Source organism: Streptomyces sp. NPDC051018, from assembly GCF_044456085.1.
Classification (GTDB): Bacteria; Actinomycetota; Actinomycetes; order Streptomycetales; family Streptomycetaceae; genus Streptomyces.
The window spans coordinates 268,938-325,182 of sequence record NZ_JBITFN010000008.1; the positions used below are offsets into that span (position 1 = coordinate 268,938).

Sequence of the window (56,245 nt, forward strand, 5' to 3'; positions counted from 1 at the left end):
CTGCTCGATGAACTCCCCCCGCATGTGGAGGTGATCGACGCCGCGAAGATCCCGTACGGCCGGTACATGGCACAGGAGGCCATCAACAACGCCCTGATCGAGCACGCCAAGGCGGGCAGGGCGGTCGTACGCCTCAAGGGCGGCGACCCGTTTGTCTTCGGCCGGGGCATGGAGGAGGCGGAGGCCCTCGCCGATGCGGGCATCCCCTGTACGGTCGTCCCCGGTATCTCCAGCTCCATCAGCGTGCCCGGCGCGGCCGGTATCCCGGTCACCCACCGGGGTGTCGCCCATGAGTTCACCGTGGTCAGCGGGCATGTCGCGCCGGACGACGAACGGTCGCTCGTCGACTGGCCGGCCCTCGGACGCCTGCGCGGGACCATCGTCGTCCTGATGGGCGTCGACAAGATCGGCGCGATCGCCCGGACACTGATGGCGAACGGCCGCGGCCCGGACACCCCGGTGGCCCTGGTCCAGGAGGGCACCACGGCCGCCCAGCGCCGGGTCGACGCGACCCTGGCGACCGTCGCCGCCACGGTCACGGCCGAGGACGTACGCCCCCCGGCGGTCATCGTCATCGGCGATGTCGTCTCCGTCGGACGGCGTGACCATGGGTAGCCGACCTCTGCCCAGGCGTTGGCACCACACCCAGGAGAAGGCAGTATCGCCCTGTGGCTGATCTCATCACTGTCGAAGACCCCGACGACCCCAGGCTGAGCGACTACACCGGTCTGACCGACGTCGAGCTGCGCCGCAAGCGTGAACCCGCCGAGGGCCTGTTCATCGCCGAGGGCGAGAAGGTCATCAGGCGGGCCAGGGACGCCGGTTACGAGATGCGGTCGATGCTGCTGTCCGCGAAGTGGGTCGACGTCATGAAGGACGTCATCGACGAGCTGCCCGCGCCGGTGTACGCGGTGAGCCCCGACCTCGCCGAGCGGGTCACCGGCTACCACGTCCACCGCGGAGCCCTCGCCTCCATGCAGCGCAAGCCGCTGCCGACCGCCGGAGAGCTGCTGGCGCACCGCGCGGGACGGCGCGTCGTGATCTTCGAGGACATCGTCGACCACGCCAATATGGGAGCCGCCTTCAGGAACGCCGCTGCCCTCGGGATCGACTCCGTCTTTCTCACCCCGCGCTGCGCCGATCCGCTGTACCGGAGATCGGTCAAGGTCTCGATGGGCGCGGTCTTCTCCGTACCCTGGACACGGCTGGAGTCCTGGCCCGAGGACGCGGAGCTGTTCCGGCAGCACGGCTTCACGACCGCCGCGCTCTGCCTCGCCGAGAACTCGATCAGCATCGACGAACTGGCCGCCCGCCGGATCGAGAAGCTGGCCCTGATGCTCGGCACCGAGGGCGAGGGGCTGTCCACGGACGCGCTCCGGGCGGCCGACGAATGGGTGCGCATTCCGATGGCGGCCGGGGTGGACTCCCTGAATGTCGCGGCGGCGTCGGCCGTCGCGTTCTACGCCACCCGCACCTGACCCGGCGAGGCGTCCCGAGCCGGCACTCGCGGTGTCGCGGGCGCCGCGCCCCGAACCGCGCTTCCGGGGCGGAGGAACGGCCCGTCCGGCGAGCTCCCGCGTACCGCCGGACCCGGCGGCGCGCCCTGGCCCAGCCGGGGCGCGGCCTGGTCCCGCTCAGCCGGGGCACCCGGCCCGCCCCCTCAGTGAACATCCGGTTCCGGCGTCGGGAGCCGGCACCGGTCAGGCCGGACGGATTCTCAGTCGGCCCTGCGCCGGGGTGTGGTCTTCCGCTCCGGCCGGCGGATGAGGTCGACGTCGTCCGCGCGGCGCGGAACGTAGAAGAACCCCTCCTCGGTGTCGGGGTCGTAGTGCACGACCGTGTTCTGCGCCGTGAGCATCTCGCGCCACGAGGTCAGCCGGGACCGGTCGTTCTCCGTGAGCGTCCGGCCGTCGCGCCGTCTGGCCTCGACCCGCAGCATCGCCAGCGGATACAGCCAGCGGTGCTCCTCCTTCACAAACCAGGGGATGAGGTCGTCGTCACGGGTGATCCGGCGGTCCAGCCCCCTGCGCTGGCGGAAGTTGCCCCACATCGACGGAACCGTCTCGATGTTGTACTTGCGCCTGTACTCCTCGACCATCCAGGCGTAGGTCCTGCCCTCCTGGAACCACCGGATGACCTCCCCCTCGTCCTGGATCTTGCTTCGCCCCATGGTCTCCCAGCGCTTCCTTCACCCGAGTCGATCTTTGTGCAACATACACTTACTGGCGTCGCCAGGTACGTCAAGCCGGAGGTCCCGGCAGACTGCGGGAGTGCACAACGCCCTTTGGGAGAAGGCCGGTTGGCGGAGGGGTGTCCCAAGGAGGGGTGTCCCAAGGAGGGGTGTCCCGAGGAAGGGTGTCCCAAGGGGGTGTCCCAAGGAGAGGCGGACGGGCGGGCGGTGGACGCGGCTACAACTGCTGCGCCGCGGCGATGCCGAGCGCCACGATCAGCGTCACCACGATGAAGACGATGATCCGCTGCCGCAGCAGCCTCGGATTGGCGGGCCGCCGCCCCGTCGACGTCGTACGGACACCGGGCCGGGTGCCCTGGCGTCCGCTCGTACGGGAGGAGCCGCGCGAGGGCTGGGGGCGCGAGGCCCCGGTGCGCGCGGGCCCCGGACGGGGACCGGAACCCCCGGCCGTACGGCGGTCGGCGCGGTCGGCCCGTTCCGTGCGCTCGGCCCGGTCCGTGCGTCCGCTCCGTGGGGGGCGGGTCATCCGCTCCGTACGCTCCTGGCGCTCCGGGTAGCGCGATGTCGGCCGGTCGGCCTCGACCCGGTCCCGCTGGGCGGGCGGCCGGGCCTCGGACAGGCCCTGTGCCTCGCGCGCGGCGATCTCCTTGAGCCGCATCGAGAGCTGGAGGGTGCTGGGACGCTCCTCGGGGTCCTTCGCCAGACAGGCCCGCAGCAGTGGAGCCAGCGCGTCCGGTACGCCCTGGAGATGAGGCTCCTCATGGACCACCCGGTACAGCATGACCTCCGAACCGCCGTGCCCGAAGGGGGAGTCCGCGGTCGCCGCGTACGCCAGGGTCGCGCCCAGCGCGAAGACGTCGGTCGCCGGGGTGACCGCGATCCCGCGCACCTGCTCGGGCGCGAGGAAACCGGGGGAGCCCACCGCCGTACCCACATGAGTGAGTGTGCTCGCGCCGGTTGCCCACGCGATGCCGAAGTCGATGATGCGGGGGCCCTTGGGGGAGAGGAGGATGTTCGACGGCTTCAGATCCCGGTGGACCACACCGGCCTCGTGCACCGCCACCAGCCCCTCGGACAGCGCGGCACCGATCGAGGCCACCTCGGCGGCCCGGAGCACGCCCTCCTCGGCGACCTTGTCGTGCAGGGAGGGGCCCGGCACGTACTGGGTGGCGAACCAGGGCCTCTCGGCTTCCAGATCGGCGGCCACCAGCCGGGCCGTACAGCCGCCGCGGATACGCCGAGCGGCCGACACCTCGCGCGCGAAACGGGACCGGAACTCCTGGTCCTCCGCGAGGTCCGGCCGGATCACCTTCAGCGCGACGCGCTGGCCACGACGGTCGGAGCCCAGATAGACGACGCCCATCCCGCCGGCGCCGAGCCGCCGGTGGATTCTGAACGAGCCGACGACACGCGGATCCTCGCGCCGGAGCCGCATCATCGCCATTGTCCGTCCCCTGCCTACGGTGGGGAGGGCCCCACCCCATATCTCACGGTGGGGAGGCCCCACCCCGCTTGCCCGGCCGGCCCCTGGCCGACCGTCCGTTTTGACGTGCCACAGCTTACGTACACCCGCCCCGGTGCGCTCAGAGGCCGCGCCCTCACGGGTGGATCGATTGTGAGTGCAGTGCGAGGACGGTGAAGAGGGCCCGGAACGCGCCCGGTCCACTCCACGGGGCGCCCCTGGACCCCCAACCGATCGGCGCGCAAGGGGTTTTGGATCCCCGGGAGCGGGCCAACCGGAGGGAGGGCCGAACCGGGGCCACTTCAGGCGTACGGACGAAGTCGTGGCAAGCCGGGCAGGGCCGGGAGTACGGGCGGGGGCGGGCACCAGGCCGGTGGACGTGAGGGAAGTCACCCGTGAGGGCCGGCTCCCGCCGCACCGGGCAGGGCCGCCGCCGTTTTCCCGCCCCCACGTGAGGTTTTGCGTCCAGGCCCGCCGGCCGCGGCTCCACCGGGGGCCGCACCTCAGGGAAACCCCCAAGTCCCCGGACCCCGTCTCCACCCAGGGGAGTACGCCCGGAGGCGTCGGCTCATCCTCCGGGAGGCCCGGGATTCGGTACGCGGGCATGACGTCCGGGTGCCCCCCGGAAACCTAAAGTTGTGGTCAAGCGGCGGGTGCAGCACTCGTCCCCCGAGGTCAGACACCCGCCGCTGTCTACACGAACAGGAGAGGAACCATGGCGGACACGGCAACGCGGACGATGATCCGCACGCAGGGACGCAAGGCTACCGTCGCGTTCGGCGGCCGCCGGTCCGGTCAGCGCCACCCTCTGGTGGCGACGGCGATGGTTCTTCCCCTGGCGGCACTGCTGCTCTTCTTCTTCGGAGGCTGGGACGCAGTAGTGACACAGGCGTCGTCCGTGGGCGTGATGCTGGGGCGCTGAGCGGCGCCCCGGGCCCGGAAGAGCGGTCCGGGTCGGGGACATCCGGCCATAACCCCGTGGGGACGGGGGTGCGGCGGACGGCAGCAACGGCCGGTCAGCTGGGGAGCTGACCGGCCTTTGCGCGTCCACGCCCCGCTGCCCGCGCTCCGTCGGGCGTTCGAGGGGTGGGCCGGCAATTCCAGCCCGTCCGGCGTTTGAGGACGTGGGTCCAGGTGGCGCGCGGCGACGGCCTTGGGGGCTGTGCTCCGGGAGGGCCCGCCCCGGTCTGGGGGCGTGGGCCGGCATTCGCAGCCCGTCCGGCGTTCGAGGACGAAGGCTCACGCGGCGTACGGCCACGGTCAGAGGCGCACGCACCGAAAGGGCCCGCCTCCGGGCTCCCCGCGCACTCGAACCACCCCAGGCGCCACAATGGCTCCGCCAGCCGTCCCGCCATGGGAGACCCATGACCGCCACCGTCATAGACCTGCTCGCCGATGTCGCCCGCCGGGCCGCCCACCACGACCGCACCCCGGGCGCCCCCTGCGACGGCTGCGGCCGGGACGCCGTCGTCCTCGCGGCGCAGGACGACGGCATCGTCGTACGCCATGGACCCGCCGTAGCCAAGGCGCACGACCCCGCGACGGACCCCCATGGCCACCGGGCGCGCCTCGCCGTCGCCCGTCACCCCAGCCTCGGCGGGATCCTGCTCCCGCCGCTGGCGGCGCCGGTGCCGGACGGGTCCGGCCGGCCCGTCACCGCCTGGCCGTACGGCAGGCCCGTGGACCCGGACGACCCGGACGCCGCCCCCTGGGAGGAGGCCGCGACACTGCTCGCGCGGCTGCACTCCATCGAACCGGACGGCCTGCCGGGCCCGATCCCGCCCATGCGCGGCCCCGCCAAGGCGGCCAGGGCCGTCGCCCGGATGAGGGCCACGGCCGGGGCGCACCCGGCCGTGCCCGCGGTCGAGCGGGCCTGGGCCCGCCTTCCTGCCTGGGCCAGGGGAGAGGCCCCCGCACGCAGGGCCGCCCTCTGCCACGGCGATCTGCACCTGGGCCAGCTCGTACGCCACCCCGATCCGGGCGGCCCCTGGCTGCTGATCGACGTCGACGACCTCGGGCTCGGCGACCCGGCGTGGGATCTGGCGCGCCCCGCCGCCTGGTACGCGGCCGGTCTGCTTCCCCCGGAGGTCTGGGAACGGTTCCTCGGCGCCTACCGTGCGGCGAACGGCCCCGCGCTCACGGGCACCCCGGCGGCACCCGCCGACCCCTGGCCCCAACTGGATGTTCCCGCACGGGCCCTGACGATCCAGACCGCCGCGCTGTCTCTCGCGAAGGCCGCCGCGCAGGGTCGCGAACCGGATGAGGTGGAGCAGGCCGTACTCGACACATGTGCCCGAATTGCCGGGCTCCCGGACGAGTTGGAGTTCCGTCCTCCGTCGTAGGCTGCTGTGGTCCGCCGGGTGAGCCCCCCGGCGGCGACGACGAACGGGTAGGAGCTGAACCCACGATGCAGTGTCCGAAGTGCCATGCAGCGATGCACACGTACAACCGCAACGGTGTCCAGATCGAACAGTGCAGCGGCTGCCGGGGGATATTCCTCGACTACGGCGAGCTGGAGGCTCTGACCCGCCTGGAGTCGCAGTGGACTCAGCAGGCCCCGCCCGCACCGCCGGCCCCTCAGGCGTACCCGGCCGCTTCCGCCCCCGCGTGGGGTGCGCAGCACCACGGCGGACACCACGGACACCACGGCGGCCACTACCGCAACAAGGGCTTCGGCCGGATGCTCTTCTCCTCCTGACCGTATGCCCCGCCGGGCGGAATCCGGCTGAGAGGATTCCGCCCGCGCGGCTGCCGAACCGGAGGATCCGCCGACGCGGAACGACGCAGCACGGCACGGAGAGCAGCGGAACTCCGGACGGCCCAGAGCCCCGGCCGTCTCGACGGCCGGGGCTCCCGGTGGTGCGCGATACTGGGATTGAACCAGTGACCTCTTCCGTGTCAGGGAAGCGCTCTCCCGCTGAGCTAATCGCGCGGGATCAGTACCACGGGCGAACCCGTGTCCTGCGGATGGTGCGTACGCGTGCGCGATACTGGGATTGAACCAGTGACCTCTTCCGTGTCAGGGAAGCGCTCTCCCGCTGAGCTAATCGCGCCGGGTTCCCCTGCCGACGGCCGGGGGCGGATCCTCGCGGATCCAGTGGACGATACTGGGATTGAACCAGTGACCTCTTCCGTGTCAGGGAAGCGCTCTCCCGCTGAGCTAATCGTCCTTGGAGGTGGAGACGGGATTTGAACCCGTGTAGACGGCTTTGCAGGCCGTTGCCTCGCCTCTCGGCCACTCCACCCGGAGTGCGGGGATTCGGAGAGAACCCCCACTTCGAGCGGACGACGAGATTCGAACTCGCGACCCTCACCTTGGCAAGGTGATGCTCTACCAACTGAGCCACGTCCGCTTGTCGTTTCCGGACCGCTTGAGCGTCCCGGCGACGTGTTGAACTCTAGCGGATTACCGGGCCAGCACAAAAACACGTTTCCGCAGCGTGCTGGGTTGTGTTCGCGCCGCAGTGGCCGGCCGGACACCCCGGTGAGCCCCTGACCGGCGCGTCCGCCACCCGGCCGGTACCCATCGTCCTCTCATCCCCGCCGGTCATAGACTCACAGATGTGCACCGCCTTGCCCCGCTGGCCCGCTTCGGGCAACTGATCGCCACCGACCTCAGGGATGTCACCAGTGATCCCGAGGCCCTCGACTCCGCGGGCTTCTGGGCCGTTGCCGCCGACTTCGAGGGCGGTCTGACGTGTGCGCGCTTCGGCGATGTCCGTACGGAGCCGGTGCCCGCGCCCGTACCGGGGCGGTGGCACGGACCGGAGGCGGGACGGTGGAGGTCGTCGCTGAACCGGGACGAATACATCGCGGGTGTCCGCCGGATCCGGGAGCACATCGCGGCGGGCGAGGTCTACCAGGCCAATCTCTGCCGGGTGCTGAGCGCACCGCTGCCCGATCCGGACTCGGCCGATGTGGACGCGCTCACCTCCCTGCTCGCGCGCGGCAACCCCGCACCGTACGCCGGCACGATCCGTCTGCCGGGCCGGGGCGTGGAGATCGCCACCGCGTCCCCGGAGCTGTATCTGCGCCGCAGCGGCACGACCGTCGAGTCCGGGCCGATCAAGGGCACCGGCCGCACCCCGGCCGATCTGCTGGAGAAGGACCACGCCGAGAACGTCATGATCGTGGACCTCGTCCGCAACGACCTGGGACGGGTCTGCGCCACCGGCACGGTCACCGTGCCGCGGCTGTGCGCGGTCGAGGCCCATCCCGGACTGGTGCATCTGGTCTCGACCGTACGCGGGGAACTCGGCCCCAAGGAGGGCTGGCGGCACCTCCTCGACGCCACTTTCCCGCCCGGCTCGGTCACCGGAGCGCCCAAGTCCAGCGCCCTGAAGATCATCGAAGCACTGGAGACGGCCCCCCGCGGACCGTACTGCGGAGGCATCGGCTGGGTCGACGCCGACCGCCGCACCGGTGAGCTGGCCGTGGGGATACGGACGTTCTGGATCGACCGTACGCAGCCCGCCGGCCCGGTCCTGAGATTCGGTACGGGCGCCGGGATCACCTGGGGTTCCGACCCCGACCGTGAGTGGGACGAGACCGAACTCAAGGCGTCCAGGCTCCTCGCTGTAGCGTCGGGCAGGGACGGTGGAACGCACCCGTGGCACGGGGAACCGGCCCGTGCCACGGCGTAACGAGCGATCAGCGCGGAAGGACCAGCCAGATGAAGCTCTGGGTCAACGGAGGACTCCGGGACGCCGACGACGCCCGGGTGTCGGTGTTCGATCACGGCCTCACGGTCGGCGACGGCGTCTTCGAGACGCTCAAGGCCGTCAGCGGACAGCCATTCGCCCTCACCCTCCACCTCGAACGGCTGACGCGCTCCGCCCGCGGCCTCGGTCTGCCCGACCCGGACCACGACGAGGTCCGCCGCGCCTGCGCCGCCGTGCTGGAGGCCAACCCCATGGAACGGGGACGGCTGCGGATCACCTACACCGGCGGGCTCTCCCCGCTCGGCTCGGACCGCGGCACCGACGGTCCGACCCTGGTCGTCGCCCTCGGCCCCACCGGCCCCCGTCCCGACACCACCGCCGTGATCACCGTGCCCTGGACCCGCAATGAGCGCGGAGTCCTGGCGGGTCTGAAGACGACCTCGTACGCGGAGAACGTCGTCGCGCTCGCCGGTGCAACCGCGCGGGGCGCGTCCGAGGCGCTTTTCGCCAACACCGTCGGGCAGCTCTGCGAGGGCACCGGCTCCAATGTCTTCGTCGTCCTCGACGGTGAGCTGCACACTCCGCCCGTGTCCTCCGGCTGTCTCGCCGGCATCACCCGTGCCCTCACGGTGGCATGGGCCGGGGCCAGGGAGACGGAGCTGCCGTTCGACGTGCTGGAGCGGGCCGACGAGGTCTTCGTGACCTCCAGCCTCCGGGATGTGCAGGCCGTCCACCGGGTCGACGACCGGGAGCTCGCGGGTGCGCCGGGGCCGGTGACCACCAAGGCGATGCGGGTCTTCGAGGAGCGCGCCGCGGCCGACCCCGACCCGGGGATGCCGTAGGACCGGCCCGGCCATGGAGCCCGTGGGCCCGGCCGCCCCGGGGCGCGGGCGGCCGGAAGCCCGCAAAAGCGGGTGACGGACCGGCGCGCGAGTGGGTACAACACCCCTGATGACCACCACTCTGCGGCCGACCGGGCCGCTTCAGCGCGAGGCGGACGGCGGGCAGTCGCGCGCCTACGAGGTCTGCGTCAACAGCCGTCCCGTGGGCGCGATCGAGATCGCGACCCTCCCCGCCTTCGGCGCCGGCGCGGGGACGGTGCGCTCGCTGCGGATCGATCCGGCCGACCGGCGGCGGGGCAGAGGGACCGTCGCCGCGCTCGCCGCCGAGGAGGTCCTGCGCGGCTGGGGCTGCCGGCGGATCAAGGTGTCTGTACCACCGGAGGCCGCCGAGGCCACCCGGCTGGCGACCGTGCTCGGCTACACCGAACTCGGCCGCAATATGCTCAAGACCCTCGACGCGGAGCCACCCGCCCTGCCGCCGGGCACGGAGGCCCGGCCCATGACCGGGCCGGAGTTCCAGGAGTGGTGGGCGGCGGCGGTGGAGAGGTACGCGCGCGACTGGACCGAGCGCGGGCTCCCGGCCGCCGACGCGCATGCCAAGGCCGAGGCCGATCACCGGGCCATCCTCGCCTCGCCCGGCGGACGGTCGGAGGTTCTGGTCCACCGGGGCGAGGTCGTCGGCCGCCTCCTCCTCGGGCAGAACGAGGTCCGCCCGGGAGAGCCGGGCGCGTATGTGTACGACGTCGAGGTCGGTGAGGGCCGGCGCGGGCACGGCTACGGACGTGCCCTGATGCTCCGGGCCGAGCGCGGGGCACGGGAGAGCGGTACGGACCTCATCGGACTCCACGTCTTCGCGGGCAACACTCCCGCACTCCGGCTCTATGAGTCGCTCGGCTACCGGACGACGGTCGTCCACTCCGTCAAGCAACTGCTCTGAACACGGTCGGGCGGAGCGGTACGAAGCGGGGGCGGGGCGACGCACGCACCCGGGACGTCGTCCCGGGGAGCCGCCGAGCCGAGGGAGGGGCCGTCTCCGTACGTACGGTGGGGAGCCCAAGACCCCGGACGGGCCCTGCCGTATCCGGGGGCCCGGCACGGGCCCCCGGATACGGCAGGGCCCGGGAGAATGCCGAAGACCGGGCCCCGGCCGGGCTCAGCCCGCCAGCAGCCGGTCGGCGATCTCCTCGATCCTGGCCCGCAGTCCCTCCTGGCTCTTGCCGCCGTCGAGGCGTTCACCGCCGATCACATACGTGGGGGTGCCGGTGACGCCGATCGCCTTGCCCTCGGCGTGGTCCGCGTCGACGGCCAGGGTGTGCCGGCCGTCGATCAGAGCGGTCTCGAACTCGTCGGCGTCCAGGCCCAGTTCGCGCGCCACCTCCAGCAGCACCTTCTCGCCGCCCCCGGGCAGGTCCCCGACCCGCCCGAGGACCGCCTCGGCGTACGGCCAGCCCTTGCCCTGCCCGGCGGCCTCCTCGGCTGCCTGGGCCGCGGCGAAGGCGTGGGCGTGCTTCTCCAGCGGGAAGTGCCGCAGCCGGATCTCCAGACGGTCGCCGTAGCGCTCGTGCAGGGCCCGCACATCACCGAGGGCGGTGAGACAGTCGGGACACTGGAGTTCGCACCAGACGTCCAGGACGAGGGGCGCGGCGGGGCGGGCGGGGGTGGAGTCGCTCATGCGGCCAGTCTCCCAGTTCCCGGCCTCACGCGGGCGGCCGGGAGGGTTCGCGGGGCCGCCGCCGACCGGGACCTGGGGATGACGGCGCCCCCGAGATCTCCCGGAGATCTCCGGGAGGCCGTACGCCACCATGGCCCCCACCCCCTCCTCCGGTGCAGGATGGAAGGGACGTAAGCGCTCATGCCCGCCGAAGGCTGGAGGACCGGATGATTGCCGAGACCATTTGCTCCGCGGTGTCCGCGGCGGGCCTGGGCATCGCCGCGATCACGGCGTACCGCCGGAGATTTCTCACCGCCACCCGGATCGCCGCCTACTCGCTGATCCCGATCGGCCTGGTCCTCACCGGCGCCGTCGCATGGGCCGTCGACACCGCGTTCAGCCCGACCGCATGGATCGGCTTCGGGCTGCTGGGCGGCTCATGGCTGCTGTTCATGACCACCCGCGCCGTCGAGCGGCGCTCGGGTATTGCCGGCCGGAAGGACCGCAAGGCGGCCAAGGCCGCACAGCGCGACGCCGTGGCCCCGGCGGCCTCCGCGCCCTCGCTCGGGGGAAGCGCCCGCCCGGCGGCACGCCCCGCCCCGCGCCCCAAGGCGTCGGGCAGCGGCGCGGGCGACGATTTCAGCGACATCGAGGCGATCCTGAAGAAGCACGGCATCTGACCTTCTCAGCAGGTGAGACAGGGGTCGTGATCGCGGGAACTCCCGCTGCCGCCATGTGTGTTGGGCGATCATCGGGGCCCGGTCTGCGTCATGATCACCCCGAGATGCTCGATACCTCCCGGGGCGAGACCCCCGCACCGACGAAGGAGCCGCGAGGGTGCCTCTTCGCGCTCTCCCAGCCGCCTTTGATGATCTTCCTGACGGTCATCGGCGTGCTGCTGCTCATGGCCGCCGTCCACGATCTGTTCCTGTTGTGACGGGCATGGATCCCGTGGTGGTGGGCGGCGCGGGACGCCCCGGTCCCGTCCGGCCGTGCGCCCCGGCCGGACTCAGCCCGCCGCCTCCCTGCGGCGCGCCCGGTACGCCGCGACATGGAGCCGGTTGCCGCACGTACGGCTGTCGCAGTAGCGGCGGGAGCGGTTGCGGGAGAGATCGACGAAGGCCCGGCCGCAGTCCGGTGCCTCACAGCGCCGCAGCCGCTCCCGCTCGCCCGCGACGACGATGAAGGCGAGTGCCATCCCTCCGTCGGCGGCGACATGGTCGGCCACCGAGGCGCCCGGCGCGAAGTAGTGCACATGCCAGTCGTAGCCGTCGTGGTCGGTCAGCTGGGGGGTGGTGCCCGCCGAGGCGACCAGCTCGTTCAGGAGCTCCGCCGCCACCCTGGTCTCGGGTGCCGCGAAGATCTCCGAGAAACGGTCGCGTACGCCCTGGACGGCCCGCAGATCCCGGGTGCCCAGCCGGCTCACGTCGCTGATCCTGTGCGCGCTGACGAATTCGTTCAGCGCGGCGATATCCGCCAGTCCGTCGGCGCGGTCGTGCTCCGGTGCCGTGTTCACCAGGTCGACGACCATGTCGAGGGCGAATTTGGTGTCGTGGGGGATCAGCACGATTCACTCCATGGACTGCTGCGGGCCGGTGCCCGCCGAATTGCGCTGACTCTAGCGGCTCGCCACGACACGGATCGGCGCCGTCACCGTGTGAATACGCGGTGCCGGCGCCGATGTCCTCCGTATGTGATTGTCCGCGCGGCGCCGTCTCCCCGAGTCGGACGGCGCCGTGCAGCTCTCCGCCTGGCTCAGCTCTCGGCCAGGATGTGCGAGAGTTCCGTGTCGAGATCGAAGTGACGGTGCTCGGTGCCGGGCGGCACGGCCGCGTCGGTCCTCTTCAGGAACGACTCCAGGGCCCGCGCCGGGGCCTCGAGCAGGGCTTCACCCTCCGGGGAACTCAGCGCGATGCAGACGACGCCCTGGCCGTGGCTGCGGGACGGCCAGACTCTGACGTCGCCGGTGCCGGTGGGCCGGTGCAGCCCCTCGGCGAGAAGGTCGCGGGCGAAGACCCATTCGACCGTCTCTTCGGCTCCGGTGTGGAAGGTGGCGTGCACGGCATAGGGATCGGCCGTGTCATACCGCAGGCCCGCGGGTACAGGCAGTGAGGACTCGCTCGATACAACGAGGCGCAGGTGCAGCTCGCAGCTGACCGTGGTGTTCATAAGCGCCAGGGCCTTTCGCTCAGTGTGCGCTCGGGGATTCGCACGTCGGCGAAATCGACATGCCACCTACGGTGCCGTTGTAAACCCCTCTGACCGTTTTGTGATCCTTCATGTCGCTCGTACGGCGGTGCATTACTTTGTGTTATACCGCCATTCCGGTGACGTGCTTCAATCCGGTAGGTTTGCCTCCATGAATGCGGAGAGTGAGCGGGGGGAGGCCCTCGCGGCAACGGCCCCCGCCCCCGCGCCGGGGGCGGCCACGACGGGGGAAGCGACGGCAGGGGACACCATGACGGGGGAGCAGGGAGGGGACGTCCGGGGGCAGGCGGCCGACGGGGGCGGGGACGACACCTCCGCGACTCCGGAGAAGCCGCTCGGATCGCGGGCGCCCCACTTCGTCAAGCGCTCCAGGCCGCTGCATCTGAGCTGGCAGGTCGGGGTCTTCCTGGTCGGTCTCGCGGTGGTGGGCGCGGGCGTGGCGATGCTGGTGCTGCCGGGCCCGGGCTGGTTCGTGATCTTCGGCGGTATGGCGATCTGGGCGACCGAGTTCGTCTGGGCGCAGCTGGTGCTGCGCTGGACCAAACGCAAGGTCACCGAGGCGGCGCAGCGCGCGCTCGACCCCCGGGTGCGGCGGCGGAACATCATCCTCACCACCACGGGTGTGGTGATCTGCGCGGTGCTGGCGGCGGTCTACCTCTGGAAGTTCGGTCTCACCATGCCCTGGAAGATCGACGAGTAGCCGATAACGGGTCGGGAGCCCTCGCTGACATGGGGTAATGTTGTCGACGCGTTCCCGGGCGATTAGCTCAGCGGGAGAGCGCTTCGTTCACACCGAAGAGGTCACTGGTTCGATCCCAGTATCGCCCACGGGCATCACGGCGGGCCGGTTCGCTCATCAGGCGGACCGGCCCGCTTTTCCGTGCTTCCGCTTCCCCGTACGTCCCCCGGTGCGCCGCGCTGCCGCAGGGCCGGGATCAGTGCATTCGGCCGATGCTCTCGCGCAGTCTGCGGGCGTCCCTCATGCGCTGCTCGTAGGTCGCTCCGATGCCCAGGAGCAGCAGTCCGGCCAGGGCGGGCGGCAGCCAGCGGGGAAGCGCGCCCACGACCTGGACCACATAGGGCGCCAGTTCGTGCAGCGTGTCCAGCGCCAGCACCGCACCGCCGAGGACCAGCAGTGCCTGGAGCCGCAGCCGGGCCCCGATGAGCGTCACCGCGAGCGCGGCCAGCCCCAGCAGCAGCGGACGCTGCCAGTGCGCGTCTCCCCAGGCCGTGTGGAGGCTCGGGAGGAGGGTCGCGGCGAGACCGGGGCCGTACGCCGTCCACGACGACACGTCGCCGTCGCGGCGGCGGCGCAGCAGACCGACGGCCAGGGCGAGCAAGGTCACCGGCAGCGTGTACGCCTCCGGGACCGTCACACCCGAGGCCGCGAGCCGTACCCAGGTCGCTGCCAGGAAGAGCCCCGACGCGGTGTACGCGGCCACCGGGCGCCGCTCCGGACGGATCGCCGTGCCCGCCGCGATCACCCCGCCCAGCGCGAGTACGAGGGCGAGGGCCGGCGGGTGGCCGGCGGCGAACAGGACGGCCGACAGTCCGGCGGCGGACGCCGCACCCTCCAGCGGCACCGCCAGCGGGCTCCGTCCCAGCCGGGCGGCGACCACGGCCACCGCCGCGGGCACGATGAGCAGCACCGGGCCCGTCCGGTGTGCCTCCAGCCCCGCCGCGTCGCACGCGGCGATCACCAGCCAGGTCCCGAAGACGACGGCGGCGCAGGCGGTGACGGCGCGGACGGCGTGACCGGCGCGGGAGACGGCCGCCGCGGCCGTCAGCGCCACCATCAGGGTTCCGAGCACGGTGAACGTCGCCGGAAGCGTCGCCAGCGACAGCGCCCCGACGCTCAGGGCCCCCGTAAGCGCACAGCCCAGCGCGGTACCGACCGCGGCCGGTGCGTGCTGTGCGGCCCACCCGGGGCGGACGGTCGGGGCGAGGACGGCCAGGGTGAGCAGCAGTCCGAATGCCACGGACGCGGTGTGGCCGGACCCGGCCGCGAACGGGAGAACGGTCAGCGCGGACCACACGAGCCCGAGCGCCGTGGCACCGGCCGCGTTCCGCCGGGCCGCCGCGGAGAGACCCCCCGGGCGGTGCGTGGGCGGGGCCCAGACGCCCCACCCGCCAGCCGGGGCGGCGGAGGGCTCCGCGCCGCCGGCCGCCGGGACACCGGGGACCCCGTCCGCCCCGGAGCCCTCGGCATCCGGCACGGAGGAGGCGGGACCTGCCTTCTCCGGCGCGGGTGCTCCCGTCGCGTCGGTGCCGGCGTCAGGGCCCGGTCCGGCGTCCGCAGGGGCCCCGGCCGGCGGCGCGGTGCCGGCCGCCCGCCGCGCGTACAGCGCCAGGACGGCCGCCACCGTCAGCAGCACGACCGCAGCGGCGGCCGGTGCCACGCCCGGGAGACCCAGCGCCTCCCGGGCGCCGGACGGCCGGTCCGGCCAGGTGTCCAGGAGGGCGGTCACCGGGCTCGTCAGGGTGAGCACGACGACGGGCAGCGCCGAGAGGGCCGCCAGGGCCTGGACCGAGGCCGACGCCCCCGTCAGACCCGGCGCCACCCGGCGCGGCAGCGCCCTCGTCACCGAAGGGGACCGGACGGCGAGCAGCAGGGCCACGGCGCACAGCAGATACGCCGGACCCGCCCAGCCGCCCGGAAGCACCTCACGGACCACCCCGCCGACTCCGGCGATCAGCGAGAGGCCCGCCACCACCGAGGCGACCGGGGCCGCCGACGGCGCGCGCCAGGCCGCGAACAGGGCCACGGCCGCGGCCGCCGCGAGCAGCACCGCGGGCCACAGCGCGTCGGACGGAGCCTCGGCCACCGCGGACTGGAGCAGACCCACCAGCAGCGCTCCGGATCCCGCCACCGAGGCACCCGCCGCGGCGATCACCCGTACGCCGGTGTTCCGCGCCTGCACCGCGACCGCGACATCGAACGCCGCCGTCGCCAGCAGCGCCCACTCCAGCGGGATCGCGTCGACCCTCCCCGTGGCCACCCACAAGACCAGCGGAAGCTGCGCCGCCGTCATCGCCACCGGCAGCGGGAGCCGCAACCCTCCCAGGAGGGTTCCGTACGCCGCCCACAGCGCCGCCAGCACCGCCGAGGCCCAGGCCGCGTACGCCGCGTCCTCGGTCCCGGGCAGCGCCACCCGGTGCAGCGCATACGCGTCCAGCACCGTCAGCACCAGACCGAGCCCCGCCACCGCCTCCGCCGTGGAGGAGAGCCGCCGCCGCAGCAGCGCGACCGGTGCCGCCAGCGTGGCCACCGTCACCGTGCCGAGGACGGCACTGCGTCCGCCGATCCCCAGGGACCCCCAGCTGACCAGCGTGAACGCGATCGCCGCGATGGTGAGCAGCACCCCGCCGAGGATGAGCAGAAGATTCTGCACGCTCGGCGGGGAGGTCTCGGGGGGTCGCCCGCCGGACGGCGCCGCGGACGCCGCGGCGGGCGCGGAGGCCCCCACCGGCGGATGCAGCACGGAGAGCAGCCAGGCCCGGCGCGCGAGCAACTGGCTGCGGCGCGCGTCCAGTCGGCTCAGTTCGCGGTCGAGGATCACCAGTTCCTCGGCGGGCGACGGCAGCGGCGGCACGTTCGTCATGCTCGGAGTGTGGCGGCGGCCACACGGCCCGGCATGGGCGCGGATACTCAGTTCGGGTCTGAGTATCCGGCTTCCCGTCCCGGGGCGCGCAGACTTGGGTCATGGACTGGTGCCGCTACCGCTTCCACACCGTCTGGGATCTGACCGCCCGCCCCGACGCCGTCTACGACGTCCTCGCACACGCCGAGGACTACCCCTCCTGGTGGCCGCAGGTCCGCTCGGTCACCGCCGACGGTGAGGACAGCGGAACAGCGCGCTTCCGCTCCTTCCTCCCGTACGAACTGCGGGTCACCGCCCGCGCGGTACGGCGTGACCCCGTGGCCCGCGTCCTCGAAGTCGCGCTGGAGGGCGATCTGGAGGGCTGGGCCCGCTGGAGCGTCGGCGGGGGCGGGCGGGGCACCCGGGCCGTCTACGACCAGGAGGTCGTGGTCCGCAGACCTCTCATGCGACGGCTCGCCCTACCCTGCCGTCCCCTCTTCCGCGCCAACCACACCGCCATGATGCGCGCCGGGCTGCGCGGTATCGACGCCCGTCTGCGGGAGGGGAACCGGCGGAAGGAGATTTGAAGAGGGGCCGCCCGGACCTGTATGGTTCAGTCCGTTCCCGGGCGATTAGCTCAGTGGGAGAGCGCTTCGTTCACACCGAAGAGGTCACTGGTTCGAACCCAGTATCGCCCACCGGGAAAGGCCGGTCCGTCATCGACGGACCGGCCTTCTTCATGGCCGCCGCGCCGGGCGTCCGGCGCCCCGGCCCCGGAGCCCGGGCGCCCCCGCGCCCCGTGAGGTCGTACGGGCCCGGGGCGCGCAGAGCCCGTACGGACGGTACGGATCAGGCCGCGGCGGGCAGTTCGGGCCGCAGCGGCCACGCGGGGTCCACCGGCTCCGGCGTACCGCTGCGGGCGAACCACGCCTGGAGCCCCCGTGCCTGCGAGGCGTGCCAGACCGCCTGGAGGGTGTGCAGCTCCGCCGCCGACAGCCGCTCCATCCGGGAGGCGAACCGCCGGCCCACCGCCCGGGTCACCTCCAGCGCCGCCAGCGCGTCCGCAGCCGCGTCATGCGCGCCGTCCAGTACCACCTCGTACTGCCGGCACAGATCCGACAGCGTGCGGCGGCCCTTGCGGTAGCGGTCCAACTGCTTGTCCAGCACCCGGGGATCGAGCACGCACAGCGGCACGTTCTCCAGATAGCGGGACAGGGAGGCCGCGCGGTGCCGGCGCAGCTCCCGGTCGAGGAGCGTCAGATCGAACGGCGCGTTCATCACCACCAGCGGGCGTGCCGCAGCGCACTGCTCCGCCAGGGCCCGCGCGATCTCCTCCATCACCGGAGCGGGCCAGCGGCCGTTGCGCCGTACGTGGTCGTCGGTCAGACCGTGTACCTCGGTCGCCGCGGGCGGCACCGGAATCCCGGGGTCGACCAGCCAGCGCGTGACCCGGGGCCGCCCGTCCACACCGTCCTGCACCACCAGCGCCGCCGAGACAATGCGGTCCCGCTCGACGTCGACTCCCGTGGTCTCCGTGTCAAATGCGGCCATTGGGCCGTCGTACCAGCGCAGCATCCCCGAACTCCTCGCACCCACACGGCAGATGGCGAGATCCCCCTGCCCGAACCGGTGATACCCGGGCCGTTTGCGCCGTACGCCGACCGGTGACAACACAGATGACGGGCAGCGCATCTGACAGCCCGTCCGGAACATCCACACCGTCCGACGCCACCTCCGAACCGGCCGTGCCCGCGGCGCCGGGCCGTACGCGCGACCGGGCCCGCCGGGCACCCGTACGGACCCGGCATCCGCACCGGGGCCGGGCAGCGGACGGCACCGCCCGGAAGGCCCGAAGAGCCATGGCGCTCCCGCACCCCGCCCCCGAACCCGAGAGCCGTGGGGGAGGGCTGCTGTCCCCGAGGCCGCCCCCACCCCCGAGGGGCGCGCTCGCCACCACCGCCTGCATGGAAACGCTCCAGGTGGGCTATCTCCACGCGGTGGCCGCAGCGGCCGGCTGCTCGCTCTCCCAGCCCTTCCCGGACAACGGCATCGACTGGCACATCAGCCACAGTTCGGCCGCCCACGCCGTCGACGACGAGGTCACCATCAAGGTGCAGCTCAAATGCACCTACCAGATCCCGCCGCGCACCGGGGGCCCCGGATTCCCCCGGTTCTCGTTCACGCTGGACAACGACCATCTGGTGAAGCTGGCCCGTACACCGGTGTCCGTGCACAAGATCCTCGTCGTGATGCTCGTCCCCCGGAACCGGGACGACTGGCTGCGCGCCGGGCACGACCGGCTCGATCTGCGCCACTGCTGCTACTGGACCAATCTGGCGGGCCACCCGGTGACGGGACGGCGCCGGACCACCGTGCGGATCCCCACCTCGCGGATCTTCGACGACCGGGCCCTCTGCGAGATCATGGCGAGGGTCGGGGCTGGAGGGAGACCCTGATGCACCGGCCCTACGACGAGTACGGCACGCGCCATGCGTCCGGCGGCACCGCCCCGCCGGGCTCCGCCGCCTGGCACGGCGGCGGCCCCGATCCCGCCCGGGTGGACCCCGCCGTCCTCGGCGCGCTCCTCGACCGGCACGGCTGGCGGCGGCGCGGCGGCACGGCGGGCCGCTACGCCCGCTGGACCCCGCCCGGAGCGACCGGGGGCGGCACCAGCCTGCTCGTCCCCGAGAGCAGGGCCTTCCCCGACTGCGAGGACCTCCTCGGCGAGGCCCTGACCGCCCTCGCCCGCAGCGCCGCGCCCTCCGCCCGCGAGGTACTCGTCGGCCTCACCGTCGCCAGCGACGAGATCCGCTGGTGGCGCGATGTCCCGCCGGGGCCGGCGGGGGAGTCCTCCTGGGCCCGGCAGGAGCAGCTGCGCAGCGCCGCCCGTCAGCTGCTCATGGCGGGCGCCCTCGCGGCGCGCGGCCGGGCCCGGTACCACGGCGCGCGTCATCGGCGGGCCGCCCGGGCCGCCCTCGAAGGAGTCCTCGTCCCGCCCGTGCCCGGTGGCCGCGCCCTCACCGCGTTCGTCCCCGTGGACAGCGGCCGGCCCGCCGTGGTCCGGCTCCACCAGGCACTCCTGGCGGCCCGGGAGGCCACCGACTACCAGCGGGCCACCGGCGGTATGGCGGCCTTCGACGCAGCCGTGGAGCTGGGGGTGAGCCGGGAGCTGACGGAGGCCGTCATCGCGCTCGTACGCGGCTCGGAGGGCGCGACCGTCTCCCTGGAGTGGTCACCGGCGGCGGGCACGCCCGAGGGCTGCGCGGCCCGGGGGGAGCCGGTGGAGTTCACCCCGGGCGATCTGCCCGCCCTGCGCGCGGCGAGCGCGCGCTATCTGCGGGACGAGCCCTCGGTGCCCGTGCTGATCACGGGCACCGTCGTACGGATGCGCCGGGCCGGACCGCGCGGCGCCGGGACGGTCCGGCTGCGGGTACTGGCGGGGGCCGAGGTGCCGCATGTCCGGGTGGCCCTGGAGGAGGACGCGTACCGCACCGCGGGCCATGCCCACCTGGTGGGACTTCCGGTCCGGGTCGCGGGACGGCTGGAGAGCCGCGGCGGCTTCCGGCGGCTCAGCGACGCGACGGAGCTGGTGCCGGTGCCGGTCGACGAGGCCGAGCGCGACCGGCTTCTGAAGTCGCTCCGGGAAGGTCTCGGCCACCTGGGGGACATCTGCGCCGGCCCCGGACCGGACGGCTGAGCACGGCGCTGCGGCGGAGCCGCCGCCACGGGAAGGCCCCGGCCGGGGAGGGGCGCCCCCGGTGCGGGGCCGCCGCCCGGGGGTGACGGGCGGCGCCGGCAAACCGTTTCGCGGGCGGACCGCTCGGCTCGGTACGATTCAGGCGCGCGCAGTGTCCGCTGGCGCACCCCCATCCGTCAGGAGAGACCGGTGTCAGACGTCCGTGTGATCATCCAACGCGATTCCGAGCGGGAAGAGCGCGTGGTGACGACGGGCACGACGGCCGCGGACCTCTTCGCGGGCGAGCGCACCGTCGTCGCGGCGCGCGTCGCCGGTGAGCTGAAGGACCTCGCGTACGAGATCGCGGACGGCGAGGAGGTCGAACCCGTCGAGATCTCCTCCCCGGACGGACTGAACATCCTGCGGCACTCGGCCGCGCACGTCATGGCGCAGGCGGTGCAGGACCTCTTCCCCGAGGCCAAGCTCGGCATCGGCCCGCCGGTCAAGGACGGCTTCTACTACGACTTCGACGTCGAGAAGCCGTTCACGCCCGAGGACCTCAAGGCCATCGAGAAGCGGATGCAGGAGATCCAGAAGCGCGGCCAGCGTTTCTCCCGCCGGGTGGTGACCGACGAGTCGGCCCGCGCGGAGCTGGCGGACGAGCCGTACAAGCTGGAGCTGATCGGCCTCAAGGGCTCCGCCTCCAGCGACGACGGCGCGGATGTCGAGGTCGGCGCGGGCGAGCTGACCATCTACGACAACCTGGACGCGAAGACCGGCGAGCTGTGCTGGAAGGACCTGTGCCGGGGCCCGCACCTGCCCACCACCCGGAACATCCCGGCGTTCAAGCTGATGCGGAACGCGGCGGCGTACTGGCGGGGCAGCGAGAAGAACCCGATGCTCCAGCGCATCTACGGCACCGCCTGGCCGTCCAAGGACGAGCTGAAGGCACACCTCGACTTCCTCGCCGAGGCCGAGAAGCGCGATCACCGCCGTCTCGGCACCGAACTGGACCTCTTCTCCGTCCCGGACGAGATCGGCTCCGGCCTCGCCGTCTTCCATCCCCGCGGCGGCATCGTGCGCCGGGTCATGGAGGACTACTCGCGCAAGCGGCACGAGGAGGAGGGGTACGAGTTCGTCTACACCCCGCACGCCACCAAGGGCGCCCTCTTCGAGAAGAGCGGCCACCTGGACTGGTACGCCGAGGGTATGTACCCGCCCATGCAGCTCGACGGTGGTACGGACTACTACCTCAAGCCCATGAACTGCCCCATGCACAACCTGATCTTCGACGCGCGCGGGCGCTCCTACCGGGAGCTGCCGCTGCGGCTGTTCGAGTTCGGGACCGTGTACCGGTACGAGAAGTCGGGCGTCGTCCACGGACTGACCCGGGCCCGCGGCTTCACCCAGGACGACGCGCACATCTACTGCACCCGTGAGCAGATGGCGGACGAGCTGGACCGCACGCTCACCTTCGTACTGAATCTGCTGCGGGACTACGGTCTGACCGACTTCTATCTGGAGCTGTCGACCAAGGACCCGGAGAAGTACGTCGGCGACGACCAGTCGTGGGAGGAGGCCACCCAGGTCCTCCAGCAGGTGGCCGAGAAGCAGGGCCTCCCGCTCACCCCCGACCCGGGCGGCGCGGCCTTCTACGGGCCGAAGATCTCCGTGCAGGCGCGGGACGCCATCGGCCGGACCTGGCAGATGTCCACCGTGCAGCTCGACTTCAACCTGCCCGAGCGCTTCAACCTGGAGTACACGGCCCCGGACGGCTCGCGCCGGCGGCCGGTGATGATCCACCGGGCCCTGTTCGGCTCCATCGAGCGCTTCTTCGCGGTGCTGCTGGAGCACTACGCGGGCGCGATGCCGCCCTGGCTGGCTCCTGTGCAGGCGGTCGGCATCCCGGTCGGCGACGCGCATGTCGACTACCTCAGGGCCTTCGCCGACGACGCGCGGAAGAAGGGCCTGCGGGTCGAGGTCGACGGCTCGTCGGACCGGATGCAGAAGAAGATCAGGACCCATCAGAAGCTGAAGGTCCCGTTCATGATCATCGTCGGTGACGAGGACATGAACGCGGGTACGGTCTCCTTCCGCTACCGGGACGGCTCGCAGGAGAACGGCATTCCGCGCGAGCAGGCGCTCGCCAAGCTGGAGCAGGTCGTGACGGACCGCGTCCAGGTGTGAGCCCGGAGCCGGACCACGATCCAGTGCTGTCACAGCACTAGCCGCCGTCGGCAGCCCCCGGGGGACCCCCCGGGGGCTGTCTGTCCTGGTCCAGGGTGAACGTCTGGATCACCCACGACGAGAACGAGCCCGTCACCGCGCCCAGCAGCGCCAGCCCTCCGGCCATCATGAACACGGCCACGGTCCGGCCCTCGGGCGTCACCGGGGTCACATCCCCGTATCCGACCGTCGTCAGCGTCGAGCAGGTCCACCAGACCGAGTCCCCGAAGGTCGTGATCGTCGCACCGGGGGCGTGGTGCTCCGCGGCGTAGACTGTGAGGGCGCCCGCGAAGCCGAGCAGCACCGCCGACAGGCCCGCGTAGGCGATGACCCGGGCGTAGAGGGAGAGCCGGGGCTGGGCGCGGCGGTGCTGTACGGACTCGTACAGCTGGACGATGCGCAGCGGGCGAAGAAGCGGCAGGACGACGACGATCGCGTCCATGGGGTGCGTCCGGACGAAGGCGAGCCGCTGACCGCTGAGCCGCCAGCGCACCGCGTAGTCGACGATGAACAGGGCCCAGGTCACATAGGTGACGATCAGCAGGACATCGCGCCAGCCCTGCGGAAGGTCCTCGTCGAGGATGCGGACGGCGTAGCAGCCGAGGAAGACCGCGGAGGCCAGGAACAGCGGGACCTCCGTACGCTCCCGCCACTGCCGGAGCCTGCTGTCGTCGTTCATCGGTACAGCATCGCGGGGGCGGCTCGGAGCGGCCCCCGGCGACACGCTGCGCGGGGCCGACGCCATATGCTGCACAGCATGACCAGTGAGCCGGAACAGCAGATCGGGGTGGGGTCGCCGGACGCGTTCCAGCGCTTGTGGACGCCTCACCGGATGGCGTACATCCAGGGGGAGAACAAGCCGAGCGGTCCCGAGGCGGGGGACAGCTGTCCCTTCTGCTCGATTCCGTCGAAGTCGGACGAGGACGGACTGGTCATCGCGCGCGGCTCGGCCGTGTACGCGGTGCTGAACCTCTATCCGTACAACGGCGGGCATCTGATGGTGGTGCCGTTCCGTCATGTCGCCGACTACACCGGCCTGGACGACGCCGAGACGGCGGAGCTGGCCGAGTTCACCAAGCGTGCGATGACCGCTCTGCGCGAGGCGTCCGGGGCCCACGGGTTCAATATCGGGATGAACCAGGGCGTGGCCGCTGGGGCGGGGATCGCCGCCCATCTGCATCAGCACATCGTGCCGCGGTGGGGCGGAGACACCAACTTCATGCCGGTCGTCGGGCATACGAAGGTGCTGCCGCAGCTGCTCGCGGACACGCGCGCGATGCTCGCGGACGTCTGGCCGCGCTGACCGGCAGCGGGCTCCGCGCCCCCGCCGGCCATCGTGCGGCCGTCCCGCACCACGAGGAGCACCCCCCGCACGGACGGTCCCCGCGGTACGGACCGCGGGCAGGGAACGGGCGGCGGGCGCCGAGCGGACGGCCGCGCACTTCAGGCGCCGGGCGGGACACCGCGGCCGGGCCCCGCGGGAGCGCCGAACCCCTCTTCCGGGACCCACACGCCGGGGCCCGCCCCGTACGCACCGCTCGGGGTGCAGGGAACGGGCCCTCCCGCGCCGGCCGTCCCGGCGCGCGGTCACTCAGGCGTCGTACACATCCGCCTTCCGCGGTGCCGGGTCCTGGACCATGCCGCTGACGACCATGGACCGGTTGCCGAAGCGCTCGGTGTCGACGCCGTTCTCCTCCAGCACCCGCATCGCCGCCGCGTGCGCCACCCGCAGTACGGGCGTGGCCGCCCGCATCGCGTCGTCCGCCATGAACCGGTGCCGCCACGGCTGCTCCGCCCAGGCGTGCCGCAGCCCGAAGGGCTCCGGCAGCACCAGCTTGCCGCCGAGGAAGTCCAGCAGCGGCGGGTACCAGGTGAAGGGCGCGCGCACCGCCAGACGTACGACCTCGGGCGCGTCCACCAGGGGCAGTGACACATCCCTGGTCTCCCAGAAGCGGACGGTCTTGCTCACCGTCTTGGTCTTCGGGGCGGACTTGGTGGTGAAAAGGCCGTGGACCGGGCCCAGGGCATGTCCGGTGACCTCGATCCGCAGGGTCTCGTGGAGCACGGTCACCGTGATCATCATCGTGATGACCAGCTGACCGTCCCAGAGGGTGAACTGAACGCCCAGATAATGGCGGTTGCCGCCGCCGAACTGCTGGTGATTGCAGATGCGCTGTATCTCATGGCCCTTGATCTGGAACGCCTCGACGTCCTGGCCGTCGGGGCGCGTGACCGCCCCGGCACCCTCACCGACGGGCGAGACGATCCAGTGCTTGACCGAAGGCTTGGGAAAACCGCCCGAGTTGAGCGGACCGCGCTCCAGCAGCTTCAGCTTGTCGTGGATCGCGCGTATGACATCCCAGCTGCGGAACTGGTTGATCTCCTTGCCCGCCTCCCTGGGAACCAGCTCCTCCGCCATCTGCCAGCTGCCCCAGCGGGTGCCCATGCCGAGTATCCCCTTGGGCCCGGCGTAGAAGATCGAGTTGGAGTGCTGCTCGGCGGTGAGCTTCTCCAGACCCTGGCGCAGCTCCTCACGGGCCGTCTCATTGGGGTGTCCCGGCACCGCCTCGGGCACCTTGGCGCCGATGCCGCCGCCCGAGAGCAGACTGTCCCAGCGGGCGCGCATGTCCTTGGCGGTGGTTTCGCAGATCCGCTTCGCGAGCAGCCAGCCGACGACCGGCGCCACGATCATCCCGCGGATGTAGTACGCCCAGAAGCCGCTGAACGGCAGCCGGACCAGGAAGATCACCGCGAGCAGTCCGATGGCGGCCAGCAGCGCGGTGCCGAGCGCCCCGGCCCGCTTGTTCTGCGCTCCCGCGATGGTGCGCCGGAGCTGGAAGACCCCCATCCACAGCAGCATCCCGGGCAGGAAGAGCAGCCCGAACAGCGCCGTGACGGCGGTGAGTTTCGCGTCCCGCTCCTTGCGGATCCGGGAGGCGGCCAGACAGTGCTCGACGACCGTCTGCGGCTCGGTGCCGAAGGACTGGATCAGCGCGGCCCGGGCGCCGCCGAGCATCCGTACCTGCACGGCACGGGAGAACGCCTCACCGAGATTGGGCTCGAAGAGCGAGAACTTGCCCTTCTTCACCTCGGACTTGTGCCATTCGTTGTTGGCTTTGAGGATCTCCGCGACCGGGCTGTCGCGGTACGCGGCCGAGGCGAGCGCATGCGTCGCCGCGGTCTGTCCCGCCGAGCCCTGGAGCGGGATCTGTGCCCCGGGAGTGAAGTCAATTCCGTCCGCCACTGCCGCCCCCATCGCCGCGCGTCGCATCCGCTGTGCGGCCTGTTCCCAACTGCCGCGCCCCGCACACCTGCTGAGCTGGGCGCCTCAGCGTATCCGGGCCGTGCTCGCTTCGTCACGGGAGAACGGGAACGCGCCCCCCCCGGCGGGGGACGGTGGCGCGCCCCCGCCCTCCTGGGAGGGCGGGGCGCGCGGGGGCGCGTGGCGGTGGCGGGCCGTCATGTCCGGCGGGGGTGCCGGACGGCTGCCGGACCCTAGCGGCCGATCCCGTTCCGGTCCCTGACACGGTCGGCGACCTGGGGCGGCATGGGCTCATGACGGGCGTACGAGCGGCTGAACCGGCCCGTCCCGTGGGAGATGGAGCGCAGATCGACCGCGTACCGCCCGATCTCGATCTCCGGGACCTCGGCGCGCACCAGTGTGCGCGACCCGGCGGCCTGCTCGGTGCCGACGACCCGCCCCCGCCGTCCGGACAGATCGCTCATCACCGGGCCGACATATTCGTCCGAAACCAGCACCTGAACTTCGGCCACGGGCTCCAGCAGATGGATACGGGTGTCCCCGGCCGCCTCCCGCAGGGCGAGCGCGCCCGCGGTCTGGAAGGCCGCGTCCGAGGAGTCCACCGAGTGCGCCTTGCCGTCCTTGAGCGTGACGCGCACATCGACCAGGGGGTATCCGGCGACGACTCCGCGTGCCGCCTGCGCGCGCACGCCCTTCTCCACGGAGGGGATGAACTGCCGGGGCACGGCCCCGCCGACCACCTTGTCGACGAACTCGATGCCGGAGCCCGGGGGCAGCGGCTCGACCTCGATCTCGCAGATCGCGTACTGGCCGTGGCCGCCGGACTGCTTCACATGCCGCCCCCGACCCGCCGAACTGTCACCGAAGGTCTCGCGCAGCGCCACCTTGTGCGGTACGACGTCGACCTGGACGCCGTACCGGTTGCGCAGCCGCTCCAGGGCGACGTCCGCGTGCGCCTCGCCCAGGCACCACAGGACGACCTGGTGGGTGGCCTGGTTCTGCTCCAGCCGCATGGTCGGGTCCTCGGCGACCAGCCGGGAGAGCCCCTGGGAGAGCCTGTCCTCGTCGGCCTTGCTGTGGGCCTCGATCGCCAGCGGCAGCAGCGGGTCGGGCATCGGCCACGGCTCCATCAGCAGCGGGTCTTCCCTCGACGACAGCGTGTCCCCGGTCTCGGCGCGGGCCAGCTTGGCGACACACGCCAGATCCCCGGCGAAGACCCGGCCGAGCGGACGCTGCTGCTTGCCGAAGGGGACGGAGAGCGCGCCGACGCGTTCATCGGCCTCGTGGAGGTCCTGGTCTTCGTGTCCGGGGTCGGCCAGACCGTGGCCGGACACATGTACGGTCTCGTCGGGCCGCAGCGTGCCGGAGAAGACGCGTACGAGCGAGATACGGCCCACATACGGGTCGGACGCGGTCTTCACGACCTCCGCCACCAGGGGCCCGTCGGGATCGCAGCTGATCCGCGGGCGGGGGGCGCCCTGGGGGGTGGTGACCACCGGGCACTCGGGCTCCAGCGGTGTGGGGAAGCCGCCGGTGATCAGCTCCAGCAGCTCCACCGTGCCGAGGCCCTGGCGGGCCCCGGGCGCTGCGGGGGCGGCGGCGAGGACGGGGTGGAAGGTGCCCCGGGCGACGGCCTTCTCCAGATCGCCGACGAGCGTCCCGACGTCGATGTCGTCACCGGCGAGATAGCGGTCCATGAGGGTCTCGTCCTCGCTCTCGGCGATGATCCCCTCGATGAGCCGGTTGCGGGCCTCCTCGATGAGGGATGCCTGCGCGGGGTCGGGCGGGGCCTCCTTGCGCTCGCCCGAGGAGTAGTCGTAGATCTTCTGCGACAGCAGTCCGGCCAGCCCGGTCACGGGGGCGTGGCCGTCGGGCCCGGGGGCGCCGTACTGCGGGAGGTACAGCGGGAGCACGGCGTCGGGGTCGTCGCCGCCGAAGAGGGATCCGCAGACCTCGGTCAGCTCCTCGTAGCCGGTCCGCGCGGTCTCCAGATGGGTGACCACGATCGCCCGGGGCATGCCGACCGCGGCGCACTCCTCCCAGACCGCGCGGGTGGAGCCCGCGACGGCGGCGGGTTCCTGGGCCGCCGAGACGACGAAGAGGGCCGCGTCCGCCGCGCGCAGACCGGCCCTCAGCTCCCCGACGAAGTCGGCGTACCCGGGGGTGTCGAGGAGGTTGATCTTGTACCCGTCCCATTCCAGCGGGACCAGTGACAGCTGTACGGAGCGTTGCTGGCGGTGCTCGATCTCGTCGTAGTCCGAGATCGTGCCGCCGTCCTCGACGCGGCCGGCCCGGTTCACCGCTCCCGCGGTCAGGGCGAGGGCCTCGGTCAAGGTGGTCTTTCCCGATCCGCTGTGGCCGACCAGCACCACATTCCGTACCGATGAGGGCCGGTCGGCCGTTGTAGCCCTGCCGGCGGCTCCGGTGTGCGTATTCGCCTTGTCGCCCATGATTCCTGCCTCCCGATCGATGACATCGACAGCACGGTGAGGAGATGGGGCCACGGGCGCGGAAGACCATGGGTACGGCCTCCGGACGGAGCCGGCGCAGAGCCGCGGGAGGGCGTCCCGGGGCAGCTCCGTCGGTGCCCGCAGTCGTCTTCCGAGCTTTCCACTCCCGCCGGGGCGCGTCCATACATCGCGCGCGGGGCGTCGCACGGGTGCCCGGAGACGGCCCCGCGCGAGGCCACGGCACGGGTGCCCGGCGGTGGAGCGCGCCGGTCGTGGCTACGATGGGCCAGCCGGTGGCCGACGGGCCGCACGGCTCGCCGAACCTCGGGAAGGCCATGCTGAACAAGTACGCGCGTGCATTCTTCACGCGTGTCCTCACACCGTTCGCCGCGTTTCTGCTTCGCCGCGGAGTGAGCCCCGACGCGGTCACTCTCATCGGGACGGCGGGAGTGATGGCGGGAGCGCTGGTCTTCTTCCCCCGGGGAGAGTTCTTCTGGGGCACGATCGTCATCACCCTGTTCGTCTTCTCCGATCTCATCGACGGCAACATGGCCCGCCAGGCGGGCGTGTCGAGCCGCTGGGGCGCCTTCCTGGACTCCACGCTCGACCGGGTCGCCGACGGAGCGATCTTCGGCGGCTTCGCGCTCTGGTACGCGGGCGGCGGCGACGACAACGTGCTGTGCGCCGTCGCGATCTTCTGCCTGGCGAGCGGCCAGGTCGTCTCGTACACCAAGGCGCGGGGTGAGGCGATCGGCCTCCCCGTCGCCGTGAACGGACTCGTCGAGCGCGCCGAGCGGCTGGTGATCTCCCTGGTCGCGGCCGGTCTGTCCGGTCTGCACGCCTTCGGGGTGCCCGGCATCGACGTTCTGCTGCCGATCGCGCTGTGGATCGTCGCGGTCGGCAGCGCGGTCACGCTGGGGCAGCGGGTGGTGACCGTACGCCGGGAGGCCGCCGAGGCGGACGCCGCGACCAAGGGGCACAAGAGCGGGGCCGAGGCGACGTGACGGGCCCGGGCGGGAAGGCGTCACCGGCGGGCAGGAGCCCCCGGGAGGCGTCACAGGCGGGCATGAGCCCCCGGGACCGGCTGACCGACGGGCTGTACGGGCTGGGCTGGGGCGCGGTGAGGAAACTGCCGGAACCGGTGGCCGCCCGGCTGGGCCGCACCATCGCCGACATCGCGTGGAAGCGGCGCGGCAAGGGGGTGCTGCGGCTGGAGTCCAATCTGGCGCGGGTGGTTCCCGATGCCCCGCCCGAGCGGCTCGCCGAGCTGTCGAAGGCCGGAATGCGCTCCTACATGCGGTACTGGATGGAGTCCTTCCGGCTGCCGTCCTGGACCGCCGAGCGGGTCCGCGAGAACGTGGTCATCCACGACGTCCGCCATCTGACCGACGGCCTCGCCGCCGGCCGCGGCGTGATACTCGCGCTGCCGCACCTGGCGAACTGGGACCTCGCGGGCGTGTGGGTGACCCGGACGCTGAACACCCCGTTCACGACGGTCGCCGAGCGGCTGCGGCCCGAGTCGCTGTACGACCGGTTCGTCGCCTACCGCGAGAGCCTCGGGATGGAGGTCCTCCCGCACTCGGGCGGCTCCGCGTTCGGCACCCTCGCCCGGCGGCTGCGGGCGGGCGGCCTGGTGTGCCTGGTCGCCGACCGGGATCTGTCGGCCTCGGGCGTCGAGGTGACGTACTTCGGCGAGACGGCGCGGATGCCCGCGGGGCCCGCGATGCTGGCCCAGCAGACGGGCGCGCTGCTGCTGCCCGTCACACTCTGGTACGACGAGGCGCCCGTCATGCACGGCAGGGTCCACCCACCGGTCGAGGTGCCCCGATCAGGCACCCGGGCCGAGAAGACGTCCTCCATGACACAGGCCCTGGCGGACGCCTACGCCACGGGAATCGCCGAGCACCCGGAGGACTGGCACATGCTGCAGCGGCTGTGGCTGAGCGACCTGGAACCGCGAACGGCCGGCGGGGAATCCCGCGCGGCCGGCGGGGGGACCCGGGCGGGGGAGGGGCGGACATGAAGATCGGTATCGTCTGCCCGTACTCCTGGGACGTGCCCGGGGGCGTCCAGTTCCACATCCGGGACCTCGCCGAGCATCTGATCCGCCTCGGCCACGAGGTCTCCGTGCTGGCCCCCGCGGACGACGAGACCCCGCTGCCGCCGTACGTCGTCTCCGCGGGCCGTGCCGTGCCCGTGCCGTACAACGGCTCCGTCGCCCGGCTGAACTTCGGCCTCCTCTCGGCGGCACGCGTACGGCGCTGGCTCCACGACGGCACCTTCGACGTGATCCACATCCACGAGCCCACCTCGCCCTCGCTGGGCCTGCTGAGCTGCTGGGCCGCGCAGGGGCCGATCGTGGCGACCTTCCACACCTCGAACCCGCGCTCCCGCGCGATGATCGCCGCGTATCCGATCCTCCAGCCGGCCCTGGAGAAGATCAGCGCCCGTATCGCGGTGAGCGAGTACGCCCGCCGGACGCTGGTGGAGCATCTCGGCGGCGACGCGGTGGTCATCCCCAACGGCGTCGACGTCGGCTTCTTCGAGAAGGCCGAGCCCAGGCCGCAGTGGCAGGGCGGTCCGGACGGCGCCACCATCGGCTTCATCGGACGTATCGACGAGCCGCGCAAGGGGCTGCCGGTCCTGATGAAGGCCCTCCCCGCGATCCTCGCGGAGCGTCCCGGTACCCGGCTGCTGGTCGCCGGGCGCGGCGACGAGGAGGAGGCCGTCGCCACGCTGCCCCTCGACATGCGCTCCGGCGTCGAGTTCCTCGGCATGGTCAGCGACGAGGACAAGGCGCGGCTGCTGCGCAGCGTCGACCTGTACATCGCGCCCAACACGGGCGGCGAGAGCTTCGGCATCATCCTCGTCGAGGCGATGTCCGCGGGGGCCCCGGTGCTCGCGAGCGATCTCGACGCGTTCGCCCAGGTCCTCGGCCAGGGGGAGGCCGGCGAACTCTTCACCAACGAGAACGCCGACGCCCTCGCCGCCTCCGCGATCCGCCTGCTCGGCGACCCCGCCCGGCGCGACGAGCTGCGGGAGCGGGGGAGCGCCCATGTGCGGCGCTTCGACTGGGCCACGGTGGGCGCGGACATCCTCTCGGTCTACGAGACGGTGACCGACGGCACGTCCTCCGTCGCCGCCGACGAACGCCCCAACCTCCGCACCCGCTTCGGCCTGGCCCGCCACCACTGACCCTCCGGGCCGGGTTTCCCGGGGCGGTGCGGGTGGCTTCTCCGGCGCCGGTTGCCGGGTGCGGTGCGGGTGGCCTCCCGGGCCCGGTCGGCCGCGACCTGTTTCCGTACGGGCCGTCCGCGGCGTCCGGGGTCCCCGATCGCCGGACGGGCTGGTGGTTGTGGCCAGATCGGCGTCTGGGCCTGATGGTGCTGCTGCCTTGGTGTGCGGGTGGGTCATTTCAGCCTCGCCGGCATTTGAGGCGCGGGGTTCGGGGCGGAGCCCGGACGAGGGCTTGGTGGTTTCGAGGGGGCCTCGGGCACGGGTTGCTCCGGGGGCGGTCGCCATGTCCCGTTCCGTGCGTGCGTGCGGGCGGTCCGTGGCCTGGTCCTACATCGCCGCAGGGACTGCTGGTTCCGGCGGGCCCGGAAGCGCACCGGCCCACCGGTAACCTTGGCCGTCGTGACCGCAACCCTCATCTGGATCCTCGTCGGCCTGCTCGCCATCGGGCTCTACCTCAGCTGGACCGCCGGACGCCTCGACCGGCTGCACAGCCGTATCGACGCCGCCCGCGCCGCGCTCGACGCGCAGTTGCTGCGACGCGCATCGGTCACCCAGGAACTGGCCACCTCCGGCGTGCTCGACCCCGCCGCGTCGATCCTTCTGTACGAGGCGGCCCACGCCGCCCGCCAGGCGGAGGAGGAACAGCGCGAGGTCGCGGAGAGCGAGCTGAGCGCCGCCCTGCGCGCGGTGTTCGAGGAGACCGCCCAGGTCGAGGCCGTCCGCGAGGTGCCCGGCGGCGAGGACGCCACGCTGGAGCTGGCACAGGCGGTCCGCCGGGTGCCCATGGCCCGACGCTTCCACAACGACGCCGTACGCGCAGCGCGAGCGCTCCGGCGGCACCGCAAGGTCCGCTGGTTCCGGCTGGCCGGCCACGCCCCGTTTCCCCTCGCCTTCGAGATGGACGACGAGCCCCCGACCGCCCTCGCCGACCGTCCCGTGACCTGAACCACCCCCTCACCAGGCAAAACGATCCACCGGCTACTCATTGGCCCTTGCAGTGGACTGATCGCGGGCTGTTCCATCGAGGTCGCATCACATCGTCGTTCCCGAGTGAGGTCCCTCCGTGTCCAGCACGCTCTCCACCACCCCGCAGTCCGCCGACACCCCGGCCACCGGCACCGCCCGCGTCAAGCGCGGCATGGCCGAGCAGCTCAAGGGCGGCGTCATCATGGACGTGGTCGACGCCGAACAGGCGAAGATCGCCGAGGACGCGGGCGCCGTCGCCGTCATGGCCCTGGAGCGGGTCCCCGCCGACATCCGCAAGGACGGCGGCGTGGCCAGGATGTCCGACCCGAACATGATCGAGGAGATCATCGAGGCGGTCTCCATCCCCGTCATGGCCAAGTCCCGGATCGGGCACTTCGTCGAGGCCCAGGTGCTCCAGTCGCTCGGCGTCGACTACATCGACGAGTCCGAGGTGCTGACCCCGGCCGACGAGGTCAACCACTCCGACAAGTGGGCCTTCACCACCCCGTTCGTGTGCGGTGCCACCAACCTCGGTGAGGCCCTGCGCCGTATCGCCGAGGGGGCGGCGATGATCCGCTCCAAGGGCGAGGCCGGTACCGGAAACGTCGTGGAGGCCGTGCGCCACCTGCGCCAGATCAAGAACGAGATCGCCAGGCTGCGCGGCTACGACAACAACGAGCTGTACGCCGCCGCCAAGGAGCTGCGCGCCCCCTACGAGCTGGTCAAGGAGGTCGCCGGGCTGGGCAGGCTGCCCGTGGTCCTCTTCTCCGCCGGAGGGGTGGCCACCCCCGCCGACGCGGCACTGATGCGCCAGCTCGGCGCCGAGGGCGTCTTCGTCGGCTCGGGCATCTTCAAGTCGGGCGACCCGGCCAAGCGTGCCGCCGCCATCGTGAAGGCCACCACCTTCTACGACGACCCGAAGATCATCGCGGACGCCTCCCGCAACCTCGGCGAGGCCATGGTCGGCATCAACTGCGACACCCTGCCGGAGTCCGAGCGCTACGCCAACCGGGGCTGGTAGTGAGCGCTCCGCTGATCGGCGTTCTCGCCCTCCAGGGGGACGTACGGGAGCATCTGGCCGCTCTGGCCGCGGCGGACGCCGTGGCCAGGCCGGTCAGAAGACCCGACGAGCTGGCCGCGGTCGACGCCCTGGTCGTCCCCGGCGGCGAGTCCACCACGATGTCCAAGCTGGCGAAGCTCTTCGGCATGCTGGAGCCCCTGCGTGAGCGCGTACGCTCCGGCATGCCCGTCTACGGGACCTGCGCCGGACTGATCCTGCTCGCCGACAAGATCCTCGACCCGAGGTCGGGCCAGGAGACCATCGGCGGCATCGACATGATCGTCCGCCGTAACGCCTTCGGCCGGCAGAACGAGTCGTTCGAGGCGGCCGTCGCGCTGGCGGGCGTGGACGGCGGGCCGGTCGACGGGGTCTTCATCCGGGCTCCCTGGGTGGAGTCCGTGGGTGCCGCGGTCGAGGTCCTGGCGGAGTACGACGGCCATGTCGTCGCCGTACGGCAGGGCAACGCGCTGGCGACTTCGTTCCATCCGGAACTCACCGGGGACCACCGCGTTCACGCCCTCTTCGCGGACATGGTGCGCTCGGCCGGGTGATGTGATCCCGGTAGGATCGCTGCCGAACACAGCAGCAATGGGTTACGCGAAGGAGACAGGCAGATGTCCGGCCACTCTAAGTGGGCTACGACGAAGCACAAGAAGGCCGTGATCGATGCCAAGCGCGGAAAGCTCTTCGCGAAGCTGATCAAGAACATCGAGGTCGCGGCCCGTACGGGCGGTGCCGACGTCGACGGGAACCCCACCCTCTTCGACGCCATCCAGAAGGCGAAGAAGCAGTCGGTTCCCAACAAGAACATCGACTCCGCCGTCAAGCGCGGTGCCGGTCTGGAGGCCGGTGGCGCCGACTACGAGACGATCATGTACGAGGGCTACGGCCCGAACGGTGTCGCCGTGCTCATCGAGTGCCTGACCGACAACCGCAACCGCGCCGCCTCCGACGTACGGGTGGCCATGACCCGCAACGGCGGCTCGATGGCCGACCCCGGTTCGGTCTCGTACCTCTTCAACCGCAAGGGCGTCGTCATCGTCCCCAAGGGCGAGCTGAGCGAGGACGACGTCCTCGGCGCCGTCCTGGACGCGGGCGCGGAGGAGGTCAACGACCTCGGTGAGTCCTTCGAGGTGCTCAGCGAGGCGACCGACCTGGTCGCGGTCCGCACCGCGCTCCAGTCCGAGGGCATCGACTACGACTCCGCCGAGGCCAACTTCGTCCCGACCATGCAGGTCGAACTGGACGAGGAGGGCGCGCGCAAGATCTTCAAGCTGATCGACGCGCTGGAGGACAGCGACGACGTGCAGAACGTCTTCGCCAATTTCGACGTCTCCGACGAGATCATGGAGAAGGCCGGCGCCTGACGCGGGCTCAGGCACTCCGCGGGACCGAGGTCCCACCCCGCCCGCCACCCCTCTCATCGTGTGCCGCGCACGCCGGCCGGGCCCGTCGGCCCCGCAATGGCCCGCCGTTGTCAGTGCGAGCGGATAGCCTGCACAAACAGATGAACGAAGGAGGGGTGGCGTGCGAGTGCTCGCGGTGGACCCGGGGCTGACCCGCTGTGGTGTCGGTGTGGTCGAGGGTGTCGCGGGCCGCCCCCTGACGATGCTCGGCGTCGGTGTCGTCCGTACGCCGCCGGACGCCGAACTGGGTGCCCGACTCGTCGCCATCGAGCGGGACATCGAGCTCTGGCTCGACGAACACCGGCCCGAACGGGTCGCGGTGGAGCGGGTGTTCAGCCAGCACAATGTGCGTACGGTGATGGGCACCGCCCAGGCCAGCGCGGTCGTCATGCTCTGCGCGTCCCGCCGTGGCATCCCCGTCGTCCTGCACACCCCGAGCGAGGTGAAGGCCGCGGTGACCGGCAGCGGCCGGGCCGACAAGGCACAGGTCGGCGCGATGGTGACCCGGCTGCTGAGACTCGACGCGCCGCCGAAGCCCGCGGACGCGGCGGACGCGCTCGCGCTCGCGATCTGCCACATCTGGCGCGCGCCCGCGCAGAACCGGCTCCAGCAGGCCGTGGCCCGGCACACCTCCACCCGCCGGGACCCGCCTGCCGCCGCCGGGCCGCCGGGTACGTCCACCGGGTCCGGGGCCCCTGCCCGGCCTCCCGGTAGTTCCACCCGCACGGGCACCTCTGCCGGGTCCGGGCCCGGGGCCGCTGCCCGACCCGCCGACGCCACCACCCGCGCCGATCCGTCCGCCGGGCCCGGGGCCGACACCTCCGCAGGGCCCGAAGACCCCGCCGGGCTGCCCGGCACCTCCACCCGGCCCCGGTCCTCCGCCGGAGGGTCCGGTACGTCCGCCGGGTCCGGGGACGCTGCCCGGGACAACGCCTCGGGCCGCGCCGCCGCCTCCGCCTCCGCCCGGCACGGCGTGTCCGTCCGTTCCGGGGCCGGAACTCCTCAGCCTGGTCAGTCCCGTCAGTCCGTTCAGGCCGATCCGACCGCCCGGCACGTATCGAAAGGCCGTACCGCATGATCGCCTTTGTCAGTGGCCCGGTCGCCGCCCTCGCGCCCACGACCGCGGTGATCGAGGTCGGCGGCATCGGTATGGCCGTCCAGTGCACCCCGGACACCCTGTCCGGGCTGCGCCTCGGCCAGGAGGCCAGGCTCGCGACCTCCCTCGTCGTCCGGGAGGACTCCCTCACCCTGTACGGCTTCGCCGACGACGACGAGCGCCAGGTCTTCGAACTGCTCCAGACGGCGAGCGGAGTGGGCCCCCGGCTGGCCCAGGCGATGCTCGCGGTGCACACCCCCGACGCCCTGCGGGTCGCGGTCGCCACCGGCGACGAGAAGGCGCTGACCGCCGTCCCCGGCATCGGCAAGAAGGGCGCGCAGAAGCTTCTGCTGGAGCTGAAGGACCGTCTCGGTGCCCCTCTCGGCACCGGCATCGGCCTCCAGGGCACCGGCACCTCCGCCCGGCGGCCCGCGCCCTGGCGCGACCAGCTCCACAGCGCCCTGATCGGACTCGGGTACGCCGCTCGCGAGGCCGAGGAAGCGGTGGCCGCGGTCGTGCCCCAGGCCGAGGCGTCCGGCGGCGATCCCCAGGTGGGAGTGCTGCTGAAGTCGGCGCTCCAGACCCTGAACCGTACGAGGTGAGGGGCCGGTGCCACTCCCGTCCGGGCGGAGCCGCGCCGGGGGGCGCCCGGCACCCCGGGTTCGGGCGGGAGGGCCGCCGGACCGGTCCGGTACCGGCACCACTCCGGCGGGGCGGGCCGACTCATGAGCCCGGGACTCCGGCCGGCCCCGACCCGGGACGGATCAACGGGTGGGCCGCACCGGGCGGCCCGGCCCCGGACCCGTCCGGCAGCACCGGGCCCCGGGAGCGGACGGCGCGCGGGCTTCACCACCGCCCGCACCCCCCGACCCACGTCCGTCCCACCGGCCCCAGCGTTCCCGGCTGACACGACCGGCGCCCCGCCGCCCCGACGCACCATCCGACCGCACCACCCGAGCCGCGGCCCCGCCGCCCGATCACATGAGGCACTCGCGCAGTGAACCGGTACGACAGCACCGCCGGCCCCGACGATCAGGACCCCGCCGTCGACGGGCGGCTCGTCGGCGCGTCCGCCGACGGGGAGGACCAGGCCGTCGAGGCGGCGCTGCGGCCCAAGTCGCTGGACGAGTTCGTGGGCCAGGAGCGGGTCCGTGAACAGCTCGACCTGGTCCTGAAGGCCGCACTCGCCCGTGGCGCGACCGCCGACCACGTCCTGCTCTCCGGCGCGCCCGGACTCGGCAAGACCACACTCTCCATGATCATCGCCGCGGAGATGCAGGCCCCGATCCGTATCACCTCGGGCCCCGCCATCCAGCACGCGGGTGATCTCGCGGCGATCCTCTCCTCCCTCCAGGAGGGGGAGGTCCTCTTCCTGGACGAGATCCACCGCATGTCCCGGCCCGCCGAGGAGATGCTGTACATGGCGATGGAGGACTTCCGGGTCGACGTGATCGTCGGCAAGGGGCCGGGCGCCACCGCCATCCCGCTGGAGCTTCCCCCGTTCACCCTGGTGGGGGCCACGACCCGGGCCGGTCTGCTGCCACCCCCGCTGCGCGACCGCTTCGGCTTCACCGCCCATATGGAGTTCTACGACCCCGCCGAGCTGGAGCGCGTGCTGCACCGCTCCGCCCAGTTGCTCGACGTGGAGATCGAGGCGGACGGCGCGGCCGAGATCGCCGGCCGCTCCCGGGGCACCCCCCGTATCGCCAACCGGCTGCTGCGCCGTGTCCGGGACTACGCCCAGGTCAAGGCGGACGGCCTGATCACCCTGGAGGTCGCGGCGGCGGCCCTCGCGGTGTACGAGGTCGACTCCCGAGGACTCGACCGGCTCGACCGCGCGGTGCTCCAGGCCCTGCTGAAACTGTTCGGCGGCGGCCCGGTGGGTCTGTCGACCCTCGCGGTGGCCGTGGGCGAGGAGCGCGAGACCGTCGAGGAGGTCGCCGAGCCCTTCCTCGTACGGGAGGGACTGCTCGCGCGTACTCCCCGTGGCCGGATCGCCACGCCCGCCGCCTGGGCCCACCTCGGGCTCGTACCGCCCCAGCAGGCCCCGGGCGCAAGCGGACAACAGGGTCTGTTCGGGGCGTGACGGCGCGGTTACGGCGCAGACCAGGAACTACGGGGGGACGCCGGGCGTTGTTCCAACGATGCGGACTCGCTTAGACTCCGCCGATGCCGCCCTTATCAGGTCGGCGTGCCCACCCCCGTAGATAGGCCGCCTCAGTCGACGCGGTCGTGTGAAGGAAGTTTCTTCCCGTGAGTCTCCTGACCTTCCTCCCCTTCATCGTGCTCATCGGGGCCATGTTCCTGATGACCCGGTCCGCCAAGAAGAAGCAGCAGCAGGCGGCGCAGATGCGCGACTCCATGCAGCCAGGCACCGGAGTGCGGACGATCGGGGGCATGTACGCGACCGTCAAGGAGATGGACGACGACACCGTGCTCCTCGAGGTCGCCCCCGGCGTCCACGCCGTCTACGCGAAGAACGCCATCGGCGCGGTCCTCGACGACGACGAGTACAACCGCATCGTCCACGGCGACACCTCCGACGAGACCCCGGTCGTGCCGGATGACGCCTCCTCGCTGACGGAGTCCTCCGAGGACGCCAAGATCGACCTGGGCAAGAAGGACGAGCCGGCCGCTTCGGACGAGGCCGCCGCATCCGGGGACGCCGGTGCCGGTGAGACCGCGGAGTCCAAGGACGGCAAGTCCGACGGCGAGAAGTAGCCATGACGGGGACTGCGGGGGCACCGACCGGTGCCCGGTGGTCCCCCGGTCGTGTTGACTTCTCCGGGGGCGGGTCCCCACAACACTTAGCGGCCGCCCCGGCGCACACCCGGCGCGGGGCGGTCGGACAGGGAGAAACGAGAAGGTGGCAGCACCTAAAAAGGGCCGCAGGCCCGCGGGGTCACAGGGGAGGCCGGGGCGCACCCTGGTTCTCATCCTGATCGCCATGGTCGCGCTGACCGGCGGGATGTTCTTGTCCGGGCACACCACCCCCCGGCTGGGCATCGACCTCGCGGGCGGAACAACGATCACGCTCAAGGCCAAGGCGGAACCAGGCCAGGAAAGCGCGGTCAACGAGACCAACATGAACACCGCGGTCGGGATCATCGAGCGCCGTGTCAATGGACTCGGAGTCTCGGAGGCCGAGGTCCAGACCCAGGGCCGCGAGAACATCATCGTCAACATCCCCAAGGGGACGAACTCCGAGCAGGCGCGCAAACAGGTCGGTACGACAGCCCAGCTGTACTTCAGACCGGTGCTCGCCGTAGCGGCGGGCGGTCCCTCCGGTGCGCAACCCTCTCCGAGTGCCTCGGCCTCCGACAAGGAGGGCGAGCCAAAGCAGGGTGAGAAGGACAAGGCGACTCCCCCCTCCGGATCCCCCAGCAGTAGCTCCAGCCCCCAGGGCCGGGCCGTCACCGAGGGCCTGAAGGCCCCGACGCCGCCCCCTTCCGGCAGCGCCACGCCGAAGGCGGCCGAGACCCCGAACCCGGCCGAGACTCCGAAGCCCAACCCGAGCGAGTCCGCCGCCGCGGCCGCGCTGGAGAAGCAGTTCGCCGCCCTGGACTGCACCGACCCGAAGTCCCGCTCCACCGCCGGCAGCAACTCCAAGCCCGAGGACACCACGGTGGCCTGCGGCAAGAACGGCGCCGGCGCCTGGGAGAAGTACGTACTCGGCCCCGCCGAGGTGGATGGCAAGGACGTCGACGACGCCAAGGGCCAGCTCGACCAGCAGCGCGGCATGTGGATCGTCACCATGGACTTCACCAAGTCCGGCTCGAAGAAGTTCGAGAAGATCACCGGCAAGCTGTCGTCGCAGCAGTCCCCGCAGAACCAGTTCGCGATCGTCCTCGACGGCGAGGTCGTCTCGGCCCCCGAGGTCAAGCAGACGCTCAGCGCGAACGCCGAGATCTCCGGCAACTTCGACCAGCAGTCCGCACAGGACCTCGGCAACATCCTCTCCTACGGCGCGCTGCCGCTGAGCTTCGAGGAGCAGAGCGTCACCACCGTCAGCGCCGCCCTCGGCGGTGAGCAGCTGCGGGCCGGTCTGATCGCGGGCGCCATCGGGCTCGCGCTGGTCATCATCTATCTGGTGGTCTACTACCGCGGTCTGGCCATGATCGCGATCCTCAGCCTGCTGGCCTCCGCGATCCTGACCTACACCCTGATGGCCCTGCTCGGCCCCGCCATCGGCTTCGCGCTGAACCTGCCGGCGGTCTGCGGCGCCATCGTCGCCATCGGTATCACCGCGGACTCGTTCATCGTCTACTTCGAACGGGTCCGGGACGAGATCCGCGAGGGCCGTACGCTGCGCCCGGCCGTCGAGCGCGCCTGGCCGCGCGCCCGGCGCACCATCCTGGTCTCCGACTTCGTGTCGTTCCTCGCCGCCGCGGTGCTCTTCATCGTCACCGTCGGCAAGGTCCAGGGCTTCGCCTTCACGCTCGGCCTGACCACCCTGCTCGACGTGGTCGTGGTGTTCTTCTTCACCAAGCCGGTCATGACCCTGCTCGCCCGGACGAAGTTCTTCGCGAGCGGCCACCCCTGGTCCGGACTCTCCCCCGAGCGGCTCGGGGTCCAGCCCCCGCTGCGCCGTTCACGCCGCACCTCCGCCCCCACCGAACCGAAGGAGGCGTGAGCATGTCGCGTCTCGGCAGCATCGGCGCCAAGCTCTATCGCGGCGAGATCGGCTACGACTTCGTCGCCAAGCGGAAGTTCTGGTACGCGGTCTCGATCCTGATCACCATCACGGCCATCGTCGGCCTGGCGGTGCGGGGTCTGAACATGGGCATCGAGTTCAAGGGCGGGGCCGTCTTCACCACGCCCAAGACGAGTGTCTCCGTCACCGACGCCAAGGAGTACGCGGAGGAGGCGTCCGGCCACGACGCCATCGTCCAGAAGCTGGGCAACGGCACCCTCCGCATCCAGGTCAGCGACCTGGACACCGCGGCGGCCACCAAGGTCCAGGGCGAGCTGGCCAAGGACATGGGCATGGCCGCCGACCGGATCGACGCCGAGCTGGTCGGCCCCAGCTGGGGCGAGCAGATCGCCAACAAGGCATGGACCGGTCTGGCCGTCTTCATGATCCTCGTGGTGATCTATCTGGCCATCGCCTTCGAGTGGCGTATGGCCCTCGCGGCCCTCATCGCGCTGATCCACGACCTCACGATCACCGTCGGTGTGTACGCGCTGGTGGGCTTCGAGGTCACACCGGGAACCGTGATCGGTCTGCTCACCATCCTCGGTTACTCCCTCTACGACACCGTCGTCGTCTTCGACGGACTCAAGGAGGGCGCGAAGGACATCACCAAACAGACCCGCTTCACCTACAGCGAGATCGCCAACCGCAGCCTCAACGGCACCCTGGTGCGTTCCATCAACACCACCGTGGTGGCGCTGCTCCCGGTCGCCGGTCTGCTGTTCATCGGCGGTGGCTTCCTCGGCGCCGGCATGCTGAACGACATCTCGCTGTCGCTGTTCGTCGGCCTCGCGGCCGGCGCGTACTCCTCGATCTTCATCGCGACACCGCTCGTCGCGGACTTCAAGGAGCGCGACCCGCAGATGAAGGCCCTGCGCAAGCGGGTGCTCGCCAAGCGCGCCCGGGGAGAGCACCAGGACGAACCCCGCTCCGACGGTTCCGGGGAGCCCGGTGACGCGATCCCCGGTGACGCCGCGGCGGCCGTCGCGTCGGGCGGTGTCGTGGGGCAGCGCGGACGCGGCCGGGGCCGTTCCTCGGGAGGCAGGCGCCGATGACGACGACCGGTCCCGAGGAGCTGCTGCTCAGCCGCATCCGCGACGTACCCGACTATCCGCAGCGCGGAGTGGTGTTCAAGGACATCACCCCCCTGCTCGCCGACCCGAAGGCCTTCACCGTCCTGACCGACGCGCTCACCGAGCTGTGTGTGCGCCACGGGGCCACCAAGGTCGTCGGTCTGGAGGCACGCGGCTTCATCCTTGCCGCACCCGCCGCGGTGCGCGCCGGGCTGGGCTTCATCCCGGTGCGCAAGGCGGGCAAGCTCCCCGGGGCGACCCTCTCCCAGGCGTACGACCTGGAGTACGGCGCCGCCGAGATCGAGGTGCACGCCGAGGACCTGGCTCCGGGCGACCGGGTCATGGTCATCGACGACGTCCTCGCCACCGGTGGCACGGCGGGCGCGGCGATCGAGCTGATCCGCCGGGGCGGAGCGGAGGTCGCGGGTATCTCCGTCCTGATGGAGCTGGGCTTCCTGGGCGGCCGTGAGCGTCTGGAGCCCGCCCTGCGCGGTGCTCCGCTGGAGGCGCTGCTCGTTCTGTGAGGGCCGTTTCGGCGGCCGAGACACCCGACCCCTGGGGTCCCGGGAATTCCGGGACCCCAGGGGTCTGTTTCCGCCTCGGGGGCACCAGGACTGCGAGGTCGATACGATGGCCTCTCCGGACCTGACCGGGGGGATCCCGGAACCGCACGAGGAGCTCTCTTGCCAGACGAGGCCCGCCCCGCCACCGCCCGGCCCGGCCAGCAGGCCGACGAGGCCGCGGCGGCCGCCGTCACGCCCGAGAACAAGCAGGCCGGGAACGCGCCGGCCCAGGCGGCAGGGAAGCCCGGCCCGGCCGTACCCGAGCGGGCGAACGGAGCGGCACCGGGTCCGAAGCCCTCCGCCCCCACCCCGCCGCCCACCTCCGGCGTCCGGCCCCGCCCGGCCCCCTCACCCGCGCCCCGGCCCGGCCCGGCCGCCGCCTCCCGCTCCGGAGGGTCGTCGAACCGGGTCCGAGCCCGCCTCGCCCGTCTCGGCGTCCAGCGCTCCTCCCCGTACAACCCGGTCCTGGAGCCGCTGCTGCGGATCGTCCGCAGCAATGACACCAAGATCGAGACGTCCACGCTCCGCCAGATCGAGAAGGCGTACCAGGTCGCCGAGCGCTGGCACCGGGGCCAGAAGCGCAAGAGCGGCGACCCGTACATCACCCATCCGCTCGCCGTCACCACCATCCTCGCCGAGCTGGGCATGGACCCCGCCACCCTGATGGCCGGGCTGCTCCACGACACGGTCGAGGACACCGAGTACGGCCTCGACACCCTGCGCCGCGACTTCGGCGACCAGGTAGCGCTGCTCGTCGACGGTGTCACCAAGCTCGACAAGGTCAAGTTCGGCGAGGCCGCGCAGGCCGAGACCGTGCGCAAGATGGTCGTCGCCATGGCCAAGGACCCGCGCGTCCTGGTCATCAAGCTGGCCGACCGCCTCCACAACATGCGCACCATGCGCTATCTCAAGCGGGAGAAGCAGGAGAAGAAGGCCCGCGAGACCCTGGAGATCTACGCGCCGCTCGCCCACCGGCTGGGCATGAACACCATCAAGTGGGAGCTGGAGGATCTCGCCTTCGCGATCCTCTACCCCAAGATGTACGACGAGATCGTCCGGCTCGTAGCCGAGCGGGCCCCCAAGCGCGACGAATACCTCGCCATAGTGACCGACGAGGTCCAGTCCGATCTGCGCGCGGCCCGTATCAAGGCCACCGTCACCGGACGGCCCAAGCACTACTACAGCGTGTACCAGAAGATGATCGTCCGCGGCCGTGACTTCGCGGAGATCTACGATCTGGTCGGCATCCGTGTCCTCGTCGACACCGTCCGCGACTGCTACGCGGCCCTCGGCACCGTCCACGCGCGATGGAACCCGGTCCCCGGCCGGTTCAAGGACTACATCGCGATGCCGAAGTTCAACATGTACCAGTCGCTGCACACGACGGTCATCGGCCCCAACGGAAAGCCCGTCGAACTCCAGATCCGTACGTTCGACATGCACCGCCGCGCCGAGTACGGCATCGCCGCGCACTGGAAGTACAAGCAGGAAGCCGTCGCCGGTGCGTCCAAGGTGCGCACGGACGTGCCGAGGAAGTCCGGCAAGGACGACCACGTCAACGACATGGCGTGGCTGCGCCAGCTGCTGGACTGGCAGAAGGAGACCGAGGACCCCTCGGAGTTCCTGGAGTCGCTGCGCTTCGACCTCTCCCGCAACGAGGTCTTCGTCTTCACGCCCAAGGGCGATGTCATAGCGCTTCCGGCGGGCGCGACCCCGGTGGACTTCGCGTACGCCGTCCATACGGAAGTCGGGCACCGCACCATAGGAGCGCGGGTCAACGGGCGGCTCGTCCCCCTGGAATCGACCCTCGACAACGGCGATCTGGTGGAGGTCTTCACCTCCAAGGCCGAGGGCGCGGGCCCCTCCCGCGACTGGCTCGGTTTCGTCAAGTCACCGAGGGCGCGCAACAAGATCCGCGCGTGGTTCTCCAAGGAGCGGCGCGACGAGGCGATCGAGCAGGGCAAGGACTCCATCGTGCGCGCCATGCGCAAGCAGAATCTGCCCATCCAGCGCATCCTCACCGGCGACTCCCTGGTCACCCTCGCCCACGAGATGCGCTACCCCGACATCTCGTCCCTGTACGCGGCGATCGGCGAGGGCCATGTGGCCGCGCAGGGCGTGGTGCAGAAGCTGGTCCAGGCACTCGGCGGCGAGGAGGCCGCCAACGAGGACATCGCCGAGTCCGCGCCGCCCTCGCGCGGCCGCAAGCGGCGGTCGAACGCGGATCCCGGTGTGGTCGTCAAGGGCGTCGAGGACGTGTGGGTCAAGCTCGCCCGCTGCTGTACGCCCGTGCCGGGCGATCCCATCATCGGGTTCGTCACCCGGGGCAGCGGAGTGTCGGTCCACCGCGCGGACTGCGTCAACGTCGACTCGCTGTCGCAGCAGCCGGAGCGGATGCTCGACGTGGAGTGGGCGCCCACCCAGTCCTCGGTCTTCCTGGTCGCCATCCAGGTCGAGGCGCTGGACCGGTCCCGGCTGCTGTCCGATGTCACCCGGGTTCTGTCCGACCAGCACGTCAACATCCTGTCGGCGGCGGTCCAGACCTCCCGCGACCGGGTGGCGACCTCCCGCTTCACCTTCGAGATGGGCGACCCCAAGCACCTGGGCCATGTGCTCAAGGCGGTGCGGGGCGTGGAGGGTGTGTACGACGTCTACCGGGTCACCTCGGCACGGCGGCCCTAGCGGGCTGCTACCGCGGCCCCGGACCATACGCGGCCCCCGGCACCCGGCCCCCGCCGGTGTTGTGTTCCGGGCGGGGGCCGGGTGCGGAGCACGTACAGCGATCGAAAGCCGCTAGCCGCCGAACTCCTCAAGGCCCTTCTGGGCCTGGTCCAGCAGGGCCTGGCGGCCCTCCAGCTCCTTGGCGAGCTTGTCCGCCTTGGCGTTGTTGCCCGCCGCCCGTGCCGTGTCGATCTGGGAGCGGAGCTTGTCCACCGCCGCCTGGAGCTGACCCGTGAGCCCCGCGGCCCGCGCCCGGGCCTCCGGGTTCGTACGGCGCCACTCGTTCTCCTCGGACTCCTGGAGCGCCCGCTCCACCGCGTGCATCCGGCCCTCGATCCGGGGCCGGGCGTCACGCGGCACATGCCCGATCGCCTCCCAGCGCTCGTTGATGCCCCGGAAGGCGGCACGCGCGGCCTTCAGATCCGTCACCGGCACCAGCTTCTCGGCCTCGGCCGCCAGCTCCTCCTTGAGCTTCAGATTCTCGCCCTGCTCGGCGTCCCGCTCGGCGAAGACCCCGCTGCGCGCGGCGAAGAAGATGTCCTGCGCACCCCGGAAGCGGTTCCACAGGTCGTCCTCGGCCTCACGCTGCGCCCGGCCGGCGGCCTTCCACTCCGCCATCAGATCGCGGTAGCGCGCGGCCGTGGTACCCCAGTCGGTGGAACCCGAGAGCGCTTCGGCCTCGGCGACCAGCTTCTCCTTGGTCTTGCGGGCCTCCTCGCGCTGCGCGTCCAGCGAGGCGAAGTGCGCCTTGCGTCGCTTGGAGAACGCCGAGCGGGCGTGGGAGAAGCGGTGCCACAGCTCGTCGTCCGACTTCCGGTCGAGCCGGGGCAGCCCCTTCCAGGTGTCGACCAGCGCCCGCAGCCGCTCACCGGCCGCCCGCCACTGCTCGCTCTGCGCCAGCTCCTCCGCCTCGGTGACCAGCGACTCCTTGGCCTGACGGGCCTCGTCGTTCTGCTTCGCGCGCTGGACCCTGCGTTCCTCGCGGCGCTTGTCGACCGCCTCGACCAGCGCGTCGAGACGCTGGGAGAGCGCGCCGAGATCACCCACGGCATGGTGCTCGTCCACCTGCTGCCGCAGATGGTCGATCGCCGTCTGGGCGTCCTTCGCCGACAGATCGGTGGTCTTCACCCGCCGTTCGAGGAGGCCGATCTCGACCACCAGTCCCTCGTACTTGCGCTCGAAATAGGCCAGAGCCTCCTCGGGAGTGCCGGCCTGCCACGATCCGACGACCTTCTCGCCGTCGGCTGTACGCACGTACACGGTGCCCGTCTCGTCGACACGGCCCCACGGGTCGCTGCTCACAGCGCCTCCTCCACCTGATGCCCGCCGAGGGGATTCACCCCCGGGCATCGTCCACAGTTTCCTGGGGCGAGCCGCGCCCGCCCTGCACAACGCCAATCTAGGCGAACGGCCGCCCGGCTGTCCGCACTCAGCACGGCCGAAATTCCCGGCCTCCCAGCCGTGGCCGCCCCCTGGGGCACCCGGTGTGTCAGCCCTTGGTCACCGTCGCCTTGCGGATGGTGACGGCCGTGGCCGGGGCACCGTCCTCGGCCCCGCCCTCGACTCCGGCCTTCGCCACGTCCTGCACGGTCTTGAGACCCGCGGCGTCCATCTTTCCGAACACCGTGTACGACGGCGGGAGCCGCGTGTCCTTGTACACCATGAAGAACTGGCTGCCTCCCGAATCCGGCTGCCCGGTGTTGGCCATCGCCACGGTCCCCGCCGGATAGGGAACCTTGCCGTCCGCGCCCGCCTTGCCCAGCGCCTTCAGATTCTCGTCGGGGATGTTGTAGCCGGGACCGCCCGTGCCGTCGCCCTTCGGGTCGCCGCACTGGAGCACATAGGGTTCCTGCGTGGACAGCCGGTGGCACTTCATATCGTCGAAGTAGCCCTTGTCCGCGAGCGCCTTGAACGAGTTCACCGTGCGCGGGGTCTTCGACGCCTCCATCGCGATCCCGACCGCCCCCTGGCCGGTGGTGAGCGTCATCGTGTACGCGGCCTTCCTGTCGATCGACAGCGCGGGCTCGGGCACCTTGGACTCGGCCGGAGCGGGAGTGGACGGCTGCGCCGCCGGCTCGTCGGACGCCCGGTCGCCGGTGTCGCCGTTGTCCGACAGCCCGATCGACGCGTAGGCCGCCGCGCCCGCCGCGAGCACCACGGCGACCGCCGCCGCGATGACCGTATTGCGCTGCTTCCTTCTGCGGGCCTGGGCCCGGCGCTTCTGCTGCCGCTCGAACTTCTCCCGGGCGAGCTGCCGTCGCCGCTGATCGCTGCTGACCACCGAGTCTGCGCTCCTCTTCTGCCTCGCCTGCCACGACCGGACAGGTGTGCCCGTACCGTATACGGGTTGGCTGTGCGAGCAGCAGCGCCGGTAGGCTCTGATCTGCTGCAATCCAGACAGCGAGAATGCCCCTCCCCAAACCACTCCGAGGACGATCGTGCTTATTGCCGGGTTCCCCGCCGGGGCCTGGGGGACCAACTGCTATCTGGTCGCCCCCGCCGCGGGCGAGGAGTGCGTGATTGTCGACCCGGGCCACCAGGCCGCCGAGGGCGTCGCCGAAGCGGTCGCGAAGCACCGGCTGAAGCCCGTCGCCGTGATTCTCACCCACGGCCATATCGATCATGTCGCCTCGGTCGTCCCGGTGTGCGGCGCACACGATGTGCCCGCCTGGATCCACCCCGCCGACCGCTACATGATGAGCGATCCGGAGAAGGCCCTCGGGCGTGCCTTCGGCGCCCAGCTCATGGGCGAGCTGACCGTGGGGGAGCCCTCCGATGTGCACGAGCTGACCGACGGCTCCCTGCTGAAGCTCGCCGGGCTGGAGCTGACCGTGTCGCACGCGCCCGGCCATACGAAGGGGTCGGTGACGTTCAGGACGCCCGCGACCGGTGGGGAGCGCGACATCCCCCCGGTCCTCTTCTCGGGCGACCTGCTCTTCGCCGGCTCCGTCGGACGCACCGACCTGCCCGGTGGCGACCCGGCCGAGATGCTCGAATCGCTGGCACGCGTGTGTCTGCCGCTCGACGACTCGACCGTGGTGCTGTCGGGACACGGTCCCCAGACGACCATCGGCCGTGAGCGCGCCACCAACCCGTATCTGCGGGAGGTCGCCGCCGGCCCCGGGAGCTTCGAGCCTCCCCGACGAGGAATGTGACGAGAGAACCGCTGTGAGCACCTTTCAGGCCCCCAAGGGCACGTACGACCTGCTGCCGCCCGATTCCGCGACCTTTCTGGCGGTGCGGGACGCCCTCGCCGCGCCGCTGCGGCACTCCGGGTACGGCTATGTCGAGACCCCCGGCTTTGAGAACGTCGACCTGTTCGCACGCGGTGTCGGAGAGTCCACCGACATCGTGACCAAGGAGATGTACACCCTCACCACCAAGGGCGGCGACCGGTTGGCCCTGCGCCCGGAGGGCACCGCGTCCGTGCTGCGCGCCGCCCTGGAGGCCAATCTGCACAAGCAGGGCGCCCTGCCGGTCAAGCTCTGGTACTCGGGCTCGTACTACCGCTACGAACGTCCGCAGAAGGGCCGCTACCGCCACTTCTCGCAGATCGGCGCCGAGGCCATCGGCATGGAGGACCCGGCGCTCGACGCCGAGCTGATCGTCCTCGCGGACCAGGCCTACCGCTCCCTGGGCCTGCGGGACTTCCGGATCCTGCTCAACTCCCTGGGGGACAAGGAGTGCCGTCCCGTCTACCGCGAGGCGCTCCAGGGCTTTCTGCGCGGGCTCGACCTGGACGAGGACACCCGCCGCCGTGTCGACATCAACCCGCTGCGGGTCCTCGACGACAAGCGCGCCGAGGTACAGCGGCAGCTGGCGGACGCGCCGCTGCTCGGCGACTACCTCTGCGACGCGTGCCGCGCGTACCACAAGGAGGTGCGCGAGCTGCTGACCGAGGAGGGCGTCTCCTTCGAGGACGACGGCAGGCTGGTACGCGGTCTCGACTACTACTCGCGCACGACCTTCGAGTTTGTCCACGACGGACTCGGCTCCCAGTCGGCGGTGGGCGGCGGCGGACGCTACGACGGCCTCTCCGAGATGATCGGCGGTCCGGCGCTGCCGTCGGTCGGCTGGGCCCTCGGTGTCGACCGCACGGTACTGGCACTGGAGGCCGAGGGGGTGACGCTGGACCTTCCGCCGTCGACGAGCGTGTTCGCCGTACCGCTCGGCGAGGAGGCCCGCCGGGTGCTGTTCGGCGTGGTCACCCAGCTGCGCCGGGCGGGCGTCGCGGCCGACTTCGCGTACGGCTCCCGGGGCGTGAAGGGCGCGATGAAGGCGGCCAACCGTTCGGGCGCGCGCTACACCCTCGTCGCCGGTGAGCGCGATCTCGCAGAGGGAGTGGTCCAGCTCAAGGACATGGAGTCGGGCGAGCAGAACGCGGTCCCCGTGTCCGAGGCCGCCGAAGCGCTGCGCAAGCTTCTGGCCTGATACGGCCGGGCGCCGGCGGACCCGCGAAGCACGGGGCCGCCGGCACCCGGACCGCGTCCCACCGGCCCGCCGGGTGTCCACCGGCGGCCGGCGCCTCGCCGGGACCGCTACAAGAGCCCCAGCCGCATCGCGCTGGTCACCGCCGCCGTACGGTCGTCGACCCCCAGCTTCCCGAACACGCGCAGCAGATGCGTCTTCACCGTCGACTCACCGATGAACAGCCGCCGCCCGATCTCCGCGTTGGTGCACCCCTCCGCGACCAGCCGCAGCACCGCCGTCTCCCGGTCCGACAGCCTCGGCCGCTCCGGATGGGCGCGGAGCCGGTCGACCAGCCGCGCGGCCACGGACGGCGCCAGCACCGTCTCACCACGGGCCGCCGCCCTGATCGCGTCGGCCAGCTCACCGCGGGCCATGTCCTTCAGGAGATAGCCCGCCGCGCCCGCCTCCACGGCCCGCAGGATGTCCCCGTCCGTCTCGTACGTCGTGAGGACGATGACCCGGCACGGCAGCCCGGCCGCACGCATCCGCTCGATCGACTCGGCACCCCCGCCGCCCGGCATCCGCAGATCCATCAGCACGATGTCCGGCAGCAGCTCTGCACTGAGGGCCTCGGCCTGCGGTCCGTCGGACGCCTCTCCGACGACCTCCAGATCGGCCTCGGCGCCGAGCATCCCGCGCAGCCCCTCCCGTACGACGGGATGGTCGTCGGCTAGCAGTACCCGGATCATGCGGCGTCTCTCCCCGGCTGCCTCCAGAGCTCGGATCACGGGCGGCTCCTCTCGGAGGGCTGCGGCAACGGCAGCGTTACGGAAACGGTGGTGCCCGCGCCAGGTGCCGTACGCACCTCGGCCGAGCCGCCCACCTCGGCGGCGCGGGAGCGCAGACCGCTGAGCCCGTAGCCGGGGCGGGGCACGCTCTGGTCGAAGCCGCAGCCGGTGTCGGTGACGGACAGCAGCAGACGGGTGTCGGTGTAGGAGAGGACGATGGAGACCGCGGCCCGGGGGCCGGCGTGTCTGGCGGCGTTGGCGAGGGCCTCCTGACTGGCGCGCAGCGCCACCACCTCCAGGGCGGGCTCCAGGGGGCGGACCCGGCCGGTGACCTCCAGGGCGGCCGGGGAGCCATGACGGGCCGTGAGTCTGCGCAGCGCGTCGGGGAGCGAGGAGCCGTCGAGATCGGCGGGGGCGCCCCCGGCGACCAGGGCCCGCGCCTCGGCGAGGTTCTGCCGGGCGGTCTCCGCCATCATCCCCAGATGGCGGCGGGCCGCCGGCGGATCCCGGTCCAGTTCCGACTGGACCGCCTGGACGAGCATCAGCAGGCTGGTGAAGCCCTGGGCGAGGGTGTCGTGGATCTCGCGGGACATCCGCTCGCGCTCACTGAGCGCGCCATGGGCCGCCGACAGCCGGGCCACCTCCTCCCGGCTCGCCTCCAGCTCGGCGATCAGCTCGGCCCGCTCCCGGCTCTGCTCGATGATGCGGATGATCCAGTGCCCGAACACCGCCGAGAACGCGAGGGCGATCACGGTGGACAGGGCGGGGAAGAACAGCTCCTCGGCGCCGGGCCGCCGCAGCACGGCCCAGGCCGCCACCGGTACGACATTGACCAGGGCCACCGCCACCAGCGCGGGCCGCATCGGCAGCAGCATGAAGCACTGGGGGACGAGCGCGAAGGTCGCGATCCGCATCTCGCCGATCAGGATCGCGGGGGGCAGCAGCAGGAGCACGGCCCCGGCGACATAGACGAGCGAGCGCCGCTCGTCCGTGACCCGCCCCGACAGCACGGGCCGCCCCACCACCGCGTACCAGGGGAGCAGCAGGACGAACAACCCGGCGGCGGCCGCCCGGACCGGGGCGCCGGGACCCGACGACCCGAGGGTGAAGGCCAGGGTCGCCGCCCAGATGATCGCGAAGTACCAGTCCCAGGACCGGTAGTCGCCCTCCCACACATGCCGCTCCCGCGCCCGGGCGGGGGAGCTCAGCCGTCGTCCCGGCTCTTCCAGCGGAAGGTCAGCAGACACAGAACGAGTCCTCCCACGCACCAGGCGCCCAGGACCAGGGCGACCAGGCCGGGCTCCCAGCCGCCGCTCGGTTCCAGCACGACAGCGGACTCCGGCAGGAACACGCCGCGCAGGCCCTGGACCATCCACTTCAGCGGGAACAGCGCCGCGACGCTCAGCATCCAGTCGGAGAGACTGGTGATCACGATATACACACCGGAGATGAACTGGAGTACCTGGAACGGCAGGGTGACCACGGACGAGGCGCTCTGGCCGGTTTTCGGCACACTGCTGATCGCGATCCCGAGCAGGGTGCACGAGGTCAGCCCCAGCACGAAGATCCAGCCGAAGGTGAACCACTTCTCGGGGGTCGCCGGAAGATCCACGTCGTAGAGGAACGTGCCGACCGCCAGCAGGGCCGCCGTCTCCAGGACACCGGTGACCAGCACCAGCCACACCTTGCCGAGGAAGTACGCGGAGGGCGGCATCGGCGTGCCGCGCAGCCGGCGCAGCTGCTTCTGGTCCCGCTCGATCGCGATGGAGACCCCGAGGGACTGGAAGCTGGTGGACATGATGCCCGCCGCGATCATCGCCGGTACGTAGAGCTGGGAGGCGGTGACCCCGCCGCCCTTCACATCGTCGCCGAAGACCGAGGCGAACAGGACCAGCAGAATGATGGGGAAGGCGAAGGTGAAGACGGCCTGTTCGCGCTGGCGGAAGAAGGCCCGGATCTCCAGGTCGCCGCGCAGCAGCCCGAGCCGCCAGGCACCGGGGAGGGGACCGGAGGGCCGGAACGTGGTCCCGGCGGCGGTGGCGGTACTCATCGCGGGACCTCGCTCTCGTGGGCGCGCGGGGCCTCGCTCGCATCGGCGCGCTGCCCGGTGAGGCGGAGATAGACGTCCTCCAGCGAGGGCCGGTCGATCAGCAGGCCGGGGACTTCGCCGCGGTGGCGGCGACCCAGTTCGAAGACGGTACGGGTGGGGGTGGGGGTGCGCTCGCTGCGGTGGGTGCCGTCCGGTTCACGCCAGGTGACCGTGGACCCGCTGCCGTATCTCTCGCGCAGTGAGTCCGGGCTGCCCTCGGCGACGACACGGCCTCGCGCGATCACCGCGATACGGTCGGCCAGTTCCTCGGCCTCCTGGAGATAGTGCGTGGTCAGCACGATGGTCGTGCCCTCCTCGGCGAGCCGGCGGATCAGCTCCCAGAACTGACGCCGGGCGGCCGGGTCGAATCCGGTGGTGGGTTCGTCGAGCAGCAGCAGCTCGGGGCCGCCGATCACCCCCAGCGCCACATCGAGCCGCCGCCGCTGGCCGCCCGAGAGGGCCTTGACCCGGCTGTCCGCCTTCGGTGTGAGCCCGACCAGTTCGATGACCTCTCCGGGGTCCCTGGGGGCGGGGTAGTAGCGCGCGAAATGGGTGACGGTTTCACGGACCGTCAACTCGGCGGGCGCGGATTCGTCCTGCCAGACGATGCCGATGCGAGACCGCCACCGGCGATTTCCGGTCGCGGGATCGGAGCCGAGTACGCTCACACTGCCGGAGTCACGGGTGCGGTGGCCCTGGAGGATCTCCACGGTGGTGCTCTTGCCGGCACCGTTCGGCCCGAGCAGCCCGAAGACCTCGCCCCTGCGGATGCCCAGGTCCAGACCGTCGACCGCCGTCACTTCGCCGTAGCGCTTGCGGAGTCCCGTCACGTTCACCGCGAGTTCATTCATGGTGACAAGCCTGGTCGGACGGCGTGACCCGCGGTACCACCGGGCGTTTATTCTTATGTCCACCGAACGGTGGACACCCAGACGGCTGCGGCAGAATGACACAAGCCCCAGCAGGCCACCGAACGATGGAATGCGATATGACGACTGCAGCGCTGGACGACGTGTCCTCCGGCGAGAAGACCGACGGCTCCACGGGCGCGATCGGCGGCAGCCGGTCGCTGGGCCTGCTGCTGGTGATCACGGGCGCGGCGGGGCTGCTGGCCGCGTGGATCATCACGATCGACAAGTTCAAGCTGCTGGAGGACCCGTCCTTCACCCCGGGGTGCAGCCTCAATCCGGTGGTCTCCTGCGGCAACATCATGAAGAGCGACCAGGCGACGGTGTTCGGGTTCCCCAATCCGATGCTGGGCCTGGTGGCGTACTCGATGGTGATCGCCATCGGCGTCGGACTGCTGGCGGGCGCCCGCTACCGGCGGTGGTACTGGCTGGGGCTGAACGCGGGCTGTCTGTTCGGTGTGGGCTTCTGCATGTGGCTCATGTACCAGTCGCTGTACAACATCAACGCGCTGTGCCTGTGGTGCTCGCTGGCCTGGGCCGCCACGATCGTGATGTTCTGCTACGTCACCGGGCACAACATCAAGCACCGGATCATCAAGGTGCCGGAGGGGCTGCGCAGGGGGCTCATGGAGTTCCACTGGATGCCGCCGGTGCTGTGGATCGGCATCATCGGGATGCTCGTGCTGACCCGCTGGTGGGACTTCTGGACCAGCTGAGCCGGCTGCCTCGCCCGGCCCCTGCCGCACGTCGCGGCTGAAGGGCCTGTGCGTGGGCGGTGGGGCTCAGGGGCCGGAGCCTGGGTGGTGGGGCTCAAGGTCCGGTGCCGCCCGGACGACCGGTTCCGCCCGCCGGGTCCCGCCTTCCGGCCCTTCGCCCCCGCCACGGCTTCCGCCCCGCCCCCGGACCCCTGCCCCGAGCGCCTGGCCGGGGGCGTTGTCGGTGCGCTGGCATAGGCTGCACAGCGTGGAGCCCGACCTCTTTACCGCCGCAGCCGAAGAACGCCAGGAGAAGGACCCGTCCAGCAGCCCCCTGGCGGTACGGATGCGTCCGCGCACCCTGGACGAAGTCGTGGGCCAGCAGCATCTGCTCAAGCCCGGCTCGCCGCTGCGCCGGCTCGTCGGGGAGAGCGGCGGCCCGGCGGGGCCGTCCTCGGTGATCCTGTGGGGGCCGCCCGGGACCGGCAAGACGACCCTCGCGTATGTGGTCTCCAAGGCCACCGACAAGCGCTTCGTGGAACTGTCCGCGATCACCGCGGGGGTCAAGGAGGTCCGCGCGGTCATCGACGGCGCGCGCCGGGCCGCGGGCGGATTCGGCAAGGAGACCGTTCTCTTCCTCGACGAGATCCACCGCTTCTCCAAGGCCCAGCAGGACTCCCTGCTGCCCGCCGTGGAGAACCGCTGGGTGACGCTGATCGCCGCGACCACGGAGAACCCGTACTTCTCGGTGATCTCCCCGCTGCTCTCCCGCTCGCTGCTGCTGACGCTGGAGTCGCTCACCGACGACGACCTCAGGGGGCTGCTGCACCGGGCGATCGGTGAGGAGCGCGGCCTGGGCGGGGCCGTCGTCCTGCCCGGGGACGCCGAGGCACATCTGCTGCGTGTCGCGGGCGGAGACGCCCGCAGGGCCCTGACCGCGCTGGAGGCCGCCGCGGGCGCGGCGCTCGACAAGGGGGAGAAGGAGATCTCCCTGACGACCCTGGAGGAGACGGTCGACCGCGCGGCGGTGAAGTACGACCGGGACGGCGATCAGCACTACGACGTGGCGAGCGCTCTGATCAAGTCCATCCGGGGCTCCGACGTGGACGCGGCCCTGCACTATCTGGCCCGCATGATCGAGGCGGGGGAGGACCCCCGGTTCATCGCGCGCAGACTGATGATCTCGGCCAGCGAGGACATCGGCCTCGCCGATCCGACGGCGCTGCCGACGGCCGTCGCCGCGGCCCAGGCGGTGGCCATGATCGGTTTCCCGGAAGCCGCGCTGACCCTCAGCCATGCCACGATCGCGCTGGCGCTCGCCCCGAAGTCGAACACCGCGACCACGGCCATCGGCGCCGCCCTCGCCGATGTGCGCGCGGGGCTCGCGGGGCCGGTGCCCGCGCATCTGCGGGACGGCCACTACAAGGGCGCGGCGAAGCTGGGCCATGCGCAGGGCTATGTCTATCCGCACGATGTGCCGGGCGGTATCGCGGCCCAGCAGTACGCTCCGGACGCCGTTCACGGCAAGCGGTACTACGAGCCGACCCGGTACGGAGCGGAGGCACGGTACGCGGACGTGGCCGAGCGGGTCCGCGAGCGGCTCGGCCGCCCGGGCTCCGCCGACGACCGGTCGGACGGCTGAGCCGGAGTCCGGGCCGGCGGCCGGTCGTGGCCGGGTCCGGAGCCGGAGCGCGGTGCGTCCGGCGGGCGGCCCGGCTTCGGACCCGGTACGACGCCCCAGGACGACGGCTCGGCGGGAGCACGTACCCGGCACCCGAACAGGACGGCCCGCGGGAGCATCCGGTACGGCGACGGCAGGACCGCCCGCGGGAGCACGTACCCGATACCCGAACAGGACGGCGGCGGGAGCACCCCGTACACAAGGGGCGGCTCGGCGGAAACGGCTCAGTGCGCGGCTGCCTCGAAGAGCGTGTGCATCGCGCGGCGCAGCTCCGTGACGTCCCGCACCGGCGCCGGGAAGTCGAAGCGCGCGTCGAAGCACCGCTCACCGACGAACCGCACCCGCAACCCGAACCGGTCCAGTGCCAGCGGGACCGCCCGTCCCCGCCCCGCCCCCGCGGTCTCTCCGGCGCGCTCACCGAGGAGCCCGCACAGCTCCTGCACCTGCTCGCCGTGCGCGGAGTGCAGATGCTGGAGCAGCTCGGCCTCGTGCGCGACGATCGGGTCGACCCGGGCCCGGGCGAAGTCCTCCGGCTCGACGGCGGAGGCGCCCCACAGATCGTCCACGGACAGCTCGCCCACTTCGAGCCGGAGCATCATGGCACCGGGCTCGGCGAGTGAGGGGGCGCAGGTGAGCCAGCCGGAGACCC

At 71.8% G+C, this 56,245-nt stretch carries 51 protein-coding genes, 7 tRNA genes and 1 pseudogene (2 of these 59 only partly in view); 37 read left to right on the top strand and 22 right to left on the bottom strand.

Annotated features, from left to right (window positions below):
• Positions 1 to 615: the end of a uroporphyrinogen-III C-methyltransferase gene (gene cobA / locus ACIBCM_RS16695; protein ID WP_399243724.1), read on the top strand. The gene continues 630 nt to the left of window position 1, outside the view; 615 of the gene's 1,245 nt are visible here — the last part of the coding sequence; its start codon lies off the left edge, out of view; the stop codon is at positions 613 to 615.
• A gap of 53 nt (positions 616 to 668) precedes the next feature.
• A complete protein-coding gene (locus ACIBCM_RS16700; protein ID WP_399243726.1) occupies positions 669 to 1,478 on the top strand; it encodes a TrmH family RNA methyltransferase in 810 nt (269 codons plus the stop codon).
• Between the two features lie 239 nt (positions 1,479 to 1,717).
• Here ACIBCM_RS16700 and ACIBCM_RS16705 read toward each other — a convergent pair whose 3' ends face one another.
• The gene (locus ACIBCM_RS16705) at positions 1,718 to 2,170 is read right to left on the bottom strand and encodes a hypothetical protein (protein ID WP_399243727.1); all 453 of its coding nucleotides are present in this window, start codon (positions 2,168 to 2,170) and stop codon (positions 1,718 to 1,720) included.
• A 238-nt stretch (positions 2,171 to 2,408) separates the two neighbouring features.
• A complete protein-coding gene (locus ACIBCM_RS16710; RefSeq protein ID WP_399243729.1) occupies positions 2,409 to 3,635 on the bottom strand; it encodes a protein kinase in 1,227 nt (408 codons plus the stop codon).
• Positions 3,636 to 4,368: 733 nt separating this feature from the next.
• Between ACIBCM_RS16710 and ACIBCM_RS16715 the strand changes: the two genes are divergently transcribed.
• From ACIBCM_RS16715 to ACIBCM_RS16725, 3 genes are all read left to right on the top strand, one after another.
• Positions 4,369 to 4,575 (top strand): hypothetical protein, encoded by a 207-nt coding sequence (locus ACIBCM_RS16715; RefSeq protein ID WP_399243731.1) that lies wholly within the window; start codon positions 4,369 to 4,371, stop codon positions 4,573 to 4,575.
• A 442-nt stretch (positions 4,576 to 5,017) separates the two neighbouring features.
• Complete coding sequence (locus ACIBCM_RS16720; RefSeq protein WP_399243732.1) at positions 5,018 to 5,995, top strand: phosphotransferase family protein; 978 nt, start codon at positions 5,018 to 5,020, stop codon at positions 5,993 to 5,995.
• Between the two features lie 65 nt (positions 5,996 to 6,060).
• Positions 6,061 to 6,351 carry a zf-TFIIB domain-containing protein gene (locus tag ACIBCM_RS16725; protein WP_399243734.1) on the top strand — a complete coding sequence of 97 codons (291 nt, stop codon included), beginning with the start codon at positions 6,061 to 6,063 and terminating at the stop codon, positions 6,349 to 6,351.
• A 159-nt stretch (positions 6,352 to 6,510) separates the two neighbouring features.
• Here the strand turns inward: ACIBCM_RS16725 and ACIBCM_RS16730 are convergent.
• From ACIBCM_RS16730 to ACIBCM_RS16750, 5 genes are all read right to left on the bottom strand, one after another.
• Positions 6,511 to 6,585 (bottom strand) — tRNA-Val (locus tag ACIBCM_RS16730).
• Between the two features lie 49 nt (positions 6,586 to 6,634).
• Positions 6,635 to 6,706 (bottom strand) — tRNA-Val (locus tag ACIBCM_RS16735).
• A 45-nt stretch (positions 6,707 to 6,751) separates the two neighbouring features.
• Positions 6,752 to 6,823 (bottom strand) — tRNA-Val (locus ACIBCM_RS16740).
• Between the two features lies 1 nt (position 6,824).
• Positions 6,825 to 6,898, bottom strand: a tRNA-Cys gene (locus ACIBCM_RS16745).
• 35 nt (positions 6,899 to 6,933) lie between these two features.
• Positions 6,934 to 7,006 (bottom strand) — tRNA-Gly (locus ACIBCM_RS16750).
• A 210-nt stretch (positions 7,007 to 7,216) separates the two neighbouring features.
• Here ACIBCM_RS16750 and ACIBCM_RS16755 point away from each other — a divergent pair.
• From ACIBCM_RS16755 to ACIBCM_RS16765, 3 genes are all read left to right on the top strand, one after another.
• On the top strand, positions 7,217 to 8,296 hold the full coding sequence (locus ACIBCM_RS16755; RefSeq protein WP_399243736.1) for a chorismate-binding protein: 1,080 nt from the start codon (positions 7,217 to 7,219) through the stop codon (positions 8,294 to 8,296).
• Between the two features lie 29 nt (positions 8,297 to 8,325).
• On the top strand, positions 8,326 to 9,156 hold the full coding sequence (locus tag ACIBCM_RS16760; protein ID WP_399243738.1) for an aminotransferase class IV: 831 nt from the start codon (positions 8,326 to 8,328) through the stop codon (positions 9,154 to 9,156).
• 109 nt (positions 9,157 to 9,265) lie between these two features.
• Positions 9,266 to 10,093 (top strand): GNAT family N-acetyltransferase, encoded by an 828-nt coding sequence (locus tag ACIBCM_RS16765; protein ID WP_399243740.1) that lies wholly within the window; start codon positions 9,266 to 9,268, stop codon positions 10,091 to 10,093.
• A gap of 216 nt (positions 10,094 to 10,309) precedes the next feature.
• On the opposite strand, the gene ACIBCM_RS16770 is transcribed toward ACIBCM_RS16765, so the two are convergent.
• Positions 10,310 to 10,828 (bottom strand): DsbA family protein, encoded by a 519-nt coding sequence (locus ACIBCM_RS16770; protein ID WP_399243743.1) that lies wholly within the window; start codon positions 10,826 to 10,828, stop codon positions 10,310 to 10,312.
• A 206-nt stretch (positions 10,829 to 11,034) separates the two neighbouring features.
• Between ACIBCM_RS16770 and ACIBCM_RS16775 the strand changes: the two genes are divergently transcribed.
• Positions 11,035 to 11,487, top strand: a complete 453-nt coding sequence (locus tag ACIBCM_RS16775; protein ID WP_399243745.1) for a hypothetical protein — start codon at positions 11,035 to 11,037, stop codon at positions 11,485 to 11,487.
• Between the two features lie 104 nt (positions 11,488 to 11,591).
• Positions 11,592 to 11,744: a hypothetical protein gene (locus tag ACIBCM_RS16780; RefSeq protein WP_399243746.1), complete on the top strand. Its 153-nt coding sequence runs from the start codon at positions 11,592 to 11,594 to the stop codon at positions 11,742 to 11,744.
• Positions 11,745 to 11,816: 72 nt separating this feature from the next.
• On the opposite strand, the gene ACIBCM_RS16785 is transcribed toward ACIBCM_RS16780, so the two are convergent.
• The gene (locus tag ACIBCM_RS16785; RefSeq protein ID WP_399243748.1) at positions 11,817 to 12,374 is read right to left on the bottom strand and encodes a CGNR zinc finger domain-containing protein; all 558 of its coding nucleotides are present in this window, start codon (positions 12,372 to 12,374) and stop codon (positions 11,817 to 11,819) included.
• Positions 12,375 to 12,562: 188 nt separating this feature from the next.
• Positions 12,563 to 12,976 (bottom strand): SsgA family sporulation/cell division regulator, encoded by a 414-nt coding sequence (locus tag ACIBCM_RS16790; protein ID WP_003959770.1) that lies wholly within the window; start codon positions 12,974 to 12,976, stop codon positions 12,563 to 12,565.
• Between the two features lie 190 nt (positions 12,977 to 13,166).
• Between ACIBCM_RS16790 and ACIBCM_RS16795 the strand changes: the two genes are divergently transcribed.
• Both ACIBCM_RS16795 and ACIBCM_RS16800 read left to right on the top strand, forming a co-directional pair.
• Positions 13,167 to 13,715 (top strand): TIGR02611 family protein, encoded by a 549-nt coding sequence (locus tag ACIBCM_RS16795; protein WP_399243750.1) that lies wholly within the window; start codon positions 13,167 to 13,169, stop codon positions 13,713 to 13,715.
• A gap of 56 nt (positions 13,716 to 13,771) precedes the next feature.
• Positions 13,772 to 13,843 (top strand) — tRNA-Val (locus ACIBCM_RS16800).
• Between the two features lie 107 nt (positions 13,844 to 13,950).
• Here ACIBCM_RS16800 and ACIBCM_RS16805 read toward each other — a convergent pair.
• Entirely contained in the window at positions 13,951 to 16,617 is a 2,667-nt protein-coding gene (locus ACIBCM_RS16805; protein WP_399243752.1) for an SCO7613 C-terminal domain-containing membrane protein, read from the bottom strand.
• A 101-nt stretch (positions 16,618 to 16,718) separates the two neighbouring features.
• On the opposite strand from ACIBCM_RS16805, the gene ACIBCM_RS16810 reads away from it, so the two are divergent.
• Together ACIBCM_RS16810 and ACIBCM_RS16815 are read left to right on the top strand one after the other, a co-directional pair.
• Positions 16,719 to 17,183: an SRPBCC family protein gene (locus tag ACIBCM_RS16810; protein WP_399243754.1), complete on the top strand. Its 465-nt coding sequence runs from the start codon at positions 16,719 to 16,721 to the stop codon at positions 17,181 to 17,183.
• 39 nt (positions 17,184 to 17,222) lie between these two features.
• Positions 17,223 to 17,294: transfer RNA gene (locus tag ACIBCM_RS16815), tRNA-Val, on the top strand.
• Between the two features lie 151 nt (positions 17,295 to 17,445).
• On the opposite strand, the gene ACIBCM_RS16820 is transcribed toward ACIBCM_RS16815, so the two are convergent.
• The gene (locus ACIBCM_RS16820; RefSeq protein WP_399243756.1) at positions 17,446 to 18,171 is read right to left on the bottom strand and encodes an exonuclease domain-containing protein; all 726 of its coding nucleotides are present in this window, start codon (positions 18,169 to 18,171) and stop codon (positions 17,446 to 17,448) included.
• 284 nt (positions 18,172 to 18,455) lie between these two features.
• On the opposite strand from ACIBCM_RS16820, the gene ACIBCM_RS16825 reads away from it, so the two are divergent.
• The 3 genes from ACIBCM_RS16825 (at position 18,456) to thrS (ending at position 22,459) form a co-directional block, all read left to right on the top strand.
• Entirely contained in the window at positions 18,456 to 19,052 is a 597-nt protein-coding gene (locus tag ACIBCM_RS16825; RefSeq protein ID WP_399243758.1) for a DUF4365 domain-containing protein, read from the top strand.
• A complete protein-coding gene (locus ACIBCM_RS16830) occupies positions 19,052 to 20,293 on the top strand; it encodes a hypothetical protein (protein WP_399243760.1) in 1,242 nt (413 codons plus the stop codon). The genes ACIBCM_RS16825 and ACIBCM_RS16830 overlap by 1 nt, the downstream gene beginning before the upstream one ends.
• Before the next feature lie 189 nt (positions 20,294 to 20,482).
• Positions 20,483 to 22,459 (top strand): threonine--tRNA ligase, encoded by a 1,977-nt coding sequence (thrS, locus tag ACIBCM_RS16835; protein WP_399243763.1) that lies wholly within the window; start codon positions 20,483 to 20,485, stop codon positions 22,457 to 22,459.
• A gap of 37 nt (positions 22,460 to 22,496) precedes the next feature.
• Here the strand turns inward: thrS and ACIBCM_RS16840 are convergent, their stop codons facing one another.
• The gene (locus tag ACIBCM_RS16840) at positions 22,497 to 23,177 is read right to left on the bottom strand and encodes a potassium channel family protein (protein ID WP_399243764.1); all 681 of its coding nucleotides are present in this window, start codon (positions 23,175 to 23,177) and stop codon (positions 22,497 to 22,499) included.
• Between the two features lie 66 nt (positions 23,178 to 23,243).
• Here ACIBCM_RS16840 and ACIBCM_RS16845 point away from each other — a divergent pair, with 66 nt between their 5' ends.
• Complete coding sequence (locus tag ACIBCM_RS16845) at positions 23,244 to 23,801, top strand: HIT family protein (protein WP_399243766.1); 558 nt, start codon at positions 23,244 to 23,246, stop codon at positions 23,799 to 23,801.
• Positions 23,802 to 24,089: 288 nt separating this feature from the next.
• Here the strand turns inward: ACIBCM_RS16845 and ACIBCM_RS16850 are convergent, their stop codons facing one another.
• Entirely contained in the window at positions 24,090 to 25,754 is a 1,665-nt protein-coding gene (locus tag ACIBCM_RS16850) for a hypothetical protein (protein ID WP_399243768.1), read from the bottom strand.
• A 239-nt stretch (positions 25,755 to 25,993) separates the two neighbouring features.
• Positions 25,994 to 28,210 (bottom strand): elongation factor G-like protein EF-G2, encoded by a 2,217-nt coding sequence (locus ACIBCM_RS16855; protein ID WP_399243771.1) that lies wholly within the window; start codon positions 28,208 to 28,210, stop codon positions 25,994 to 25,996.
• Positions 28,211 to 28,545: 335 nt separating this feature from the next.
• Here ACIBCM_RS16855 and pgsA point away from each other — a divergent pair, with 335 nt between their 5' ends.
• From pgsA to ACIBCM_RS16930, 15 genes and pseudogenes are all read left to right on the top strand, one after another.
• A complete protein-coding gene (gene pgsA, locus ACIBCM_RS16860) occupies positions 28,546 to 29,214 on the top strand; it encodes a phosphatidylinositol phosphate synthase (protein WP_399243899.1) in 669 nt (222 codons plus the stop codon).
• 62 nt (positions 29,215 to 29,276) lie between these two features.
• Positions 29,277 to 30,233 carry a phosphatidylinositol mannoside acyltransferase gene (locus tag ACIBCM_RS16865; RefSeq protein WP_399243774.1) on the top strand — a complete coding sequence of 319 codons (957 nt, stop codon included), beginning with the start codon at positions 29,277 to 29,279 and terminating at the stop codon, positions 30,231 to 30,233.
• The gene (locus tag ACIBCM_RS16870; protein WP_399243776.1) at positions 30,230 to 31,405 is read left to right on the top strand and encodes a glycosyltransferase family 4 protein; all 1,176 of its coding nucleotides are present in this window, start codon (positions 30,230 to 30,232) and stop codon (positions 31,403 to 31,405) included. The genes ACIBCM_RS16865 and ACIBCM_RS16870 overlap by 4 nt, the downstream gene beginning before the upstream one ends.
• A gap of 441 nt (positions 31,406 to 31,846) precedes the next feature.
• The gene (locus tag ACIBCM_RS16875; protein WP_399243778.1) at positions 31,847 to 32,392 is read left to right on the top strand and encodes a hypothetical protein; all 546 of its coding nucleotides are present in this window, start codon (positions 31,847 to 31,849) and stop codon (positions 32,390 to 32,392) included.
• A gap of 118 nt (positions 32,393 to 32,510) precedes the next feature.
• Entirely contained in the window at positions 32,511 to 33,434 is a 924-nt protein-coding gene (gene pdxS, locus ACIBCM_RS16880) for a pyridoxal 5'-phosphate synthase lyase subunit PdxS (protein WP_399243780.1), read from the top strand.
• On the top strand, positions 33,434 to 34,024 hold the full coding sequence (gene pdxT / locus ACIBCM_RS16885; RefSeq protein ID WP_399243782.1) for a pyridoxal 5'-phosphate synthase glutaminase subunit PdxT: 591 nt from the start codon (positions 33,434 to 33,436) through the stop codon (positions 34,022 to 34,024). Before pdxS ends, pdxT begins: the two co-directional genes overlap by 1 nt.
• A 63-nt stretch (positions 34,025 to 34,087) precedes the next feature.
• Positions 34,088 to 34,840: a YebC/PmpR family DNA-binding transcriptional regulator gene (locus ACIBCM_RS16890; protein ID WP_399243784.1), complete on the top strand. Its 753-nt coding sequence runs from the start codon at positions 34,088 to 34,090 to the stop codon at positions 34,838 to 34,840.
• Positions 34,841 to 35,000: 160 nt separating this feature from the next.
• Positions 35,001 to 35,609 (top strand): annotated as a pseudogene (gene ruvC / locus ACIBCM_RS16895) (crossover junction endodeoxyribonuclease RuvC); the annotation flags it as partial.
• Between the two features lie 344 nt (positions 35,610 to 35,953).
• Positions 35,954 to 36,577 carry a Holliday junction branch migration protein RuvA gene (gene ruvA, locus ACIBCM_RS16900; RefSeq protein WP_399243786.1) on the top strand — a complete coding sequence of 208 codons (624 nt, stop codon included), beginning with the start codon at positions 35,954 to 35,956 and terminating at the stop codon, positions 36,575 to 36,577.
• A gap of 395 nt (positions 36,578 to 36,972) precedes the next feature.
• A complete protein-coding gene (gene ruvB, locus ACIBCM_RS16905; protein ID WP_399243788.1) occupies positions 36,973 to 38,061 on the top strand; it encodes a Holliday junction branch migration DNA helicase RuvB in 1,089 nt (362 codons plus the stop codon).
• 167 nt (positions 38,062 to 38,228) lie between these two features.
• Positions 38,229 to 38,696: a preprotein translocase subunit YajC gene (yajC, locus tag ACIBCM_RS16910; RefSeq protein ID WP_399243790.1), complete on the top strand. Its 468-nt coding sequence runs from the start codon at positions 38,229 to 38,231 to the stop codon at positions 38,694 to 38,696.
• A gap of 145 nt (positions 38,697 to 38,841) precedes the next feature.
• A complete protein-coding gene (secD, locus tag ACIBCM_RS16915) occupies positions 38,842 to 40,608 on the top strand; it encodes a protein translocase subunit SecD (protein WP_399243792.1) in 1,767 nt (588 codons plus the stop codon).
• A gap of 2 nt (positions 40,609 to 40,610) precedes the next feature.
• Complete coding sequence (gene secF, locus ACIBCM_RS16920; protein ID WP_399243901.1) at positions 40,611 to 41,723, top strand: protein translocase subunit SecF; 1,113 nt, start codon at positions 40,611 to 40,613, stop codon at positions 41,721 to 41,723.
• Positions 41,720 to 42,265, top strand: a complete 546-nt coding sequence (locus ACIBCM_RS16925) for an adenine phosphoribosyltransferase (RefSeq protein ID WP_399243794.1) — start codon at positions 41,720 to 41,722, stop codon at positions 42,263 to 42,265. Before secF ends, ACIBCM_RS16925 begins: the two co-directional genes overlap by 4 nt.
• Positions 42,266 to 42,424: 159 nt before the next feature.
• A complete protein-coding gene (locus ACIBCM_RS16930) occupies positions 42,425 to 44,986 on the top strand; it encodes a RelA/SpoT family protein (RefSeq protein WP_399243796.1) in 2,562 nt (853 codons plus the stop codon).
• 111 nt (positions 44,987 to 45,097) lie between these two features.
• On the opposite strand, the gene ACIBCM_RS16935 is transcribed toward ACIBCM_RS16930, so the two are convergent.
• A complete protein-coding gene (locus tag ACIBCM_RS16935) occupies positions 45,098 to 46,327 on the bottom strand; it encodes a DUF349 domain-containing protein (RefSeq protein WP_399243798.1) in 1,230 nt (409 codons plus the stop codon).
• 187 nt (positions 46,328 to 46,514) lie between these two features.
• Positions 46,515 to 47,306, bottom strand: coding sequence for a peptidylprolyl isomerase (locus tag ACIBCM_RS16940; RefSeq protein ID WP_399243800.1), 792 nt, complete (start codon positions 47,304 to 47,306; stop codon positions 46,515 to 46,517).
• Positions 47,307 to 47,463: 157 nt separating this feature from the next.
• On the opposite strand from ACIBCM_RS16940, the gene ACIBCM_RS16945 reads away from it, so the two are divergent.
• Positions 47,464 to 48,180 (top strand): MBL fold metallo-hydrolase, encoded by a 717-nt coding sequence (locus ACIBCM_RS16945; protein WP_399243803.1) that lies wholly within the window; start codon positions 47,464 to 47,466, stop codon positions 48,178 to 48,180.
• Positions 48,181 to 48,193: 13 nt separating this feature from the next.
• Positions 48,194 to 49,456, top strand: a complete 1,263-nt coding sequence (gene hisS, locus ACIBCM_RS16950; protein WP_399243806.1) for a histidine--tRNA ligase — start codon at positions 48,194 to 48,196, stop codon at positions 49,454 to 49,456.
• A 107-nt stretch (positions 49,457 to 49,563) separates the two neighbouring features.
• On the opposite strand, the gene ACIBCM_RS16955 is transcribed toward hisS, so the two are convergent.
• From ACIBCM_RS16955 to ACIBCM_RS16970, 4 genes are read right to left on the bottom strand one after another with little or no spacing between them, the layout of a single operon-like run.
• A complete protein-coding gene (locus ACIBCM_RS16955) occupies positions 49,564 to 50,184 on the bottom strand; it encodes a response regulator (RefSeq protein WP_399243902.1) in 621 nt (206 codons plus the stop codon).
• A gap of 35 nt (positions 50,185 to 50,219) precedes the next feature.
• Complete coding sequence (locus ACIBCM_RS16960) at positions 50,220 to 51,470, bottom strand: sensor histidine kinase (protein WP_399243809.1); 1,251 nt, start codon at positions 51,468 to 51,470, stop codon at positions 50,220 to 50,222.
• On the bottom strand, positions 51,428 to 52,273 hold the full coding sequence (locus tag ACIBCM_RS16965) for an ABC transporter permease (protein ID WP_399243812.1): 846 nt from the start codon (positions 52,271 to 52,273) through the stop codon (positions 51,428 to 51,430). The genes ACIBCM_RS16960 and ACIBCM_RS16965 overlap by 43 nt, the downstream gene beginning before the upstream one ends.
• Complete coding sequence (locus ACIBCM_RS16970) at positions 52,270 to 53,163, bottom strand: ABC transporter ATP-binding protein (RefSeq protein ID WP_399243814.1); 894 nt, start codon at positions 53,161 to 53,163, stop codon at positions 52,270 to 52,272. Before ACIBCM_RS16970 ends, ACIBCM_RS16965 begins: the two co-directional genes overlap by 4 nt.
• A 137-nt stretch (positions 53,164 to 53,300) precedes the next feature.
• On the opposite strand from ACIBCM_RS16970, the gene ACIBCM_RS16975 reads away from it, so the two are divergent.
• Together ACIBCM_RS16975 and ACIBCM_RS16980 are read left to right on the top strand one after the other, a co-directional pair.
• Positions 53,301 to 53,936, top strand: a complete 636-nt coding sequence (locus tag ACIBCM_RS16975) for a vitamin K epoxide reductase family protein (protein ID WP_399243816.1) — start codon at positions 53,301 to 53,303, stop codon at positions 53,934 to 53,936.
• 247 nt (positions 53,937 to 54,183) lie between these two features.
• On the top strand, positions 54,184 to 55,557 hold the full coding sequence (locus tag ACIBCM_RS16980) for a replication-associated recombination protein A (RefSeq protein WP_399243818.1): 1,374 nt from the start codon (positions 54,184 to 54,186) through the stop codon (positions 55,555 to 55,557).
• A gap of 263 nt (positions 55,558 to 55,820) precedes the next feature.
• Here ACIBCM_RS16980 and ACIBCM_RS16985 read toward each other — a convergent pair whose 3' ends face one another.
• Positions 55,821 to 56,245, bottom strand: partial view of a DUF2470 domain-containing protein gene (locus ACIBCM_RS16985; protein WP_399243905.1) — the 3' portion only. It continues 271 nt past the right edge of the window; the window shows 425 of its 696 coding nt (coding positions 272-696); its start codon lies beyond the right edge, outside the window; the stop codon is at positions 55,821 to 55,823.

Coding starts and splice junctions, on each gene's coding strand:
- ACIBCM_RS16705 (WP_399243727.1), bottom strand. CDS start 2,170: ATGGGGCGAAGCAAGATCCAGGACGAGGGGGAGGTCATCCGGTGGTTC.
- ACIBCM_RS16710 (WP_399243729.1), bottom strand. CDS start 3,635: ATGGCGATGATGCGGCTCCGGCGCGAGGATCCGCGTGTCGTCGGCTCG.
- ACIBCM_RS16715 (WP_399243731.1), top strand. CDS start 4,369: ATGGCGGACACGGCAACGCGGACGATGATCCGCACGCAGGGACGCAAG.
- ACIBCM_RS16720 (WP_399243732.1), top strand. CDS start 5,018: ATGACCGCCACCGTCATAGACCTGCTCGCCGATGTCGCCCGCCGGGCC.
- ACIBCM_RS16725 (WP_399243734.1), top strand. CDS start 6,061: ATGCAGTGTCCGAAGTGCCATGCAGCGATGCACACGTACAACCGCAAC.
- ACIBCM_RS16760 (WP_399243738.1), top strand. CDS start 8,326: ATGAAGCTCTGGGTCAACGGAGGACTCCGGGACGCCGACGACGCCCGG.
- ACIBCM_RS16765 (WP_399243740.1), top strand. CDS start 9,266: ATGACCACCACTCTGCGGCCGACCGGGCCGCTTCAGCGCGAGGCGGAC.
- ACIBCM_RS16770 (WP_399243743.1), bottom strand. CDS start 10,828: ATGAGCGACTCCACCCCCGCCCGCCCCGCCGCGCCCCTCGTCCTGGAC.
- ACIBCM_RS16775 (WP_399243745.1), top strand. CDS start 11,035: ATGATTGCCGAGACCATTTGCTCCGCGGTGTCCGCGGCGGGCCTGGGC.
- ACIBCM_RS16780 (WP_399243746.1), top strand. CDS start 11,592: ATGCTCGATACCTCCCGGGGCGAGACCCCCGCACCGACGAAGGAGCCG.
- ACIBCM_RS16790 (WP_003959770.1), bottom strand. CDS start 12,976: ATGAACACCACGGTCAGCTGCGAGCTGCACCTGCGCCTCGTTGTATCG.
- ACIBCM_RS16795 (WP_399243750.1), top strand. CDS start 13,167: ATGAATGCGGAGAGTGAGCGGGGGGAGGCCCTCGCGGCAACGGCCCCC.
- ACIBCM_RS16805 (WP_399243752.1), bottom strand. CDS start 16,617: ATGACGAACGTGCCGCCGCTGCCGTCGCCCGCCGAGGAACTGGTGATC.
- ACIBCM_RS16810 (WP_399243754.1), top strand. CDS start 16,719: ATGGACTGGTGCCGCTACCGCTTCCACACCGTCTGGGATCTGACCGCC.
- ACIBCM_RS16820 (WP_399243756.1), bottom strand. CDS start 18,171: ATGCTGCGCTGGTACGACGGCCCAATGGCCGCATTTGACACGGAGACC.
- ACIBCM_RS16825 (WP_399243758.1), top strand. CDS start 18,456: ATGGCGCTCCCGCACCCCGCCCCCGAACCCGAGAGCCGTGGGGGAGGG.
- ACIBCM_RS16830 (WP_399243760.1), top strand. CDS start 19,052: ATGCACCGGCCCTACGACGAGTACGGCACGCGCCATGCGTCCGGCGGC.
- ACIBCM_RS16840 (WP_399243764.1), bottom strand. CDS start 23,177: ATGAACGACGACAGCAGGCTCCGGCAGTGGCGGGAGCGTACGGAGGTC.
- ACIBCM_RS16845 (WP_399243766.1), top strand. CDS start 23,244: ATGCTGCACAGCATGACCAGTGAGCCGGAACAGCAGATCGGGGTGGGG.
- ACIBCM_RS16850 (WP_399243768.1), bottom strand. CDS start 25,754: ATGGGGGCGGCAGTGGCGGACGGAATTGACTTCACTCCCGGGGCACAG.
- ACIBCM_RS16855 (WP_399243771.1), bottom strand. CDS start 28,210: ATGGGCGACAAGGCGAATACGCACACCGGAGCCGCCGGCAGGGCTACA.
- pgsA (WP_399243899.1), top strand. CDS start 28,546: ATGCTGAACAAGTACGCGCGTGCATTCTTCACGCGTGTCCTCACACCG.
- ACIBCM_RS16865 (WP_399243774.1), top strand. CDS start 29,277: ATGAGCCCCCGGGACCGGCTGACCGACGGGCTGTACGGGCTGGGCTGG.
- ACIBCM_RS16870 (WP_399243776.1), top strand. CDS start 30,230: ATGAAGATCGGTATCGTCTGCCCGTACTCCTGGGACGTGCCCGGGGGC.
- ACIBCM_RS16890 (WP_399243784.1), top strand. CDS start 34,088: ATGTCCGGCCACTCTAAGTGGGCTACGACGAAGCACAAGAAGGCCGTG.
- ruvA (WP_399243786.1), top strand. CDS start 35,954: ATGATCGCCTTTGTCAGTGGCCCGGTCGCCGCCCTCGCGCCCACGACC.
- secF (WP_399243901.1), top strand. CDS start 40,611: ATGTCGCGTCTCGGCAGCATCGGCGCCAAGCTCTATCGCGGCGAGATC.
- ACIBCM_RS16925 (WP_399243794.1), top strand. CDS start 41,720: ATGACGACGACCGGTCCCGAGGAGCTGCTGCTCAGCCGCATCCGCGAC.
- ACIBCM_RS16955 (WP_399243902.1), bottom strand. CDS start 50,184: ATGATCCGGGTACTGCTAGCCGACGACCATCCCGTCGTACGGGAGGGG.
- ACIBCM_RS16965 (WP_399243812.1), bottom strand. CDS start 52,273: ATGAGTACCGCCACCGCCGCCGGGACCACGTTCCGGCCCTCCGGTCCC.
- ACIBCM_RS16970 (WP_399243814.1), bottom strand. CDS start 53,163: ATGAATGAACTCGCGGTGAACGTGACGGGACTCCGCAAGCGCTACGGC.
- ACIBCM_RS16975 (WP_399243816.1), top strand. CDS start 53,301: ATGACGACTGCAGCGCTGGACGACGTGTCCTCCGGCGAGAAGACCGAC.